Source organism: Ruegeria sp. AB11, assembly GCF_056536325.1.
Map to the genome: position 1 here is coordinate 829,804 of NZ_JBQFJO010000001.1, position 57,671 is coordinate 887,474.

52 protein-coding genes and 2 tRNA genes (2 of these 54 only partly in view) are annotated in these 57,671 nt (G+C 56.2%); 17 read left to right on the forward strand and 37 right to left on the reverse strand.

Annotation, left to right across the window (positions count from 1 at the left end; genetic code table 11):
• Positions 1–444 carry the 5' end (the start) of a winged helix-turn-helix domain-containing protein gene (locus tag ACR3EJ_RS04260; RefSeq protein ID WP_170542410.1) on the reverse strand. Its footprint begins 771 nt before the window's first position, so only the first 444 of its 1,215 coding nucleotides appear in the window; its start codon is at positions 442–444; its stop codon lies beyond the left edge, outside the window.
• 6 nt (positions 445–450) lie between these two features.
• Complete coding sequence (locus ACR3EJ_RS04265; RefSeq protein ID WP_170472081.1) at positions 451–1,476, reverse strand: LacI family DNA-binding transcriptional regulator; 1,026 nt, start codon at positions 1,474–1,476, stop codon at positions 451–453.
• A 115-nt stretch (positions 1,477–1,591) separates the two neighbouring features.
• Here ACR3EJ_RS04265 and ACR3EJ_RS04270 point away from each other — a divergent pair.
• A tRNA-Arg gene (locus tag ACR3EJ_RS04270) sits at positions 1,592–1,668 on the forward strand.
• A 221-nt stretch (positions 1,669–1,889) separates the two neighbouring features.
• On the opposite strand, the gene ACR3EJ_RS04275 is transcribed toward ACR3EJ_RS04270, so the two are convergent.
• The 5 genes from ACR3EJ_RS04275 to ACR3EJ_RS04295 form a co-directional block, all read right to left on the reverse strand.
• Positions 1,890–2,900, reverse strand: coding sequence for a DUF2955 domain-containing protein (locus ACR3EJ_RS04275; RefSeq protein WP_170703433.1), 1,011 nt, complete (start codon positions 2,898–2,900; stop codon positions 1,890–1,892).
• A complete protein-coding gene (locus ACR3EJ_RS04280) occupies positions 2,890–3,954 on the reverse strand; it encodes an HlyD family secretion protein (RefSeq protein ID WP_170542406.1) in 1,065 nt (354 codons plus the stop codon). The genes ACR3EJ_RS04275 and ACR3EJ_RS04280 overlap by 11 nt, the downstream gene beginning before the upstream one ends.
• Complete coding sequence (locus ACR3EJ_RS04285; RefSeq protein WP_170542404.1) at positions 3,951–5,030, reverse strand: AI-2E family transporter; 1,080 nt, start codon at positions 5,028–5,030, stop codon at positions 3,951–3,953. The genes ACR3EJ_RS04280 and ACR3EJ_RS04285 overlap by 4 nt, the downstream gene beginning before the upstream one ends.
• Positions 5,031–5,209: 179 nt before the next feature.
• A complete protein-coding gene (locus tag ACR3EJ_RS04290; RefSeq protein ID WP_170471240.1) occupies positions 5,210–5,536 on the reverse strand; it encodes a potassium channel family protein in 327 nt (108 codons plus the stop codon).
• A gap of 266 nt (positions 5,537–5,802) precedes the next feature.
• A complete protein-coding gene (locus ACR3EJ_RS04295) occupies positions 5,803–7,293 on the reverse strand; it encodes a glycosyltransferase family protein (protein ID WP_170542402.1) in 1,491 nt (496 codons plus the stop codon).
• A 117-nt stretch (positions 7,294–7,410) separates the two neighbouring features.
• On the opposite strand from ACR3EJ_RS04295, the gene ACR3EJ_RS04300 reads away from it, so the two are divergent.
• The 6 genes from ACR3EJ_RS04300 to ACR3EJ_RS04325 all read left to right on the forward strand — a co-directional run bounded on the left by ACR3EJ_RS04300 (position 7,411) and on the right by ACR3EJ_RS04325 (position 11,983).
• Positions 7,411–8,172: a glycosyltransferase family 2 protein gene (locus ACR3EJ_RS04300; RefSeq protein ID WP_170542400.1), complete on the forward strand. Its 762-nt coding sequence runs from the start codon at positions 7,411–7,413 to the stop codon at positions 8,170–8,172.
• Positions 8,169–8,468: a lipid-A-disaccharide synthase N-terminal domain-containing protein gene (locus tag ACR3EJ_RS04305; RefSeq protein ID WP_010443061.1), complete on the forward strand. Its 300-nt coding sequence runs from the start codon at positions 8,169–8,171 to the stop codon at positions 8,466–8,468. Before ACR3EJ_RS04300 ends, ACR3EJ_RS04305 begins: the two co-directional genes overlap by 4 nt.
• A 170-nt stretch (positions 8,469–8,638) precedes the next feature.
• Positions 8,639–9,274 carry a GNAT family N-acetyltransferase gene (locus ACR3EJ_RS04310; protein ID WP_170542398.1) on the forward strand — a complete coding sequence of 212 codons (636 nt, stop codon included), beginning with the start codon at positions 8,639–8,641 and terminating at the stop codon, positions 9,272–9,274.
• A 78-nt stretch (positions 9,275–9,352) separates the two neighbouring features.
• The gene (locus tag ACR3EJ_RS04315) at positions 9,353–11,122 is read left to right on the forward strand and encodes an adenylate/guanylate cyclase domain-containing protein (protein WP_170542396.1); all 1,770 of its coding nucleotides are present in this window, start codon (positions 9,353–9,355) and stop codon (positions 11,120–11,122) included.
• Positions 11,123–11,250: 128 nt separating this feature from the next.
• On the forward strand, positions 11,251–11,478 hold the full coding sequence (locus ACR3EJ_RS04320) for a YjhX family toxin (protein WP_480423317.1): 228 nt from the start codon (positions 11,251–11,253) through the stop codon (positions 11,476–11,478).
• Complete coding sequence (locus ACR3EJ_RS04325) at positions 11,447–11,983, forward strand: GNAT family N-acetyltransferase (RefSeq protein WP_480422711.1); 537 nt, start codon at positions 11,447–11,449, stop codon at positions 11,981–11,983. The genes ACR3EJ_RS04320 and ACR3EJ_RS04325 overlap by 32 nt, the downstream gene beginning before the upstream one ends.
• A gap of 164 nt (positions 11,984–12,147) precedes the next feature.
• Here the strand turns inward: ACR3EJ_RS04325 and ACR3EJ_RS04330 are convergent, their stop codons facing one another.
• The 4 genes from ACR3EJ_RS04330 to ACR3EJ_RS04345 form a co-directional block, all read right to left on the reverse strand.
• On the reverse strand, positions 12,148–13,077 hold the full coding sequence (locus ACR3EJ_RS04330) for a hypothetical protein (RefSeq protein ID WP_170542391.1): 930 nt from the start codon (positions 13,075–13,077) through the stop codon (positions 12,148–12,150).
• A 137-nt stretch (positions 13,078–13,214) separates the two neighbouring features.
• On the reverse strand, positions 13,215–14,525 hold the full coding sequence (locus ACR3EJ_RS04335) for a gluzincin family metallopeptidase (RefSeq protein ID WP_480422713.1): 1,311 nt from the start codon (positions 14,523–14,525) through the stop codon (positions 13,215–13,217).
• Positions 14,526–14,537: 12 nt separating this feature from the next.
• Positions 14,538–15,854: a TfuA-like protein gene (locus ACR3EJ_RS04340; RefSeq protein ID WP_170542387.1), complete on the reverse strand. Its 1,317-nt coding sequence runs from the start codon at positions 15,852–15,854 to the stop codon at positions 14,538–14,540.
• Complete coding sequence (locus ACR3EJ_RS04345; RefSeq protein ID WP_170542385.1) at positions 15,851–17,044, reverse strand: YcaO-like family protein; 1,194 nt, start codon at positions 17,042–17,044, stop codon at positions 15,851–15,853. The genes ACR3EJ_RS04340 and ACR3EJ_RS04345 overlap by 4 nt, the downstream gene beginning before the upstream one ends.
• 294 nt (positions 17,045–17,338) lie before the next feature.
• Between ACR3EJ_RS04345 and ACR3EJ_RS04350 the strand changes: the two genes are divergently transcribed.
• A tRNA-Thr gene (locus tag ACR3EJ_RS04350) sits at positions 17,339–17,414 on the forward strand.
• 338 nt (positions 17,415–17,752) lie between these two features.
• Here ACR3EJ_RS04350 and ACR3EJ_RS04355 read toward each other — a convergent pair.
• Entirely contained in the window at positions 17,753–18,574 is an 822-nt protein-coding gene (locus tag ACR3EJ_RS04355) for a primase-helicase family protein (RefSeq protein ID WP_480423318.1), read from the reverse strand.
• A gap of 360 nt (positions 18,575–18,934) precedes the next feature.
• On the opposite strand from ACR3EJ_RS04355, the gene ACR3EJ_RS04360 reads away from it, so the two are divergent.
• The gene (locus ACR3EJ_RS04360; RefSeq protein WP_170542365.1) at positions 18,935–20,263 is read left to right on the forward strand and encodes a nucleotide sugar dehydrogenase; all 1,329 of its coding nucleotides are present in this window, start codon (positions 18,935–18,937) and stop codon (positions 20,261–20,263) included.
• 37 nt (positions 20,264–20,300) lie between these two features.
• On the forward strand, positions 20,301–21,383 hold the full coding sequence (gene wecB / locus ACR3EJ_RS04365; RefSeq protein ID WP_170542363.1) for a non-hydrolyzing UDP-N-acetylglucosamine 2-epimerase: 1,083 nt from the start codon (positions 20,301–20,303) through the stop codon (positions 21,381–21,383).
• Positions 21,384–21,443: 60 nt separating this feature from the next.
• On the opposite strand, the gene ACR3EJ_RS04370 is transcribed toward wecB, so the two are convergent.
• From ACR3EJ_RS04370 to ACR3EJ_RS04385, 4 genes are read right to left on the reverse strand one after another with little or no spacing between them, the layout of a single operon-like run.
• A complete protein-coding gene (locus tag ACR3EJ_RS04370) occupies positions 21,444–22,985 on the reverse strand; it encodes a glycosyltransferase family 4 protein (protein WP_170542362.1) in 1,542 nt (513 codons plus the stop codon).
• Between the two features lie 39 nt (positions 22,986–23,024).
• Positions 23,025–24,137, reverse strand: coding sequence for a DegT/DnrJ/EryC1/StrS family aminotransferase (locus ACR3EJ_RS04375; protein ID WP_170542360.1), 1,113 nt, complete (start codon positions 24,135–24,137; stop codon positions 23,025–23,027).
• Positions 24,137–25,237, reverse strand: a complete 1,101-nt coding sequence (locus ACR3EJ_RS04380) for a formyltransferase family protein (RefSeq protein ID WP_170542358.1) — start codon at positions 25,235–25,237, stop codon at positions 24,137–24,139. Before ACR3EJ_RS04380 ends, ACR3EJ_RS04375 begins: the two co-directional genes overlap by 1 nt.
• On the reverse strand, positions 25,234–26,184 hold the full coding sequence (locus ACR3EJ_RS04385; RefSeq protein ID WP_170542357.1) for a Gfo/Idh/MocA family oxidoreductase: 951 nt from the start codon (positions 26,182–26,184) through the stop codon (positions 25,234–25,236). The genes ACR3EJ_RS04380 and ACR3EJ_RS04385 overlap by 4 nt, the downstream gene beginning before the upstream one ends.
• 197 nt (positions 26,185–26,381) lie before the next feature.
• Here ACR3EJ_RS04385 and ACR3EJ_RS04390 point away from each other — a divergent pair, with 197 nt between their 5' ends.
• Entirely contained in the window at positions 26,382–26,909 is a 528-nt protein-coding gene (locus tag ACR3EJ_RS04390; RefSeq protein WP_170703426.1) for an acyltransferase family protein, read from the forward strand.
• Between the two features lie 344 nt (positions 26,910–27,253).
• Positions 27,254–29,386: an alginate lyase family protein gene (locus tag ACR3EJ_RS04395; RefSeq protein WP_170542353.1), complete on the forward strand. Its 2,133-nt coding sequence runs from the start codon at positions 27,254–27,256 to the stop codon at positions 29,384–29,386.
• Between the two features lie 1,289 nt (positions 29,387–30,675).
• On the opposite strand, the gene ACR3EJ_RS04400 is transcribed toward ACR3EJ_RS04395, so the two are convergent.
• The 20 genes from ACR3EJ_RS04400 to ACR3EJ_RS04495 form a co-directional block, all read right to left on the reverse strand.
• Positions 30,676–31,572, reverse strand: coding sequence for an FAD:protein FMN transferase (locus ACR3EJ_RS04400; protein WP_170542351.1), 897 nt, complete (start codon positions 31,570–31,572; stop codon positions 30,676–30,678).
• The gene (locus ACR3EJ_RS04405) at positions 31,569–32,084 is read right to left on the reverse strand and encodes a nitrous oxide reductase accessory protein NosL (RefSeq protein WP_170542348.1); all 516 of its coding nucleotides are present in this window, start codon (positions 32,082–32,084) and stop codon (positions 31,569–31,571) included. Before ACR3EJ_RS04405 ends, ACR3EJ_RS04400 begins: the two co-directional genes overlap by 4 nt.
• Entirely contained in the window at positions 32,081–32,902 is an 822-nt protein-coding gene (locus ACR3EJ_RS04410) for an ABC transporter permease (RefSeq protein ID WP_170542347.1), read from the reverse strand. Before ACR3EJ_RS04410 ends, ACR3EJ_RS04405 begins: the two co-directional genes overlap by 4 nt.
• Entirely contained in the window at positions 32,899–33,792 is an 894-nt protein-coding gene (locus ACR3EJ_RS04415) for an ABC transporter ATP-binding protein (protein WP_170542345.1), read from the reverse strand. Before ACR3EJ_RS04415 ends, ACR3EJ_RS04410 begins: the two co-directional genes overlap by 4 nt.
• Positions 33,782–35,038 (reverse strand): nitrous oxide reductase family maturation protein NosD, encoded by a 1,257-nt coding sequence (locus ACR3EJ_RS04420; protein ID WP_170542343.1) that lies wholly within the window; start codon positions 35,036–35,038, stop codon positions 33,782–33,784. Before ACR3EJ_RS04420 ends, ACR3EJ_RS04415 begins: the two co-directional genes overlap by 11 nt.
• Before the next feature lie 3 nt (positions 35,039–35,041).
• Positions 35,042–36,949 (reverse strand): TAT-dependent nitrous-oxide reductase, encoded by a 1,908-nt coding sequence (gene nosZ, locus ACR3EJ_RS04425; RefSeq protein ID WP_170542341.1) that lies wholly within the window; start codon positions 36,947–36,949, stop codon positions 35,042–35,044.
• A 15-nt stretch (positions 36,950–36,964) separates the two neighbouring features.
• Entirely contained in the window at positions 36,965–39,088 is a 2,124-nt protein-coding gene (locus tag ACR3EJ_RS04430; RefSeq protein ID WP_480423320.1) for a 4Fe-4S binding protein, read from the reverse strand.
• A gap of 44 nt (positions 39,089–39,132) precedes the next feature.
• A complete protein-coding gene (locus ACR3EJ_RS04435) occupies positions 39,133–39,597 on the reverse strand; it encodes a DUF2946 family protein (protein WP_170542338.1) in 465 nt (154 codons plus the stop codon).
• A gap of 105 nt (positions 39,598–39,702) precedes the next feature.
• Entirely contained in the window at positions 39,703–39,894 is a 192-nt protein-coding gene (locus ACR3EJ_RS04440) for a hypothetical protein (RefSeq protein ID WP_480422720.1), read from the reverse strand.
• Positions 39,895–39,922: 28 nt separating this feature from the next.
• Positions 39,923–41,476: a nitrite reductase gene (locus ACR3EJ_RS04445; RefSeq protein ID WP_170542334.1), complete on the reverse strand. Its 1,554-nt coding sequence runs from the start codon at positions 41,474–41,476 to the stop codon at positions 39,923–39,925.
• Entirely contained in the window at positions 41,451–42,665 is a 1,215-nt protein-coding gene (gene nirJ, locus ACR3EJ_RS04450; protein ID WP_170542332.1) for a heme d1 biosynthesis radical SAM protein NirJ, read from the reverse strand. The genes ACR3EJ_RS04445 and nirJ overlap by 26 nt, the downstream gene beginning before the upstream one ends.
• Before the next feature lie 3 nt (positions 42,666–42,668).
• Positions 42,669–43,151, reverse strand: coding sequence for a siroheme decarboxylase subunit beta (gene ahbB / locus ACR3EJ_RS04455; RefSeq protein WP_170542330.1), 483 nt, complete (start codon positions 43,149–43,151; stop codon positions 42,669–42,671).
• Positions 43,148–43,597: an Lrp/AsnC family transcriptional regulator gene (locus tag ACR3EJ_RS04460; protein ID WP_170542328.1), complete on the reverse strand. Its 450-nt coding sequence runs from the start codon at positions 43,595–43,597 to the stop codon at positions 43,148–43,150. Before ACR3EJ_RS04460 ends, ahbB (ACR3EJ_RS04455) begins: the two co-directional genes overlap by 4 nt.
• Positions 43,594–44,583 (reverse strand): siroheme decarboxylase subunit beta, encoded by a 990-nt coding sequence (ahbB, locus tag ACR3EJ_RS04465; protein WP_170542326.1) that lies wholly within the window; start codon positions 44,581–44,583, stop codon positions 43,594–43,596. Before ahbB (ACR3EJ_RS04465) ends, ACR3EJ_RS04460 begins: the two co-directional genes overlap by 4 nt.
• Position 44,584: 1 nt before the next feature.
• Complete coding sequence (locus ACR3EJ_RS04470) at positions 44,585–45,730, reverse strand: cytochrome D1 domain-containing protein (RefSeq protein WP_170542324.1); 1,146 nt, start codon at positions 45,728–45,730, stop codon at positions 44,585–44,587.
• A complete protein-coding gene (locus ACR3EJ_RS04475; RefSeq protein ID WP_319545883.1) occupies positions 45,727–46,110 on the reverse strand; it encodes a c-type cytochrome in 384 nt (127 codons plus the stop codon). The genes ACR3EJ_RS04470 and ACR3EJ_RS04475 overlap by 4 nt, the downstream gene beginning before the upstream one ends.
• Positions 46,103–46,864, reverse strand: coding sequence for a uroporphyrinogen-III C-methyltransferase (gene cobA, locus ACR3EJ_RS04480; protein ID WP_170542322.1), 762 nt, complete (start codon positions 46,862–46,864; stop codon positions 46,103–46,105). Before cobA ends, ACR3EJ_RS04475 begins: the two co-directional genes overlap by 8 nt.
• A 190-nt stretch (positions 46,865–47,054) precedes the next feature.
• Entirely contained in the window at positions 47,055–47,456 is a 402-nt protein-coding gene (locus ACR3EJ_RS04485; protein WP_010443104.1) for a cupredoxin domain-containing protein, read from the reverse strand.
• A 54-nt stretch (positions 47,457–47,510) separates the two neighbouring features.
• A complete protein-coding gene (locus ACR3EJ_RS04490) occupies positions 47,511–49,301 on the reverse strand; it encodes a NapC/NirT family cytochrome c (protein ID WP_170542320.1) in 1,791 nt (596 codons plus the stop codon).
• Positions 49,302–49,425: 124 nt separating this feature from the next.
• Positions 49,426–51,102 carry a cytochrome D1 domain-containing protein gene (locus ACR3EJ_RS04495; RefSeq protein WP_010443106.1) on the reverse strand — a complete coding sequence of 559 codons (1,677 nt, stop codon included), beginning with the start codon at positions 51,100–51,102 and terminating at the stop codon, positions 49,426–49,428.
• A 244-nt stretch (positions 51,103–51,346) separates the two neighbouring features.
• Between ACR3EJ_RS04495 and ACR3EJ_RS04500 the strand changes: the two genes are divergently transcribed.
• Complete coding sequence (locus ACR3EJ_RS04500; RefSeq protein ID WP_170542318.1) at positions 51,347–52,537, forward strand: NnrS family protein; 1,191 nt, start codon at positions 51,347–51,349, stop codon at positions 52,535–52,537.
• Positions 52,538–52,562: 25 nt separating this feature from the next.
• Here the strand turns inward: ACR3EJ_RS04500 and ACR3EJ_RS04505 are convergent, their stop codons facing one another.
• On the reverse strand, positions 52,563–53,612 hold the full coding sequence (locus ACR3EJ_RS04505; protein ID WP_480422725.1) for a Hint domain-containing protein: 1,050 nt from the start codon (positions 53,610–53,612) through the stop codon (positions 52,563–52,565).
• A gap of 302 nt (positions 53,613–53,914) precedes the next feature.
• On the opposite strand from ACR3EJ_RS04505, the gene ACR3EJ_RS04510 reads away from it, so the two are divergent.
• The 4 genes in view from ACR3EJ_RS04510 to ACR3EJ_RS04525 are tightly spaced (at most 16 nt apart) and all read left to right on the forward strand, a layout consistent with a single transcriptional unit that may run on beyond the window.
• Positions 53,915–54,364, forward strand: coding sequence for a c-type cytochrome (locus tag ACR3EJ_RS04510; protein ID WP_010443109.1), 450 nt, complete (start codon positions 53,915–53,917; stop codon positions 54,362–54,364).
• Positions 54,365–54,380: 16 nt separating this feature from the next.
• Positions 54,381–55,748, forward strand: a complete 1,368-nt coding sequence (locus ACR3EJ_RS04515) for a cbb3-type cytochrome c oxidase subunit I (RefSeq protein ID WP_170471339.1) — start codon at positions 54,381–54,383, stop codon at positions 55,746–55,748.
• Positions 55,749–55,753: 5 nt separating this feature from the next.
• On the forward strand, positions 55,754–56,563 hold the full coding sequence (locus tag ACR3EJ_RS04520; RefSeq protein WP_170587458.1) for a CbbQ/NirQ/NorQ/GpvN family protein: 810 nt from the start codon (positions 55,754–55,756) through the stop codon (positions 56,561–56,563).
• A gap of 9 nt (positions 56,564–56,572) precedes the next feature.
• On the forward strand, positions 56,573–57,671 hold the 5' portion of the coding sequence (locus ACR3EJ_RS04525) for a VWA domain-containing protein (RefSeq protein WP_170542314.1). It continues 824 nt past the right edge of the window; only the first 1,099 of its 1,923 coding nucleotides appear in the window; its start codon is at positions 56,573–56,575; its stop codon lies beyond the right edge, outside the window.

Genomic DNA, 57,671 nt, shown 5'->3' on the forward strand with positions numbered 1-57,671 from the left:
CTTGCCCACATCGGATGATCCGACGGGACCATGATCGCGAATGTGCTGAAGAACAGTTTCGAATCTCTGTTCAAAGCCATCACGTCGCCAATTCTTCCATCGGGCTTTCAGCATGTCGGCATCGCGAAGGAACCGCAGGTGCCAATGGCGATAGAAATCCATCGGAATAACGGCAGCGTCATGGGTCCAGTGTTCGAACAGCGCCCGATCACGCTCGTAAAGTCGCTTGAGGTTGCGCGGGCGATAGCTTGGTCGCCGCGCATACAGGATCATATCATGGGCGCGTGCGACCGTGTTGATGCTGTCGAGCTGCACAAACCCCAGGCGGTGGATCAATCGCAACAGATCCTCACCTTTAGAACCGCCTGCCGGCTGCTCCAGCAACGCGTGGCGATCCATGAACATTGTCCGCGCTTGGCGGTTGTTCAGGCGTTGCAGGGTCATGGGATCCTAGCGTCGTTTTAGCGTGTCACCAAAGCTGATCTTAGGGGTCAAGGTGACACGGGTATCAACCTCTGACTCTGGATCGGCCAGCTTTGCCGCGATGATTTCTGCAGCGGTACGCCCGATCTCGGTTCGGCAGGCATCCATCGTCGCCAGCTTACGCGGTAATCCTTGTAACAGCTCGACGTTGTTGAACCCGGCGAGGCCAATCTGACCCGGCACTTCTATCCCCTGATCCAGTAGATACAGTAGCCCGCCTGCACCGATCATGTCGTTGGAATAATACAGAAAATCCAACTCAGGCGAACGTTCCAACATGGCTTGCGTCATCTCTCGGCCTTTGGCCAGCGCTGAACCGCCCGAGTAAAACTCGCGATCTTCGATCTCGATCCCGTGCTTGCCGAGCACTTCGGTAAAGCCTTCAAACCGTTTGCGGGCACGGTGATCCAACGGCATCTTGGTACCCATGAAACCGATATGCTCATATCCAGCCTTCAGGATCGCCTGTGCCATCTCGCGCCCAGCGCGGCGGTGTGAGATTCCTACCATGGCATCGACGGGCTTGCCATCAGTATCCATGATCTCGACCACCGGAATGCCTGCCGAATCCAGCATGGCGCGGGCGGCTTCAGTATGTTCCAGTCCGGCAATGATCACGCCCGAAGGCCGCCACGAGAGCATCTCGTACAGCACCTTTTCTTCCTTTTCAGGTAGATAGTCCGTGACACCGACCACCGGCTGAAGTTCAGTATCTTCCAGTACCTGATTGATGCCTGTCAGAACCTCGGGGAAAACCATGTTCGACAGCGATGGAATGATCACTGCCACAAGGTTCACGCGGCTTGATGCCAAGGCACCGGCGATCTTGTTGGGCACATATCCCAATTCCTTCGCAGCTGCCAGAACGCGGGTACGGGTGGCGTCCGATACATCTCCGCGATTGCGTAGCACCCGGCTGACTGTCATCTCCGACACTCCGGACGCTTCCGAAACATCACGAAGGGTAAGCGGGCGTTTTGTTTCTATTGTCACCGGGGATACCTGCATTGTTTGTTTCCGCGATGGTAGCGTGAACAGGGTGATCTGTTCAACTGTTGTGCAAAGCCGATGACAATCCGAATAAACCCGGTTACAGAAAGCGAAACGCGGCCCCGTGGCTCAACTGGATAGAGCAGCCCCCTCCTAAGGGGCAGGTTGCAGGTTCGAATCCTGCCGGGGTCGCCAGACTATTCATACAAATACTGCGCTTTCTATCAGTTAGATGCTTCCTGTACCCCGAATTGTGACACACATCGAAGAACCGGTTTAGCTTCCGCGACGACCTATGAGTACTTAAGTCACCGCAAACCGACCGACCTGAACGGTTTTCAGGCCAAGTGAACAGAGCAGAAGGTTTAAGTTGGCGACGCCACTGGTTTTAGATCAAAGCACTTTTGCAACACACTCTATTGAGCTGCACGGCGCTCTTGTTCTGGCCAAAACTCATCGACCACGACATATGCGATGATCACGAAAATGGCCGCGCTGGCGACCTGCAATACTCTTGTGATGCTCTTGACGTCAGCCTCATCGGAAAACGGAGCGATCGAACCACCGTAAACGATCAGAACCGTTGTTAATGCCGAACCTGCAGCAGCGGCGAGCGGGACCTGCGATTTGCCAAGCGCTCCGAGTGTCAGGCAAATGAAAAAACCCAACAATATTGGGGTAAGAATAACCGGAGCTATTACGTTTATTTCATAGCAGATGATTGAAACCGCCGCCCCGAGGAGATTAGCCGTTAGCATGGCTTTGGCCACCGTTTTGCCCATCGACGGCATGGCTGCAAGTTGTTGGCTAAGAAGCGCGACAAAGAATATGACCAACAGGGCTGAAGCGCCGGACACAAAAAACGCCATCGCGAACGGAACCGTGACAAGCGACATTCTGGCGATCCGGCGATGCGGGTCAAAGTCAGGCGAAGTATTGGTCTTTTTCTGAGCCGCTGTGGGGGGGGCAGCGGGTATCAACACAAACATCAGCGTTGATATGAAACCTGCAAACAGCAGGTTCAACGGTATCCAAAATACAAGCACCAAAGCCAGATCCTGTGACTGCAGAACAAGGTTTGGGATCATCAATGCACCCATGAGGGCTATGACACCAGGCAGGACGCCTGCGCCAGAAACGGACCACATGAATGACAGGATGATACCAATGGCAACTAGAATCAGAAACACCAAGGGATATGGGGCGAAGACTGACGACAGCAGGAATGAAATGAACATTAGCCCGATCGAGAAGACAAAGAGCTTTGCAAATGCTGCTAAGGGCAAAGCAGCGGGTGCCTGAAGAAACAGCGCGGTGAAGACCGCTCCTACCACCGCAAGTGGCCACCCCAGAAATAAGCCCAAGGAGAATACCCCGGTGACGCCGAGTGCCAGGCGTACGACCGAATTTCGATCCTCAGTACGCATAGGACAGGATTGATACCAAACGGATATAGGTCCGACCTACCACGTTCAGCAGAGAGTTTTCGCTCAGATACATGATAACGTCGGCCTGCCCATTAAGCTGGAAGCGCAAGTCGTCTTCGGCATTCGCGGCTTCGTAGCCAGGCAATACGATCCGGACTGGAAAGCGTTCAGGCTCACGAAGAAATCCTTTGGTGCTGGGCGGGCTGGCCAACTGGCCGGGCTCATCCCCACCGCTCAGGGAGACTGCTGCGCTGAAGCTCTCGATCACGCCTGGAACAATCTGGCCGGGATGCATGTCCAGTACCACATCGACAGGTGATCCTACCGAAGCCCGACCAAGGTTGTTTTCGGTAAAATACGCTTCGATCCAAACGTCTGTTGCATCCAGAAACGTCAATAGGTCCTGACCAGATCGCGCATATGTTCCGGGTGCGATCAACAAATTGGATATGACGCCTGTCGCTGGAGCGCGTAGTTCTGTCCACTCGAGATTAAGCTCTGCATCCGCCAAGGCAGCCAATGCGCGCTGGATTTTCGGGTTGTCAATTCCGTCGTCGCCCAATCGCTGTTTGGCTTTTTCCAGATCCGCTTTGGCGTTTTCAAAATTTGCCTCGGATTCTGCCAGTTGCCCACGCGCGTCATCGGCCTTTGAAATCGCAATCAACCCTTTCTTTTCAAGCGCAAAAACACGCTCGGTCTGAATGCGCATCGTGTCGAGGTCGCTTTGTGCCCTTGCCAGCTTGGCTTGTGCAGCGCTCACCTCTGCCGAGGATGCACCCACTTCCTGCGTGGCTGATTCAAGATCAGCCTCGGCCTTGTCGCGATCAATTTCGTAAGGCCTTGGGTCAATTCGAACCAGAACATCACCGGCTGATACGACCTGACCGTTTTCGACAAGAACTTCGGTGACAGTACCGGTGACCTGTGGAACGATCTGTGTCGCAATTGCTTTTACTCGGGCATTCCCGGTAAATGGCGTTTTTCGGTCAGCAACGAGATACCAGACCAGAAAAACAATTATGACAGCCAGAGTTGTCCAAATTGTCTTTCTCATTTTGCGTCTCCGTTTGCCGCGCTTTCGGCGTCGGGGCTGGCATCGATCCAGACTTTGAACAATTCATAGAAAACAGCAAAAAGAACAGGCCCCATGAATATGCCGATCAAGCCATAGGCCATCATGCCACCAAGAACACCGATGAGGATCACCAGCATGGGAGTTTCAAGGCCTTTTGAGATGAACACAGGTCTCAGGAAGCTGTCCATAATGGTTACTGGTATGGCCAAAATGGTAAAGATCAGGGCGGCCCCTCCGGACATGGAACTCCAGGCGTAGATGATCACCGGTAAGAGAACCAAGCCGGGCCCGATTTGGATAATCGAGAGTATCAGGCAAACGAACGCCAAGGTGGCGGCCGAAGATATCCCGAACAGCACCAGCAATATCCAAACGACGACTGCCTGAATGGCCGCGACGCCAATCACGCCTTTGGTTACATTGCGGATCGTTGCACCCGCCAGTGTAATGAATTCGCCGCCGCGCGGCGCAAACACACGATTGGCAAAGCGCTGAAGGCCCTGAACCAGACTTGGTCCTGGGCTGAACAAGGCTCCCATAATCAGTACAGACAGCGCCAGTCCAAGAAGCCCGATCCCGATCCCCAGTACTTTTCCAAATAGAGACTTTGTAATCTCAAGGATTTGCGCACCATATTTGGCGAGCGCTCCATCCAGATTCCGCTCAAACAATCCCCAGACCTCGGCAATTTTGCCTCCGACCAACGGTAGTTCTTTAAGGCCTTCGGGTGCCGGTGGGATCTTTAATTCGCCTTTGTCCGCTTGTTGCGCAAATTCAGACCCAAGTTCTGCAGCGCCAGAAACAGCTGTTGCGACGGGTCCCAAGGTCAAAACCAGGCCCGCCAGAACGAGAATTGTCGCGGCAATCTTCTTCCGCCCGCCCAACTTGGATTGCAGCCAATCAAAAACCGGATAGAGCGCGACGCAGAGTATCGTTGCCCAGATAACCACACTTGCGAGTGGGGCAATCATAACCAAAGCGCTGTAGAGGAATAATCCGAGAAAAAGCAATCGTATTGCCAGATCGACAATTCTGGCGTCTTGGGTCTTTTCCATTCTATCCCTCCACTATTGGTTGTCCCAACATTACACTCAAAAAAGCTGATATGTATATTTATTAACTGCCAAAGATCTCACAGTGGCCTGAAGACACAGATGGATCCGGATTAAGGCTTTAGCTGTTCTGGCAATAAAGCGATTGCGCATGACTTTTTGTGGGTCGAACCTTACGAGGTTTATTTTTCTGATTTCTCATCGTTCTGGGACAAAATGGTATCCGCCACAGTGGTTGCCGTGGTCACAAATATCCCCAGGCCGACGATGATGTAGATCATCGTAAAGATCTTCCCCGCTGCGGTTTCCGGAGAAAAGTCACCAAATCCCACAGTCGAAATCGTCACGACAGAAAAATAGATGGAATCGAGCCAGCTCCAGCCTTCGACATAATGATAAAACACCGATGCCCAAAGGATCATACCGGCCGTAAAGGCCAAAAGTCCCTTTACTCTGCCGTCCTTGAAGGCGACACCGATCCCTCGCGATATTCTGGTTAGTGCATTCATTGCGATCTCACTTTCGAATAATTGCATTTGTATCAGAATTGAGGATTTTCGGAAGAAACAAAGCCGATGAACATGCCGCTAATTTCACGGAATGTTCCATAACTGCCAAAAAACAAACAGGGTTTTAAGGTTGTCACCGCTCTGGCGATGATGCTCGTTTGGAATAAACACCTTACCGATCTTAGGGATGGGAAACACTTCCATTCCGAAGAGCTTTGCCCGCATGCCACTGCACAGAGCTTGTTTGCGAGCGAACGGGCTTGTCATCAATCAAGGTGCAAACCGCGTGCCGTCCAATAGACAAAATCTGTGCCTTCAACAGATTGTCGATCCAATCCGGAAAGCTCATCTGAGAATTGGTTAAGTTCTTGGGCTCGGCAAACCCCTCTCAAAGGACCGGAAGTATAGCCAAATCTTTTGAGGTAGCCCGGTAAATCAGAGTGCCTCATATACACGAACCGTCGGTCGGGTGACGCGTATACTGAGGCGGCACCCAAGGGCAACCGGTGTCTGTTTTTGAAACCGCATACAACAAGTGTTTCATCTGGCTGATGGGTTGACTGCAACGGCGAAAGCAGATCCTGCAGGTCTATTCCGAACTGTTCTGCGGTGTTGGGATGACTATAATCAACCGTACGTTTGATCGGACCCTGCTCGGAAAAACACAACACAGCAAGCAGTAAGGCCCGCACCCAAAGCCGTTTTGAGATCAGCAAGATGCCCCCAGCTGCGCCCACCATCAACATCGGCAATATCAACAAAGTATAGCGATCATAGACCTTTCCCGATGCCATCCACATTGCCAGGAAAAAGAACACTGCGATCCCGGCAGGGGCAAGCAGCCGTGGTCGGCCGAGTGCGAAGGGCAGGGCGCAAAGGCCTAAGAAACCCGCAAACCTTAAGACTGGTGCATTACCCAGGATGATTTCTGACAGCTTCTTTAGACTTCGATCTGACACGGTGGGCGCAAACCGGTGTAGCATTTCATCCCGCACACTGCCCTGAAACTCGGCACCAAAACCAAGGCGCAGGTACTGGAACAACGGCCATAGAAATGCCAGCAGTAAACAGGCCGCCATGGTCCACTGGAAGGTTTTGTTTCTTAGAATCTCGCTTACGGGTTGATCCTGCCAGCGCCGGGTTAGAGCAAGTGTCAGGAGCGCCAGAGCCAAAAATGCGAGTGGGGTCGGACTTTTCTGCAATCCAGCCAGAAACACAGTGACCCCGAACCATGGCCACAACTTTGGACGCTCGAACGCGGCAAGCATCGTGACCACCCCCAAGGTGGAAAAAAGCATTGCCCCGCTATCCAGCATGGCCGATGTCGCATGTCCCCAGAAGTTTTTTGAACTGGACACAAGCAACACCGCAGGCAACATCAGCCAAGGTTGATCGGGAACCATAATTCGGGCGAGCAAAGCCGTTGCGATCAGCGACCCAAGCGCAAACAGCATCGAAGGCAGATGCAGGGCCAGCATGTGCGACATTCCCTGCTCGATCAATGCCGCTGTCATCCAATATTGAAGGGGTGGTTTTTTTAGGCTGGGCTCATTCTGAGAATATACGGTAAGCCAGTCATTGTTGCGGATGAAACCCAGGCTGCGGTCATAAGTAAAAAATTCATCAATCTTTGACAGGCCATCTTGCCCCAACCCGGACATGTACCAGCACCACAACAATGCGATGGTGATGCCTGTTATTGCATAGGGTAGCCATTTGTGGGTCTGCAAATGTTCGATGCCCGAATTTTGGACCACTCTGGTTATCCTCTGACTTGTTGTAATATGATGTGTTTTGGACTAGGCGAGTACTTGAATTTCGGGGCCTGATCAATCACAAACCCCGGTGACTGTATCCAAGAAGCTTTGATTGCGATGTCGACCGAACCTAAGGAAAATGCTGATAATCGACCCACAGTTTCGATTGTGATTCCCATGCATAACGAGCAAGGGGCCGCTGCTGGATTGATTCAGGGGATCTGCGACGCCGCTTCTGATCTTCCTGCGTTCGAGATCATCGCGGTTGATGATGGTTCGACCGATGGTACCTTTGCGGCGCTGCAGGAGATGCAGAAAGAATGCACGCAGTTGCGCATCCTACGGCATAAAACGGCAGGCGGGCAAAGTGCCGCTGTCCATTCTGGCGTCAAGGCCGCGCGCGCCGATATCTGTTGCACTCTGGATGGCGATGGACAGAACCCGCCGGAAGAACTGCCCAAGATCTGGGCGCCGCTGGTTTCTGACGATGATGCGCAGGTCGGTATTGTGGCGGGGCAACGGGTCGGTCGGAAAGATACCGCATCAAAAAAGCTCGCCTCGCGATTTGCGAATGCCTTGAGGGGCTGGATGCTGAAAGACGGTACCCGCGATACGGGTTGCGGATTCAAGGCGTTCAGAACGCAGGCGTTCCTTGATCTACCGTTTTTCAACCATATGCATCGATACCTGCCAGCGCTGTTCAAAGCCTACGGATGGAATGTTGCACTGGTTGATGTGGCGCATCAGCAGCGCATGACCGGTGAGTCAAAATACACCAATTTCGGGCGGGCCATGGTTGGCATTTGGGATTTGTTCGGCGTTGTCTGGCTGACCCGCCGCGCCAAATCTGTTTCAGCAACCGAGGCAAACCGGTCGTGAAAGAAACCATTCTGGAAATCCTGCACGTCGACAGCCCGACCGAGGCCCTTTGGGTATTCATTGGTCTGGCTGGTCAATTGATGTTCAGCGCTCGTTTCATCGTTCAGTGGATTACATCAGAACGCGCGAAGAAATCGGTCATACCGATGGCCTTCTGGTACCTTTCGATTGGCGGCGGGCTGATACTTCTCAGCTATGCGATCTATCGCCGTGATCCAGTGTTTATTCTGGGCCAGTCGATGGGTTTGTCGATCTACCTACGCAACATCTTCCTGATCCGGGCCGAGAAGCGCTGATTAGGTCTTCGCTCGCACTATTCAAACATTCTTCGGACTTGACTGGTTGCCCCGTTCAGCGGGTCGCAGCCGACGTCAGGCTTGTGTGAATAACCCTTTCTTGTTTCTGGGATATTTGTGCTAGTATCGCACGCATAGATTTTTTCATTTTGTTTCAGGAGTCGTTTCCTTTGCCCGATACCTCACACCGGCAGTTCAAGCTGCGCCCTCTGGAAAAGGCTGATCTTGAGATCGTGGCCCGCTGGTTTCAGGATGTTCAAGACCTAGCTCTGTTCGACAGAACCACGCGAATTCCGCAAAATCTGACGCAAACCGAACACTCTTGGGAAGGCGCTGTTGGCATTTCTAGCAGAGAGGAAAAATGTTGGTTTGTGATTGAAAATGATGATCGAGATGCGGTCGGCGTGGTTGGTCTCGAATCGATTTCACCCTTCAATCGGGATGCGGTTGTTCCGGTTTTTGTAGAAAAGTCATTGCGGCGCCGGGGCGTGGCGGTGCGAGCTGTTGCATTGATGTTAGATTTTGCCTTTCAGCAATTAGGACTTAACCGGATAACTTCTTATTATCGGGCCGACAATCACGGCAGCCGCGATCTGATCAGTCGATTGGGTTGCCAGATCGAAGGCACGATGCGGCAGGCTTGGTTCGCGGACGGGCAGTTTCACGACATGGTGGTCGTCGGTATGTTGCAACAGGACTGGGCTGAGCGTCGGAACGTGTTGGCACAGGAACTGGGCCGGGAAACGGTGGTCAGTTTTGGGTCAACAGGCATGTCCTGGCCGCCTGAATGCGGTTCTGTTACTTGAAATGATGCGAATTTTGCTTGGTATATTTTTAAAACGCTCTTGTCGGATTCGACGAGACCACGCAGTTGAGTGCACCCAGTGAATACGACCGGTTCGGACACTTCAATCAGACAAAAGCTCGGGGCGGTGCTGTTTGCCGATGTTGTCGGCTATTCCCGCCTGATGAGTGAGAACGAGATGGATACGTATAACGCGTTGAAATCTCTTTTGTTCCAGCTCGAAGAGACTTGCTCGAAATATCAGGGCAAAATCATTGAAGTGCGCGGCGACGGCATTCTTGCATTGTTTGATACGGCCACCAGCGCGGTTGAATTCAGCATCGAACTGCATCGAATTGCGGCCGAGCATAATCTGACGCGGCCGGACGGCCAGCACATCAAATTCCGTGCGGGCGTTCATTTGGGCGAGGTTTTGATGGATGAACGTGGCATCCACGGCGACAACGTCAACATCGCCGCCCGCCTGCAAGAGATTGCCGAGCCCGAGCGGGTTTATGTTAGTGCGGCCGTTTATGAGCAGATCCGCAACCGGCTGCGTTATGGTTATGAATTCCTTGGCCCCAAACAGCTCAAGAACATCATGTCTCCGGTCGCGACATACTGTGTTCGAACCGAGGTCGAAGGAGCGACAATGGCCGCCACCTTGCGTCCTGAGATGCAGTTGGAAGTGCTCGAACGGCCCGATATCCCCTCGGTTGCGGTATTGCCGTTTGCCAGTCAGGGTGGTGAGGAAGATGATAACTGGGTCGCCGAAGGGCTAACCGATGACATCATCATGAACCTGTCCAAGTTCCGGAACCTGTTCATCATCGCCCGAAACTCGTCCTTCTTCTTCAAAACCCAGTCAATGTCGCCTCAAGAAGCTGCCCGGCGCCTAAACGTGCGCTACATCGCGCGCGGCAGCGTGCGCCGATCATCCAGCAGAATCCGGATCACGGCCGAGCTGATTGACGCCAACACTGAACGCACCATTTGGGGCGAGAGGTTTGACCGCAAGCTCGACGATATATTCGATATTCTGGATGAAGTGACTGAATGCATTGTTGCAGCCACCGCAGTGATGATCGAGTCGCATGAAAAACAGCGCATGGTACAGGCGATCCCGTCAGACTTGCAGGCCTATGGGTCTGTCCTTCAGGGGCAGCATCATATCTTCAAGTACACACGCAACGATAACCGCAAGGCGCAGCATTGCTATGAATCCGCTCTTGAGCGTGACGGCGGCTATGCGCGGGCTGCAGCAGCCCTGTCGCGTACGTTGAACATTGATTGGCGCTATTCGTGGACTGAAGACCCAAACAGCGCACTCGACAAGGCACTATCGTTGGCCCAACGCGCCGTGGAACTCGACCCGACCGATGCACGCGGGTTTGGAGAGCTGGGTTATGTACAGCTTTATCGAAAAGAGTTCGATTCCGCGATCGAATCCTACAAGCGCGCCCTGCAGCTGAACCCCAATGACGCGGATATGCACTCGGACTACGCAGACGCACTGGCCCATTGGGGAGATAACGATACTGCGATCAAGCATCTGCAACAGGCAATGCGTCTGAACCCGTATTTCCCTGATCAATACCTTTGGCATCTGGGCGGAGCCTATTACAATCTCAAGCGCTATGACGACGTGATCTCGTGCGTGAACAAGATGAACAACCCGACCGAAGGGCAGCGGGTGCTGGCCGCCAGCTATGCGCATAAAGGCGAATTGGACATGGCCCGCCAGATCGCTGACAAACATCGCGCGGCGCATCCAAATTTCTCACTCTCGCACTGGGCCAAGGTTCAACCAGACCGCCTGTCCGACGATACGCAGCATTTTGTCGAAGGTTTGAAAAAGGCTGGATTCTGAGAGGCAAGAACGGATGCGTCCTGCGCCGCCGCCTTTCATCCGGCGCGGTGTCCGATGCAACCACGCACAATTAGAAGTTTCCGCAGGTAACCATGAATATATCAATAACTGAACAAAGCGTCCTGCACATGTTGGCTCAAGGCGGAACAATCCGCCACGAACGCAATCCCAATGGAAAAATAGTGCATGTTGTGTGCAATATGCTTGACAGATCCCTGCTCTCCGACTGCACACTCGACATCATTGGTAAACTGCGCCGTAAGCGCTTGACCGTGTCGCGAAACTCCGGCTCTAACAGCATAACGGCTATCGGTCGCCGCTCTGTTGGGCGACAGCCAAACAACAGAACAGCATGATGATGTTATGATAATACGTAACGAAACAGGCGCTGACATTGCGCTCATTCAGGCTGTAACCGAGGCAGCATTTGCTACAGCAGAGCACAGTTCAGGCACGGAAGCTGCTATAGTCGATGGCCTGCGCGAAGCTTCCGCTCTCACCTTGTCATTGGTCGCTGAGGAAGATGGGGAGCTGTTAGGTCACGCTGCATTTTCCCCGGTCCTGATTAATGGCAAAGACATGAATTGGTATGGCCTGGGTCCAGTATCCGTCCATCCTGACCACCAGGGCAAAGGAATTGGTGGCGCTCTTATCCAAGATGGGCTGCGGAAGCTCCGCGCTCTGGATGCAAATGGATGCGTAGTTATGGGGCACCCGGATTATTATCCGCGTTTCGGGTTTGTACGAGATGACAGGCTTCGATTTGAAGGTGTGCCGCCCGAGTATTTCATGCAGCAAGTCTTAAAAGGAAAGCAACCTGACGGCGCGGTAACTTACCATCCCGCGTTTTTCATTGAGTAATAAGTCTCGAAGCTTCGCCCCATGCAGAAATAGGGCGGTGCGACAAAGCCTGGATTGGGTTCAATGCTGACATAAAGTTGCTGCAGCCCACACACCTGCACGTATGTGGCCAGCAACACTTTTCATATCAGGCTTAATCCAACCGCGCTTTGCTTAATCAGGCCCTATTCCCCGCGGGCCTTCGCGCCGCTGACTTTGGCACCTGAAACTTTAGCACCCGACACTTTGGCTCCGCTGACCTTGGCGCCTGAAACCTTGGCCCCGCTCACCTTGGCTCCCGATACCTTGGCTCCGGCCATCATCGGCGCGTCGTATTCGAAATAGACGTCCAGCAGCACTTCTTCGATCTGACCGGCGGCAATATCCATGCGGATGGTGTAATCGGCCTGATCATAGTTCCAGACACGGATGTCATTCGCCATCTGGTAGTCCGCGGCTGCAACACCTGATACCGAGGGGCTCATCGGGGCACGTGCCGCCTGTTGCGTGGTGTCCTGGGCGCCGGCGTCATTGCTGGTTTGCAGCTTGAACCCATAGGGCAGGTTGCCACCCGTGGCGCTGTCGCCTGCGCCATGGACCAGAAAGATCGTCGGTTCCGGCATTTCGTAATAGGTGCCGTCATATGCGAAGCCATAGATTCGGGCCAGCCGGGCATCGCCTCCGAACTGGTCCCCGATGAAGTTGTTTACGCCGCGACCCTTTCTGCGGTCATCTTGTTCAACAAACAACTGCTGGCTGTGGCTGTTCGCTGTCTGCTGCCAGAATGTGTGTTTGAAAACGCGTCCCCGACGAACGTAGACAAATGATTCAAAAGAGACTTTCTTACGTTTGTCCAATTTCAGCTTGTCGCCGTCGTTCTGGTCCTTGATGATCTTGTAAATCCCGGATTTGTTGTTTGCGCTGTCTCCAACCTGCACAAGAATCCGATCATCTTCGCGGACAGCCACACCATCAATCTTGGTGATCTCATCTGAAAAATCAAAATTCGTCGCCACCTCAATTGCCAGCCGGACCGATTTCTGCCGCAGTTTTAGATCACTTAACTCTCGCCCAAACAATAATACCTCGGAAAAACTGAGTAACGACTCAGACATATCACTTTCTCCCTATCGGGGGCTGACGGAGCTTTCTGCCACGTCCGTCCCGGTTTGCGCATTGGTCTGCGCTTCGTTTGTCGAATTATCACCCCGTGCCCGTAACCTGACATAAAACCGAGGTAAAAACAAAGACTTTAAGGTTCTTTCGGCTCGGGCGCTAGTGTTCGAACCGATGCTGCATGGCTCGACCCATCCGGCTTAGTCAGACGCGGGCCAGGGCGTGTCAATCCGATGTCGCGCATGCGGAAATTGCCTTCGATGATCTGGCGGAATGCCCCTCCTGTGATCTCTTGGTCAACAACAACCAACGCGCGCTCAACCCCGAAGTAGCTCAGCATATCAGCATCCAGCATTTCCAAAGCGTCGGCAAGATAGGTGCCCAGCAAATCCCGCGCTTCTATCAGCGCCACGCGGAATCCTTCCGGTTCAGCGGCGTAATGCTCGTCGAATAAATCCTGCATGATCGCGTTGTATTCGTCAGAGCCTTCCAGCTCATCCGAAAGCTCCTCCATCTCGGGGTCGATCACATCATGTGCAACCAGCCGCTCGTGGTAGATATCGACCAGAATGTCGAACATCGCCCCGGTCAGCGGTTCCGACAGCGCGTGTTCACTGGACCAGCCATGTGAGAACTCGGACAAAGTCCGGTCATTAGCGGCGATGCGGATTTGCGAGTTTTGGGACAGCTCTGCAAATCGGCTGAGCCGGTTATAGGTATACAGGTTCCCGCGCGTGTTCTTCAGCAGTTCATCTACGACTGAACCGAAATGCAGTGATGCAAGCAGTGCCACCATATCTGCTGCTGATTCATGGAATCCATAATACTCGCCAGTTGCGTCCTCTTCTGACGGCATGCCGATGACGCTGTAGATGATGGCATGGCCGATCTCATGCGCTACGACGTCAAAATTAAGGCTATAGGGGCGGTATTCCTCGCCATGTTCTCGAGTGCCGCCGGTCTCCAGAAATCCCCAGCCGATATGCGCGTTATCAAGGCTGGGCAGCAGGGAAAGTTCCAACCGTTCAAAATCACGCTCGAAATGCCAGGGGATAGGGCGGCCGAAATAGCCCTCCCACACATCCATCGTAAAATGTGCTGCGCCAAACAGATGAGCAGCTTCAAAGGCCGGATCGTCGGGATCGATATGGATAAAATTTCCGAACTCGTCGGGCTCAGGCGGCGGCAGGATATAGCCATCCCAGGCGGGCAGATACATCTCGGGCCCTTCTTCGCCTTCAATCATCGCGCCATAGGGGGTCGTCTTGTCGACCGGGTACATCGCATACATTCGCGGCCCCGAGGGGCCCGGTCCGATCGTACCCTGCGGGGCAGAGATCTCGACCAGTTCAGGTTTCGAATTCGGCTCTAAGAAGGGCGATTGCGGATAAAGCAAGAACCGTGTGCCCGGAGTTTCGTTGTCCGAGTAGTCGGGCCAGATCGTCATTGTCCCCTCCCGTTATTGTCCCGGTTCGCCTTCGGTGCGACAAAACATGTATTCAGCTTCAATCAGATCAAGAAACGCCTCGCGCCCGTCAAGGCCAAGCGCGATTGCATGGGATTCAAGATCATCTGGCACCGCCTGGTCAAGCCGCGTTTCAAAATACCAGAGCAGCGATTGCATTCTGTTTGCAGAACCATTCACCCGATCCAGCCCCGCCATCCGGCTGGCCTTGCGTCGCGCCCGATCTCGCAGCGCGCCATAGCGACCATCGTGGCGCAGTTGGGCTAGCAGGGCAACGTCGAGCTCATCCGCGCGCGCTGTGATGGCCGTATCTTTGTAGGAACAGTCCGCCAGCAACGCCTCGTATTGAGCAAGCGTCAGATCGTTGTCCTGCAACCATTCCATCAGATCGGAGTGGCGGGGCAGGCGGGCCGCGCGACGGTGTAAAGTCATCTGTCTTCGCAGGGTATCCCGATCAGGTAGGTGATTTATCCGATATGCTTCGTCGCGCGCCAACAGGTGCAACGCGGCGCGGTCGCGTAGTTGGACATAAAGGGCAGGGTCCAGCCGCAGTTCGTCCACCAGTGCCCGCGCATCCGGGTCATGCGGAGCGGTTTCGGAATCCACACGAGTCCGCAGTTCACGCCAGACCAGAGTTCGTTCGACGCGTGTCGATTCCGGCGCGTAGGAACCTGCTTCCAGGTACCGCGCCATCTGCGCCAGCATCTCGCGTGCGTCGTCTCCTTTGGCATCCACCTGCCCGCCGGGCAACCAGTTCAGAAACGTCGCCGAGTCTGTGTCGGTCTTTGCAACCGAAATCACCTTGTCCCAAACCCGGTCGCGATAGTGCAGCGCCTTGGCTGCACCCAGCAATATCTGTGCCTCATCCTCCGACACCACTTTGGCCTTCACCGCTGCGGACAGCGTGGCCCGGATCGAGACCATAGGCTCACTCAACGGTATGAAGCCAAGCTCGGCGGGGCCGTGCAGCACCGCGACCTCATCGTCATCTGCAATGGCGCCGCTCAGGTAATCCTCGAACACCCGTCCGACACCGATCATCCCGAAATCAGCCAGTTCCGCCGCCCGCAAAGCACCCATGCTGGCGCTGCCGAATACCGGAATGCCCTGTTCCAGCGCCCACAGGATTTCCTTGTGCCAGACCGAAGGCACCCCGTCGAAATACCCGTCGATAATGCCAATTGCTTGCGGCCTGTCGCGCACCGCACGATACACATCGCCCTGCTGAACCGGGGGCAGGATGGTGGCATCCAGTTGTTCCTGCACGGCCTCGGGTCGCAGCGTGGGTCCAACAAAAACAACGACGGTCATGCCGACACCGCTCGCGCCCGCGGACCGGCGATGAAGTCAGGATCGTCATGCGGGGCTTCCAGCCCCGGAATGACCGCGCGGACGACCGCGATGTCGATCTCGGGTCGGGACAGATCAACCGTTACCACTTGGCCGATCCCAGCCTCAGACAACCGGGACAAAAGTAGATCGAGGTCTTCTGTGAAAGATCCGGTGACGTGCGAGGGGCAATCCTTAAAACGCTCTGTCGGCTTTGCGCCTTCGATCAGCTCGCGAACATACCGTCCGCGCCACAGGCGCGCCTCGTCGATAAACTCCTCAGGGTCCAGATCGTCCCGCGCGCCTGAGATATAGGTCAGCCGTGTTTGCGCCGCCTCGGTCAGCGCGCGTAGCAGCGCGATGGCGCGGTCGGGGTGACAGCCATCCCCAATCCCGATATGGCCGTTTGCCTCGCTGGTCTCGCAGATAACACAGCGAAAACTGGCGATGCCGATATCCGAGGTCGTGTCCCAGATCCCCAGCTCTAGCCCCGCCTCTGCGATCAGGCCCATGGCCTGACGGCAGCGCGGATCATCGACTGTATCAGAATCGACGCGGGGTGTTGGACCCCGATGATGCCACAGCGTCGTGGCATCGCGCTCGATCAATTCGCAGATCGCGTGGCAGCTAGCCTCAGCGGCATCGTTTCCCGATGCCAGACCATTTGTCGTACGCGGAAACGCGCGCTGTCCTTTGGCCATAGAGGTCGTGTAATCCGTATCCACCATCTCATAGGGCACCCAGCAAGCAGCATCCGCGTTCAGGTCCTGCCCCTGCACCCACAGCATCGCACCGTGAGGGTCAAACTGCCCGCCGGTTACGCGGGGCAGGCGGTCCACATCGACCACGTTTTCCTGCGCCAGATCGGTGTGGCTGCACAGCCGCAGCGGCAGTTCGATCCGTTCTGCATGCCACGACTCGATCGCCTCCATCACCCCCGAGGCCTGCGCCGCACTCAGCGACAATCCCTTGCCCAGCGACACCGCAACCGAGCGCGAATTGGGCCGCGTCACCATCACGGTCGGCAACCCGATCCGATCCAGTCCGGTCAGATTCGCGATCCGTGTGATGCCCATCTCTTTGAGAAACGGTTTGACGATGGCAAGGGTCTCTTCCGGATCGCGCAGCCGGTGGGTATCCAGCACATAGGTCTTCTGCGATTCTCCGAGCATTCAAATGACCTTGGTAAATATTTGATTAACCAACCAAACCCGCCAAGCGGATCAAGTCGGAGTCAGGATGCGGGATGATAGCGAATGGGTCAACACCACTGCCTGAGCGAACCGCCCTTGAATGACCTGTACCCTGCCGCTAAACGGAACCTCTGAATTGCCTCAATAGCTCAGCTGGTAGAGCAGGTCCTTCGTAAGTAGCGGGTCCGCTCGTGATTGACGTTTGATGCCAATGAGTTAGAGAAAGCACATAGTAACTAGTAGGGCCATAGTAGGGCCACGGAAGAGAAGGATGCCGCTGTAGCTCAGCCGGTAGAGCACGTCATTCGTAATGATGGGGTCGTAGGTTCAAGTCCTATCAGCGGCACCATTCTTCTCAACAAAACTACATCCCCGACAGACCTGTGAAAAAGCAAAATAGCAGATGCTTAGCGTGGCCTTACGCGCAGTAAGAACGATCTAACTTCCTCCGTCCTGAAGAGGAGAGAGGACCACAAGTGTATAGGTTGTATGGTGGGTATAGGTATTTGAAAATTAGGACAAAGGCGCGGCTTAACGGGGCGGCTAGCACCACCCCGTTTGCCTATATTGCCCATATTAAAGCGGCTCGTTTCGATCCCGTTTGAAGTCGCCGTAGTCTGGTGCTGGATCAACGTCTCCGAGCCATTCCGTGGTGGTGTCTGACCAGGGTATTTCCTGACCGATGTATCACTCGAAGCTCTCCCGACATGCGGCGAGTGGCGGGAAATGATACCGAGTTGAGCGCTCGAGAACGGGATCGCCTGATCCAAGGTGTCTTTCCACGAACTTTCCGTTTTGTGCTGTCCGAAGGTTTGGAAACATCTTCCGCAACTCCTGACCAAACATGGTCCGCTGCACGTACTGTGCGGGCTGGGTACGGCGCAACTCCGAATACATCGCAGCAATGGTCGTCACGCCAGGTCCGTTCCCCGGAGCATCAGGCTGCGGCAGGTAACCGGCATCCAGGATTTGATAGACGTATTTCTCTATCGGTCCTTGTGCTTGGATGATCTGATCAAACAACTCCGGCGTCTTGATTGTCACCCGAGGGTTGGGACTCAAGGAGGCATCACGTCGGAGCAGGTCGTAGAGCATAGCCTCATACCCGCCTTCTTCCATCTGTCGCATCAGAGCAGAGAAATAGGCTTTGTCGTCCCGCCTCTGCGGCGACACTTGGAACACCTGCCATCGCCTGTCGCCAATGTCCGCAGGCACCACGGAGCGCTCATTTGAAGTTGCCGTAAAGATCATGCGATTGTCGTAGGCAATGGGGTCAACGCCCTTTCGCTCGATCATGATTTTTGGCTCAGTCAACATCGTCTTGATAGCCCCGGCGTTGCGCCGATCACCTCCGAACATAGCTTCGTCCACATAGACGAAACACCTGCCTTCCAAATGCTGATTGAATTTGCCACTGACGTGGTCGTCCTTCGTGATCGAGACAAAGTGTGGTCGCCATAGGCGACCAGCCGCACGCGATGGAGATGAGCTGCTGGAGTAGAGGGCGATTTAGATAATGGCCACTTCACTGGTTTAGAAGTTTCAAGGACTTGCTATATCCAGCAGTAATTGAAGGCATATGCATTCGATCATTTGCAGCGCTAAATTGGGTTGCTAAACAAAGCAACAGTATGATCCAATTACGATCTTTGATTGAGTCGCCGTCCGTCCCAATTTCCCTGACGTCGAAATTACATAATATGCTATTTGGTCTTCCCCAAACCCCTTCGGCTTTGCAGTTGCACTGCACTCCATACTTGTGAGCAACCGACATTAAATGGCAATAAGTTCTGTGTTACGAGTATCCTGTTGTCTTATGTGAAAGCTTCAAGTAACTGGTCTCAAAGATTACCGCCAAGGTCAGGTTGGATGTCCATTCAAGAAATCCTCGCGATAGAAAAAACACTAATAAACCGTATCGAAAGTCGACAAGCCAAAATTGGTATCATCGGGATGGGCTACGTAGGTATCCCGCTGGCCGTCGCGTCCGGGACGGCAGGTTTTTCGGTTCTGGGATTCGACATTCTGGAAGATCGAATCGCGCAATTGAATGCGTGTCAGAGCCCGATTGGGCATATCCCTAGCGGTGCACTTGAAGAAATTCAGAAAAACGGTTTTGAAGCCACAAGTGATTTTTCGCGCATCGGCGATTGTGATGCGATCATCATCTGTGTTCCCACACCACTGGACAAAACCCGTGAGCCGGACCTCAGTTTTGTGACTTCGACCATGGATATGATCAGTAAGTTTCTGCGGGAAGGTCAACTGCTGGCGCTCGAAAGCACGACTTGGCCAGGCACCACCAATGAAGTGCTGAAACCCTATGTGGGGAAAGCCGGCCTGACGGTGGGTAAGGATTTCTTCCTTGTCTACTCGCCTGAACGTGAAGACCCGGGCAATGCACATTTCAATACACAGACCATTCCCAAGGTTCTGGGCGGTGATACGCGAGCCTGTCGCGATGTGGGTGAGGCGCTTTACAGCGCGATTGTTTCCAAAGTCGTGCCCGTTAGTTCGACGGCGGCGGCGGAGATGACCAAGTTGCTGGAAAATATTCAGCGGTCGGTGAATATTGGCCTGATGAACGAAATGAAAATCGTCGCGAACGCCATGGGTCTTGACATATTTGAGATCATTGATGCCGCTGCTACCAAACCCTTCGGATTCACTGCATACTATCCCGGGCCCGGCATCGGCGGGCACTGTATTCCAATCGACCCCTTTTACCTGACCTGGAAAGCGCGCGAGTATGGGCTGCACACCCGCTTCATCGAGCTAGCGGGTGAGATCAATGCGAGCATGCCGTCCTACGTGGTGAACAAGTTGGTCCGCGCCTTGTCGGAGCGCGGCAAGGCGTTGAAAGGGGCCAAGGTCCTTGTGCTGGGCATCGCGTACAAGCGCGACATCGAAGATGTGCGCGAAAGCCCCTCGGTGTTTGTCATGGAACTGCTGCGGGATTGGGGGGTTGATCTGTCCTACTCCGACCCGCATGTGCCTGCGTTTCCTGTGATGCGCGAGCATAAGTTCGATCTTGAATCTATAGAGTTGACGCCTGAGACACTGGCACAACAGGATGCTGTCATTCTGCTGACGGACCATACGGATTTCGATTTCGAAGTGATCGCCAAGCACGCGCCTTTGCTGATTGACACTCGGGGAGTGTACCGTCGCCGTGGCAAAATCGTTCCAACGGCCTAGCCTGCCTTCAACTTCCTTGAAATAGAGTGTTGTCACTATGAAAGTCTGTACGATCATCGGAGCGCGGCCACAGTTTGTTAAAAGCGCCCCTGTCGCGCGTGCATTCCAGAATTGTGCCGGTGTCGAAGAGGTTATCATTCATACTGGTCAGCACTTCGATTCCAACATGTCCGACGTGTTTTTTGACGAACTGGGTATCCCGAAACCGCGCTACAATCTTGGGATTTCCAATGTTGGTCACGGCGCGATGACCGGGCGCATGCTTGAAGGGCTAGAGACAGTCTTTCTGGAGGAAAAGCCAGACTGGGTGTTGGTGTTCGGTGATACCAATTCCACCATTGCCGGAGCGCTCGCCGCTTCCAAATTGCACATCAAGGTAGCGCATGTCGAGGCGGGGTTGCGCTCCTTCAATCGCAAGATGCCGGAAGAAATCAACCGCATCCTGACAGACCATTGTTCCGATCTGCTTTTTACACCAACCGAAACGGCTACAAGAAACCTTGAGAATGAAGGCATCCCTGCCTCGAAAGTGCTGGAAGTAGGCGACGTCATGCAGGATGCAGCCCATTTGTTCGGGGATTTGGCGGATCAAAGCAATACGTTGGCCGGAGATTTATCGATTGACGCTGGCGGCTTTATACTCGCGACGGTGCACCGGCAGGAAAACACCGACGATCCAATGCGGCTGAGGGCCATTGTGGAAGGTTTATCTCTGGTCGCCGAAGAAATACCGATTGTGCTTCCACTACACCCGAGGACGCGTGGCAAGCTAGAGCAGGCAGGTGTAAAACTCGGTTCCGGTATCAGATGCGTCGAGCCGATTGGGTATCTAGATATGCTGGCGCTGGAACGAAGGGCCGCATTGATCGTGACCGATTCCGGAGGCGTTCAGAAAGAGGCCTATTTCCAAGGGGTTCCATGCGTCACACTGCGCGATGAAACAGAATGGACCGAACTGGTTGAGACCGGGTGGAACCGGCTCTGTCCACCAAGCTCTGGTGCAGACATCGTAAAGGCCGTGCGCGCGGCTCTTGGAACAACCGGAGATGACGTAGCCCTCTATGGCACTGGCAACGTGTCACAAGTCATCGCCGAAAAGATAGCTTCTTTCTATGGATAACGCGCGCTGCAAAGGTATTTAGTTCGAACGAGCTGATGCCGGTTTGCGCCTTGCGTCGAGTCACTCCGCTACAGAGGCAGGTGACAAGACCTCGTCGTACAAAGCCAGCAGTTTTTCTGCTTGTCTTTGCCAGCTGTAGTGGTTCACCAGCCTGTTCTCGGCCTCCGGCGTCATAAGGTAGGCATCCCGGTTGTCGAATACCTCTTGAAGTGTGGCGGCGATGGCTTTCGGATCAGTCTGGTCCATCGCTCTCCCGATCCCCAGCGTTTCGACAAACCGCCGCATTTCTGGCAGGTCGGAGACACAGATCGGAATGCGGGCAAAAGCAGCTTCGAAAAGCTTATTTGGCATGGCCAACCGGTGATTCAGTGACACGTCCTGAAAGGGGCAAACCGACACATGGGCCGTACTTATGGCTGCGGGCACATCGCGTGCATCAACCGGTGGCAACAAGGACACCCGGTCGCTTACGCCCAGTTGTTTGGCGACACTTTCAAACCATGCGTCATTGGTGACATGCCGCGGTCCCAGAGAGACCAAATGCGCCTCCGGCAGATGGACCATCGCCTCCAATACCTTGTCGACTCCGCGGTGCGTACGCTGAATTCCGCCGGTAAATACTATCAATGGGACATCGTCACCCACGTTCGCTTGTTCCCGCACCGTGCGAAAACCTTCACGCACCTGTACCGGTTTCGTGAGTGTCGACGCTTCAACCTCCGGCGCATTCATGACGATCGTCGGAGGCGGCCCGGCAAACCGCTTTTCATAGAGCTCCCCGAACCCGTCCGACACGGTGATCATGCGTGTGACATAGGGAAAACAGTCGTCTTCAATCCATTCCGGAAGCTCAGGGGCTTGCTCATCCATTTTTGTCGCGCGCGCGGGTTCGTATTCATGTGCGTCATAAATCAGCGGAACCTTGAGCCGTTGTGACAACATGACGCCGCATGGTAGGCAATAGATGTCATGGGCATGAATTGCGACGATGCCGTCCTTGCTTTCGATTTCCGGAAAGTTCGAGCAATAGTGAATGGATTGTGCCTGATAGAGTTTCTTCCTCCAAACTCGGTAGTTCTTTCGCATATCCGTCACTTTGCGAGATTTCTTACCGGTCTCAGGATTAATCGAGGCAAACGGCAGCGATTTCTCGAACAGTTTGATCCGCATCTTGAGTGAAAGATACTCCACAAATCGCCGCCGACGCTCGGCGCCGTCGGCCGTTTTGAAATAACTGGATTGGGCTTTTTCAATGGCGCCCGCGCCGAACTTCTCTTCGATACTGGGGATCAGTGTTTCAAGAGCTTCTACCGATTTTGCAAAGGGCAAATAGCGTTTGCGTATCTCGTCTTTGGAGCGGTTCAGGAATGTCAATTTGTCAAGAATGTCTGCACGGGCATTTTTAGAGCTATAACATTCAAAGCGCGTGATTTTGACGCCATCGATCTCATCATGCTCCGGCAGGCCTTCGGGCCAGTCGCAATACACATTGACGTCGTATCCGGCATTTCGAAGAACGCGCGCCTGTTTCAGGACACGGGCGTCCTGCGTGATTTCATGGTATGTAAGACTGATGATCTTACCTGACCGGTTCGGTGTCATGGGTTTGCTTCCCTTCGAACTAAGCTGTATTTCCTGCGCTTATGCAAGCAATGCGGCGATTACTTTTTCCTGATCGTCCTGTGTCAGGTACGGACTCATGGGGATGCTGAACACGCATGTGGAGGCGGTTTCGCTGTTTCTCAATCCTTCCGGATCTGCGGGAAAGTCACGGTATGCAGTTTGGTAATGCAAAGGTTTGGGATAATATATAGCTGTCGGAATGCCTTGTTTTTTTAGTGAGGCCATAACCTCGCTGCGCTGTTCAGCGGACTTGGCGCGCAGCGTGTATTGGGCCCAGGTCGATTGAACGTCGTGCGGAATATCAGGCGTGACGAAATGCGTCGACAGTGCGCTGGTATATCGTTGCGCGATGGCTTCACGGGCGGTGATTTCCTCGGCATAGAGGGCTAGTTTTTCGAGCAGAATCGCGGCTTGCAGCGTGTCCAATCGCGAGTTCACACCAATTCTCACATTGTCATATTTCTCGATCCCTTTTCCGTGAACGCGGAAACTGTCTAGCACTGCTGCAAGTTCTGGATCGTCTGTGAAGAGCGCCCCGCCATCGCCATAGCACCCAAGTGGTTTGGCGGGAAAGAACGAGGTTGTGGTGATGCGGCCAATGCTGCCGGTGGTGCGGCCCTTGTAGCATGCACCCCAGCCCTGGGCACTGTCACAGATCAATTGCAGGTCGAAGTTGTCCGCGATCTGTTCCAACGTGACGTATTCGGCAGGTCTGCCAAATAGATCCACGGGCATGACGGCGGCAGGTCGCAGGCCGTTGACACGGGCGTGCTCCACCGCACGAACTAGGCTGTTTGGGGACATATTGTAGCTGTCGAGATCAATATCGACAAAGACTGGCGTGGCGCCAACGAAAGGTACTACCTCCGCAGAGGCAGCAAAGGTGAAGGACGGAATAAAGACTGCGTCACCGGGTCCGATCTCAAGCGCCATGAGCGCAAGTTGAAGCGCATCGGTGCCGTTGGCGCAGGAAATGCAGTGCTTTGCCCCGCAGAAAGCGGCAAGAGCTTCTTCAAGCTCCTTGACCTCGGGACCCATGATATAGGCCCCATGTGACAGCACCGCTGCGATGCGCGCGTCGATCTTGTCCCGGATGCGCTCCTGCTGGGCTGCAAGGTCAATGAACTGCATCAGGCCCCTCCACTTTTTGCGGTGAAATATCTCGTCAGGACCTTAGAATCCTTGACGTAATCCAACACCGCGTGCCCGAACTTGTCGCGTCGGCTGCTGTCTGCACCCTTGGCAATCAATAAATCCAGAAGCGCCAGGTTTTCGGATTCACCCTTCAGTATGGCCGATTTTGCGTACATCAGCACCGTGGTGCCGTTTCTGCCGGTAGCGTTCGGGTCCGCGCCACGGTTAAGTAACTCGGCTACAATATCTTTTTGCTGATTAAATGCAGCGACGATCAAGGGAGTCCAACCTTCGGGTGTTCGATGTTCCAGCAACTGAGGAAACCTGTCCAGATATTTCGAAACCTCTGCAAGCCTTCCCGCTTCACAAGCAAAAACCAGGCGTTTGGCCGCCTGAAGTACAACCTGCTGCGAGCGCCAAGCAGGGAAGTCCAGCAATATCTGCCACTTCTCGTCGGAGGTCATCGGGGTGTTCTTACCCGACCAGTCGACTTCGCGATGGGCAAGCCGCTCGCCGTCTCTGTCAGACAGAAAACGGCGGAGCGCAATCAGCTGCAGCTGATAGATGTTTTCCTGCACGGTTTCTGCGGTGTCTGAGGGGCCAATCTCCACCGTGTCGAAATAAATCTGCTGCCCCGCGTCGACGCGAGCGTCGATAAGATGTGTCGTCACCCCGGCTGAAACACTCTTCTTAACGGTGTAGAAGAATGCATCTAGACCGGAGGTTTCGGGGATCGGGCCTGGGTGGAAGTTGACGATCCCCTCGTCGAAACACTCAATCACGGGGCGTTTCAGGATGCGAGCACCGGCCACGATGCCAAGCTTTAGGCCTTTTTCTGCGACATGGTGTGAGACCGCGTCAATATCACTGTGTTTCATTTCCACATAATCAAAGCCGAGCGATCGAGCGACCTCAGCAGTATCCTGCGGCGGCGCGAATCGCAGTGACTTCACCGAATACCTGGTCCTGTCCACATTGGGAAGCGACTCCATGGGGGCGGCAATTACACAGACTTTTTTTTTGCCTGCCAGAGCCAATTCTACAAGAATATCGCGGCTTTTCCTATGTGGAAAAGCATAGGCAAAGACAGCAATCATGTATTGATAACCTTCGCCAGATCCGGGTGTTGCTCCCCCTTTCTGGGTTCAATCGCGGCCGAACGGATGCTGCTTACGAGTTCGATGGAAGGGCGCACCGCATCGAGGCCAAAGCCGTTTCCACCGAGTATCCCATGATAACTAGCGGTGTGTAGATCGGTGAACCCGCCAGAAAATTCGACCTCCTCACCATCAACGGTGATCGAGCGATAGGTGGTCTGACCCTCTGGTGTTTGGGCGGGCAAGTGTGCGCGGTTGATCGACAACACCCATCTGACTCGCGCCTGCTGGAACTCAAGGTAACCGGCCGAAGCGTCTGCTGCTCGATAATGCACCACTGAGGATTTCAATGGTCCAAAAATAAAAGAAAGCATGTCGTAAAAATGAACGCCGATGTTGGTGGCGATACCGCCCGACTTATGCTCATAACCTTTCCAGGAAGCGTAATACCAGCTGCCACGCGATGTGAAATATCCTAGATCGACATCATGGATACGATCCGGTCCGCTCTGAGCGATCTTGTCCTTGAGAGCAAGGATGGCGGGATGCAGCCGCAATTGCAGGATGGAGTTGATTCGATGACCGGTTTCCTTTTCCAACGCTGCAAGCTCATCAATCTCGGACGGGTTTAGAACCAGAGGCTTTTCACAGATCGCATCCGCCCCGGCGCGTAACGCAAACCCCATGTGCGCCTTGTGCAGGTAATTCGGTGAGCAGATTCCGATATAGTCGACCCGCTCTCCGTCAGTTCGGCGCGAAAAGACATCTGCCTCGAACTGCTCGAACTCCGTAAAGAAGCGGGCATCGGGGAAGAAACTGTCCATAATTCCGATGCTATCGTTCAGGTCATAAGCGGTTTTTAGGATTCCGCTGGTTTCTCGGATGGCCTTCATGTGCCGAGGTGCTATGTAACCGGCTGCTCCGATCAGTCCATAGTTTTTCGTCATAGGTGTCTTTCGCGCTTTAGCTCTTATGCTCTCAGGCGGTGGCTGAGGGGATCGCATTGTCTATGAGGGTATTTCACCAGCGTTTCAAGCTCTGAACTGCCTGACTACGGATTGCCTTGCAGAGATTTTCTGAGTATCCGCACTCTGGAGGTTGGCTCTTCGCCAAAATCATACTGCAAGGTATCAAAAGCACGATAATGCCCCGCGACCCGCATCTGAACAGTGTGTCACCGGTGCCTAAAACGCTACGGGACGACATTCAAGGCCTGCGCGCGCTGGCTGTCCTGGCGGTTGTCGCGTTTCACGCCAATTGTGCATGGCTTGCCGGTGGATTTGTTGGCGTGGACGTGTTCTTTGTGATTTCGGGATACCTCATCACGTCGATCATCCTACGCCAGCGTGAGCGTGCAAATTTCTCTTTCGTTGCATTCTATCTCGCGCGGTTGCGTAGTATCGTTCCGGCATACATAGTGATGATCAACCTGACGTCGATCGTCATGGCGGCCATTCTCGTGCCTAGAGATTTTGAAGCTTTCAACGAAAGCGCGATCTCTGCCCTCTATTTCGGCAGCAATGTGTTTTTCGCTAGGTGTTTGATCCCAAGGTTTGATGGTGTGTTCTACACGCTCGTATATTTGAAACAATGCGGTCCAGAAATCTGCTCAGTGCCACAGTGTAATCCTCCCAAGCCGTGGGCCATAAGTTATATTTTTGATCCTCTCTGATCGAGCGTAAAAACACTCTGTTCGCGATACGTTCACAAATAACGGTGGTCCAAATCAAATGGGGCACTGCAGTGAACAAAGGCTCAGAAGAGCCGAGCCGATCATGAGCGAATTATCGCTTTTATATTGGTTGTTGAGATCAAACAAAGCCAATATGCGTACCAAGGCGATCTTACAGGAGACAAGCTTTGCTTGAACAACTTATACATGACTTCAAGCGAAGCTCCCCGCTAATTCGAATATCGATCATAGCTTTGTTCCCTCTCTACCTGCTGTACAGGTTGCACCGATATCGGCGAGACATTAGGCGCAACCGCATCAACACTTCTTTCAGCGTGCAGCGGATGGGTGACATCAGCGGTACTCTGCGTGATGTGAAACAAGAGCCCATTGATCCAAAACTGGAATATGAGATCAACGATTTGGCGGATACATTCGCGCTCTGTCGGATTGTCGGCAACGATCTCGAGCCAAGGCACAAGGTTGGCCAAAGCCTCTCAAATGTGCGCTTTATTTTAGATAATGAACCAGAATTCGATGGCGTAAGAAAGTTATGGTTGATCAATAGGATATTTAACGCTGAGACTGAAGCAAAGATTATCGGCTTACTTGAGGAACGAGGGCAGACCTATCGACGTATCGCCTTCGATCCAGAAGAATATCAGTCTATCGGTTACAGCTTCGATACGTTCAAACAGCCTGATATGTTCTACGACGGACATCTTGAAATAGATTCAACCAGTACGCGCACGACGCAGGCGGTTATGCAGGCTTACCGCGCCCGCAATAACTATGTGATGCACAACAACGGTGCACGAAATGCAGCTCTCGAGTTTTGTCTGGAATACGGCAAGTGGGCGCTGCCTTTTGATGGGAATTGCTTCCTTACGTCCTCAGGATGGGCGCGGCTGCATTCGAACATCTTAGAGGCCCGGGACAAGCGATATTTTGTTGTTCCAATGGCAAGGATCACCAACAATCAAGATTTGCTGGAACCTAACAATACCTTTTCTGCGGAAGAAGAGCCCCAATTGGTTTTTCGATGCGATGCACCATTGAGGTTCAACGAGGACCTTCCATATGGTCGTCGTCCAAAGGTTGAGCTTTTCATGCATCTTGGTATCGAGGGTCCGTGGACGCGATGGCCTGTGGAAGATTTCGACATTCCGCCACGCCGAGTTCACCCTGATGGTCATCGGGTTGGGCAAGCCGGTTGGGTCGCGCGGCTGGCGTCAGGAAAAGCCCACCTTGAACAGGCTGATCGGAAGGCATTTGTTAACCGTGGTCTCGCACGCGCTTCTGCGATCCGTTCGACTTTGGACATGTTGTCGGCGCGCCCAGTCCGTGCGACGTTCGCGCAACACCAAGCCCTATCATATGACTTGACCACGGCTGGTCCGGCACAGTCAGAAGATTGGGCAGCTGTTCGGGAAGCTGCACAGCAAGCTTTAGACCGAGGGCCCTTTTCGGTTACGCAAAAACCCGAGCCCGGCCCCTCTGGCGATCTTCGCGACTATTTTCATCCAGCGCCATATTGGTGGCCGAACCCAAATTCGAAAGATGGTTTGCCCTATGTCAGGCGCGACGGTGAACGACTGCCGGGCACGGAACTTTATGAACCAGAGAGTGACCGCTTCGACCGAACACGTCTGCAACGCGTCTTCGACGACACCACAGCCCTTGCATTAGCGAGTACATTACAAGGCGCCGATCCGAGTTTCCACGCACACGCCTGCTCAATTCTGAGGACGTGGTTCCTGGACGCTGAAACTGGCATGAAGCCCAACCTTTCTTATGCGCAGGTTCGGCTGGGTCACCAGGGTAACATGGGGGCTGCCCATGGGGTTATCGAAACCAAAGATTTTTATTTTCTTCTTGATGCGGTTCGGATTCTTAGAGATTCGCACATAACCGACCACATGAAAGAGTGGAGCGCGGAGTTCTTTGATTGGTTCACTGATAGTGTGCAAGGTCGCCAAGAATGCAGAGCAGCCAACAACCACGGGACATGCTATGACTTGCAGGCCGCCAGTCTTGCCGCCTTTCTGGAAAAAGAAGATTATCTGCAAGCCATCGACTTACGAGCGCAAGCTCGAGCCATTTCTACGATCACCCCTGATGGAGATCAACCGCACGAACTGCAGCGCACACTGACGCAGCACTATTGGGCTTTCAATTTACAGAGTTGGGTTAACCTGTTCGACCTTCTTTCAGCTGCAGGGCTGCGCCCTTGGCAGAGTGAAGCTGGCGAGAGGGTGCGGGTTGGACTACGCCGCATGTTGATGCTGTCAAAGCAAAACTGGGAGCACCCCCAGATCAAGCCATTCGACGGCAATAGATTGCTACCTTTGAATGAGACACTGAAGAACCAAACAGGTGAGGATATCCTCGGGCGCGCGGAAAGTGATGGGCCTGTCAGTTTTTTTCCTCATGATGGGGTTGCCCCGTTCTGGCGTTTGACAAGGCTAGGGCGCTGAGAAAAAAGTAACTAGCGTATCCTCAAATGCTGCGTCAGGAAAGGAGCTTGCAGTATTGCCGACAGTTGCAATCTCGCCAAAGCGCGAAAGATCATCAAAAACTGCAGGACCGACCATAACGCAAAGCGAGCGCGCTCATTTGTTGGCGGGCTAGTTTCAGATTATTAGGCGAATCTCAGTGTAACTCATGCTTGCTTCGTTTGAGTTATTCAGTGGTACCGATTAGCAGACATGGACCACAATTCAATCAATACGAAGAGGCAGAAACGGCTTTTACATCCAAACAATCGGGATCCAGGAGCAGGGTCACAGCTTAGCCTCAGATATTTAGCTTTGAGGCGGAATTCTTATCCATTAAGGTCGTTGCCTTTTAATCGCTGGGCTGTCCACTTTATGACTGCTCTGACTGACTTCTTTTTGATCCGTCTAATTTCGCTCTGCTCGCCCAGAGACATGCATATTCTCGCAACACGGCTGGCTCGTCTTTGTGCAGCGCCATTAAAGCGCAAGCTGCCCACATCGCTACGTCATATTCCGAATTGGAACGTTTCAGCCGGTATGCATTTACGGCTGCACTGTTTGGGGTTGAGGGTTCGAACATCAGTTCCTGAGCCGATCACAAAAAAGCATATATTGTTAGAAAGCCAGAAAAAATCCCAATTGAGGCAACCGTGAAGTTTAGAGAGAAGTTTAACATCGGGTCTTCCAATCTAGAAAGTTTGGCAGGTGCCGTATAATCGTCGGCGACATAACATACTGTTAGTATGCCGGAATGTCTTTGAATGGATCGAAAACGCATCGTTAACATTGCGTTAACAATTCGCGCGATTTCGGAGCTTTGTAGGTTGTAATCGTGCAGATCTACTGATCTTCGTCCGCCTCAAGCGCACAGCGCCTTCGTTCGGATCGATGCAAATATTTGAGGAAATGCGCCAACAATCTGCTACTCGACGCATTTCAATGAGTAAAAAGTGTATGAAAAAACTTAACCCTATTAGACGCTTAAGGACGGTTAGAGGAACTCTCCATCAGTCACTGTGCTTGCAATATTCACTCGATGAAATCATAGCTCGATGTTGGCGTGCCTCCTCGGGGAACTTGGCTAAAGCATCAATACAATGCGGTTCGTTGATGGGCGCAAACCCCTCCATCTCACTGGCCAGCCGTCAAAATCAATTCACATTGGCGAACATAATTCTCCAACAAAACCATTCACTGAGTATCCCGACCGTAACGGGGACCCCAAAGCGAGCGCTAGATATTTTTGAGGTGCCCGCCGCTCTTGTGGCTCAGAGTAGCATCTCGATTTTCGCCCCTGGAAACCGCGACGCCAGCGCGTTTGCTCCGCTATCCGGAGTCAGGCAAAGGGCGGTTGATAGCCCATCGGCAACAGCGGCCCGCGCCGCGGATACTGATACTGCGTGTTGCGTAACTTTGTGCCCTTTCGGGTTCAGGATATGGCCATGTTTGCCCTGTAACATCGTACCTCCGGGCGCTGAGGTTGCGACAGCTCGATCCTGAAGCCTGATTCGTTTGGCCACCTTGCCATCGGGGGCGGCCAGCCCCACGCGCCATGGTTCGCTAGTGTATCGCTGGCCAAGAGCGGCGACCTCACCCATATCCACCAATACATTGCACAGATCGAAGGACCGCAGCAAAGCAGCAATCCGGTCGGTGATCGCACCTTGCGCAATCCCGTTCAACGTGATCGCCGAATGTCTGGGATATGGCAGGCGGATTTCATCCGTACCGACATGCACGTTGTTCCATCCGATCGTTGCATGCGCGCGTTCCACTATTGGCTGCTCCGCTCCGCTGGCCAGCGCCAGCCACAGCGGCTGGATCGTCGGATCAAACGACCCGCCCGAGGCTTCGTGAAGCGCGGAACACAGGCTCAGCACCTCCAGCAGCTCAGGCGCAGGTGCATTCAAGTGACCGGTGCGGTTCAACTGGCTGATCTGCGAATGTGGTCGGTAGAGGCTGAAGAGATCCTCAAGCCGGTTCAATTCGGCTTCGACCGCGGCAAAGATCGGCGCGGCCTGTACATCCGTCAGGCCTTCAAGCCGCAGGCTGGCAGGTGCGCCCAGCGCGATGCCGTGCCATTGGGCCGAACCGCTGGCGGCTGCGGGCATGGCGGCGCAGGCGGCTGAGATGGTCAGGAAGCGACGGCGGGTCAAAACGGTCATGCGGGGGTCTCCAGAATCAAGTCCAGATCGACGGGTCCAAGGACTTCGGCATCGGGGATCTCGGGCAGGGGCAAAGCGGACCCGCCATAGCGCAGGATAAACGCTTCGGCCTCGTCGAGTTCCGCAAATGGGACGACCTCGCGCGCGCCCATGCCTCCGGCGACATCTGCGCCAACGACAAAGGTCGCGCCATCGGCTGCGATCCAGTTGGAGATGCCCGGCTGCCCCCAGCTGGGGGCGACCCCCATGTCGCTGACGTAAACAGCGGTGATCTTGGCATCGCGTTCGGGGCTTTTTAGATAGGCCAGCATGTCGCGCACCTGCGCAAAGAACAAAGGCGCAGGATAGCCTTCCAGATGAATCTGACCTTTCGGCCCGCCGTGTTCGGCGATGTTCATCTGGCAGAAATAGCTTAGCGCATCGGGGGTCAGATCAACCGGGTCGGGGGCCTCGGCCACCTCTTCCTTGCAGGCCGCCAGCGCGACCAATGCAATCAGGGCGAGGCGTTTCATGGCTCGACCCTCCGGAATGCGATCCGGGCGAGTGCAAAGCCTATCACCGGCCAGATCAACAGTGAGACGGGTGCAGCCCAGACTGGCAGCGCCTGCGCCGCCCCGGTCATACCGGAAGCCATCGCGACGCCTTCGGTCGCGGCGATGTTCCATAGTCGGAAAGCGTCGGCCGGGTTGGCCACCATCACCCATGGAAAGACGGATTGGGTGAAAGTGCCGCCCTTGTCCATGACCACGGCCCCCAACAGGCCCAGATCATAGAGGACGACAAAAACCAGCCAGAGCCCAGCCGACAGACCCGCTGCCGCCGTGGCCCCCTTTGCCAGGGCGGACAACAGGTATCCAAGCGCCAGAAAGACAGCGCCCAGCAGGATGGATGTGAGGATGAGGCGGACCAGCGCCATCAGGCTCTCTGGCCCCGCGCCGCCAAAGAAGGCGGCCACTGCGCCTGCGGTGCCGAAACCGATGGTCATGGCAAAGGCCAGCGCGGCGAGGTGGGCGGTGAACTTGCCCAACAGGATTTCTCCGCGCCCGGCCGGGTAAGACAGCAGCAGCGAAAGGCTGCCGCGATCCACGTCGCCGGCGATGGCGTCAAAGGCAATCATCAGCGCCAGCAGCGGCGCAAGATAAACCGACAGCGTGGTCATCGACGCGACCGAGACGGTCAGCATGTCGACGCCCAAAGTGCCAGTAGGCGCGCTGCCCGCAAAGGTCAGCGCCAAAGCGAACAAAACCATGATCAGAGTTGCGACCAGCAGCCAGCGGTTGCGGCGCAGGATCAGCATCTCAGTCCGAGTGATGGCGAGGAAGCGAATCATTGCAAATCCTCCTGTGCGTAGTGGCGATAGAGATCTTCCAGCTTGGGCGGGGTCATTTCCACATCCGCGACCGCATCGCCCAGTCCAGCGATCCGGCGCAGGGCCTCCATCTTGTCTTCGGGTGTGCAGAGCAATTCAACAGATGCCCCATTGATCCGGCTGCCGCCCAGTTCAGCGGCCAGCACATCCGGATTGGCGCTTGCGCGTACCTTCAAGCGGATCGGTAGACCCGCCAGAGCCGACAGATTGTTCAGGGTGTCGTCGGCGACCATCTGACCCTTGCGCATGATGGCGATCCGGTCGGTGCGCGCCTCGACCTCGGTCAGCGCGTGTGAGGCAATCAGAACGGCGGTGCCTTGGGCAGCCAGTTCGTCGATTATGGCGTACAGGTCCTGCCGAGAAATCGGGTCCAGCCCGCTTGTCGGTTCATCCAGCAAGGCCACTTTCGGTTGGCCCAACAGCACCTGCGCCAGGCCCAAACGTTGCCGCATGCCTTTGGAATAGGTGCCGATCCGACGGTCCAGAGCGTCGCTCAGGCCGACACGATCCAGCAAACCGGACACATCGGCTTTTGCGCCTGAAAGCTGCGCAAACAGGGTCAACTGCTCACGCCCGGTTAGCGCGGGATGAAATGACACCGCCTCGGGCAGATAGGCCGTCTCGCGCCGTGCCTGAGCACTACCGGGGGTGGCGTCTCCGATCCGAATGGCTCCGCCATGGATCGGCGTCAGGCCGAGGATAGATTTGATCAGGGTCGACTTGCCCGCGCCGTTATGGCCCAGCAGCGCAACGCGCTGGCCGGGGGCAAGGGACAGGGTGATATCGTCAAGAACGCGGGTTTTTCCACGGTCCTTGAGAACATGGTCGATTGACAGGGCCTTATCCGTCATGAGGCACCTTTTTCATAGCTGGGGGTTCAGGGGCTTGCATCAATGGATTGCTGTCCATCACACCCCCCGGCAACAGCGCCGGGAAGGCCGATTGAGACCAGCGCACCAGTTGCACGGCTGGGGAGCCGAGCAACAATTTGGCTGAGGGTTGGGTCCACAGCACATGGTCCATACTGTCATTGGGGCGATAGGGTGCATCGGCAATGCCGTTGCCATCCACATCATAAGCGGCGAAATCGGACCAGTAATTTCCGCGCCCGTCTTCGGACCACTCGACCCATTTGGTCGAGACATATTTCACCTGCGTCCGGTTTCCGATGAATGAGTTGCCAACGATACGGTTGCGCTCGGATCCGGCAGTAAAGTGGATGCCGATGCCGCATCCCTGGAACCAGTTGTCGGTGAATTCGTTCTTGTTGGAGTTATAGAGGAAGGTGCATTTTTCCTTGGCACCTTTCACCACGTTTCCGGTGATGGTGCTCTTGTTGGCGTAGTTCAGCATCACTCCGTGTTCGCGGTCGCCGATCGAGACGTTATTGGCCACGGTCACATTGGTGGTGAACATCACCGCATAGCCCAGATCATTGCCGATCGAGACGTTGTCGCTGACCACCGAATTGTCGGCATACATGTAGTGCACGGCAAAGCGCAGATCGCGGAACAGGTTGTTGGTGAAGGTGTTCTTCTTGGACGAGTTCACAAAGATCCCGTCACGCCCATACCGGATGTCATTGCCATCAACCACTGCGCCGGGGGCATTCCAGACATAGACGCCATTGCCGCGGTCGTTCATCCGTTGGTCCAAACGTCCTTCGATCCGGTTGCCACGCACGATGCTGTCTTTGGCCCCGTGAATGTCGACGCCGTAGAGGTTGCCTAGCAGCACGTTATCCTCGACCACGGGCGCCTTAGCCGTTTTGGTCAGCTGGATACCACTGTCGATACCCTCATGGCTTGAACCGGAACCGATAACTGTCAGACCACGCACAGTCACGCCCGGCCCAGTTACGGTGATGACGCTGCCGTTTCCTTGCCCGTCTATTGTGGCCCGTCCCAGCCCGTCGAGGGTTACGGGCCGGTCCAGAACCAGTGTTTCGGTGTAGACACCGGGGCTCAGGCGGAGGGTGTCTCCATCCGCCGCCTGCGCCAGTGTTTCATTGATGGCCCCCGCCCGGTTGGGCACATCCCAGTCCGCCGCCCAGAGGGGCGAGCCGAGCAGGAGCGGTATGAGCAGAGGCCAACGCATGGGCTACGCTCCCTGCGGCTCGACCAGCATCCGACCGCGCATTTCCATGTGCAGCGCGTGGCAGAACCACTGGCAATAGAACCAGTGCACGCCCGGACGGTCGGCAGTGAAGGTGATCGACGCGGTTGCCATCGGTCCGATCTCGAAGGCGATGCCGTAGTTGCCCAGGCAGAAGCCGTGGGTCACGTCGTCCACGTCATCCAGGTTGGTGACGAAGATTGTTACCTCGTCGCCCTGTTTGACGGTGAACTTCTCAAGGCTGAATGTCGGTGCCTGCGAGGTCATGTAGACCCGCACCTTGTTGCCATCCCGGATCGGTTCCTCGGCACCTTCTTCCAGATCGATGCCATCGGCTTCGGCCTGTTTGCGGGCGTCTTCCCAAGTGACGTCGTTGCGGTCCCATACGTTGACCGGGTTGACGATGTCGCTGCGAACGATGATCGAGTCATGCGGTTCGGCAAAGGTCGGCCCGTCGTGAACCACTTTCATCTCGTCGGAAGAGATGTCGATCAGCTGTTCGTTTTCAGGCTTCAGCGGACCCACATTCAGGAAGCGGTCTTTTGAGAACTTGTTCATCGAAATCAGCCACTTGCCGTCGGCATCCTTGGTTTCACCCATGGAAGTCGAGTTGTGGCCCGGCTGATAATGCACATCGACCTTCGAGATGATCGGATCGACATCCTCACCCGCATAGGCGCGGATCGCCTTATCCATGTTCCACTTCACGATCTGACTGTCGAGGAACAGCGTGGTGAACGCGTTGCCCTGACCGTCATACGCGGTGTGAAGCGGGCCAAGACCCAGCTGCGGCTCACCCACGATGCAGGATCGCGGATCGGCATCGCTTTCGAACAGGGCGTCCAGCTTGGTCACGTCCATGATCGACACGGTGGGCGACAGCTTACCGTTGATGCAGACGTGCTTGCCGTCGGGCGCGGTGTTGATGCCGTGCGGCGAGTTCGGGATCGGAATGTAGCGGGTGTATTTCTTGTTCTGACCCTTACGTCCGTCCAGAACCTTGACGCCTTTCAGTTCCTGATAGTCGCCGGCTTCGATGCCTTTTTCGATTTCCGCGAGGTTGAAAACAACAACGTGATCCAGCTCGTTCTCGGTCATCTCGGCCAGGTTCATACCCATTTCCGAGTTGTACGAGGTCGAATAGGCGTATTTGCCCTGATAGTCGCAGTCGGTGTTGTCGAGGTTCCCCGAAACGATCACCTGCCATGCCACTTCCATGGTATCGCCGTCCAGCGCGGTGAAGATGTTCACGTATTGCGACGGATCGTCCAGCACGGTGCCATCGTTGACCAGCGGAGTTTCATCTTCACCATTGGCAAAGACATAACCGGTGCGCGGGAATTTCTGCGGACGCAGACCGTGGATCGCCTTGGCATTCGGGATCTCGGTGATCTTGTCGCATTTCATCACATCGCAACGCACACGGGCGACACGGGTGTTGGCCTTGTCGTTCATGAACAGGTAACGGCCGTCATAGGTCCCGTCGGTGAACGACATGTGCGGGTGGTGCAGGTCGCCGTTGTCATAGGTTTTCATGCCGCGCTTGGCGAGGAATTCCTTGGTTTCCGGCAGCAGGCCATCGGTCATGATCTTCAGCGACTCGTTGGTCTGGCCCCAGCCGGTGGCCGAGCAGCGGTTGAAAACCGGTACCCGCATCAGCTCGCGCATGGACGGGAAGCCCAGGATGCGCAATTCACCGGTCTGACCCGAGGACCAGAAGCCGTAATATTCGTCCAGCTCTCCGGGCTCCAGGTTGGCATTGGCCGCAGCGCTGGCCTGTTTCGCGGTCATCAGGGTCGAACCCAGACCGGTCCCGGCCAGTACGGCACCGGTGGCGGTTGCCCCCAGCATGCCGCGGCGGGTGATATTCAGTTTGTTGTCTTGTTCCGACATGATCGTTCCTCCTTTTTAGGAAACGGATTGCGGTTTGGCGTTCGGATGGTTCGCCGGTGGTTGCCCGAGGGGGGTCTTGAGGTTGACCGACCCTGTCTTGGCCCGCCGTTTAAGCTGGCGGATAACGACGGGACATTTGTCCTCGGACTGGTAGAGCACCTGACAATGCAGGCAGGTGACGCACTCGTTCGGGTTGATCTCACCAGTTGGGTGGATGGCCTGAACGGGGCATTCGTTGGCGCAGGTCTGGCAAGGGCTGCCGCATTCCTTGTAGCGGCGCAGCCAGTCGAACATGCGAATACGGGCGGGGATCGCCAACGCTCCACCCAGCGGGCAGAGGTAGCGGCAATAGAACCGTTCGATGAACAGCCCGATCCCCAGCAGGGTCAGCGCAAAGACCACAAAGGGCCAGTCGCGCATGAACTTCAGAATGATGGCGGTCTTGAACGGCTCGATCTCGGCATAGGTCTCAGCCAGCGGGATCGAGACAAAGCTGAGCCCGAAGAGTCCGAGGAAGACCATGTATTTCGCCGGCCACAGGCGTTCGTTCAGTCCCCATGGCAGCGTCCATTGTGGCACTTTCAGCGCGCGCGCGATCTTGTTGGTCAGTTCCTGGAGCGCACCAAACGGGCACAGCCAGCCGCAATAGGCCCCGCGTCCCCAGAACAGCAGGGCAGCGGCCACGGCGAACCACTGGATGAAGACCAGCGGATCCAGCAGGAAGGCATCCCAGCTGAAACCGGTGCGCAGGCTGCCCGCCAGAGCCATCAGGTTCACCACGCTCAGCTGTGCGTTGGCGTACCAGCCGATGAAGAACAGGGTCAGGGCCAGGTATCCGATGCGGAACCAGTAAAAGACCCGGGCGTTCATCGTGGCGTGGAACTGGAAGAAAAAGGTTGCAGTCAGCACCAGCAACATGACGCCCAGACCGGCAATCTCGACCGTGCGATCCTTCCAGATGCGTTTCCACAAGGCGGCTTTTGCTGCGGCTTCGCCAGTGGCGTCATCCACAACAGTGGGGGCTGCGACCGGCAACAGATATTGCTCGGGCAGCTTGTAGCCCAGATCGAAGGTCAGGAAGGTTTTTTCGACCGCACCCACGGCCCGTTGCACCAGCAATTGCAGGCGGAACGGCTCGGCGGGGTTGAACTCGGCTTCGGCGGGGATCTTGAAGATATCCAGCTCGGTGAAACTGGGCGCATCCGGGGCGGCAACCCGGCCAAGGCGCTCTTGCTGCTTGTCGAAGAACCGCACCGAATTGTCGCCCTGAATAAGCTGAATCCGGTCGAAGATTCCGCCGCGTACGTAGCCTGAACCCTTGAAGCTGTAGGACCCGCGCCCCAGCACCAGAATGGCCTGTTCGCCCTCGTCCAGCCATTCGACAAGGTTCTGATATTCGGCCTCGCCCAACAGTGATTTGCCGATCGACGGGACCGAGACCAGAGCTACGTGCATGTCGATGAATGTGTCATCCGGCTCGCCCGGTTCAGGGCGTTTGATGGCGCGCTGATCGCCAGTGGCTTCAAAAGCTGCGTTGACCTGACCGACATCCAGTGTCAGCCGCCGTATCGAGCCGTCGCCCGAAAGCGTTGCCCAGTCGTAAACGGCATCCTGTGCCATATCGACTTCGCGTTTCGGCCCGTCTGCCTGTAGCGGAGACAATCCGCCCAGCCCCAGCGCACGCGCCACCTTGATCCCACCACGCACGAGGCTGTCATCGATCACCATGATCGTCACTGTCGCGCCCGAGATAATGTCGAGGTCATGCCCCTCGCCTCCGGTTTCGGCCTCAACCTTCATGTCCAGACCGGCATAGCCTTCGGTCAGCTCAACCATCCTCGAGTTCGGGATGCCGATCAGAACGATGGGTTCCGAGTGTTTGACCAGCTGCACACCGGTCAGCACCGCGTCGTCATCGATGGCGGCAACCACATGGATCGGTTTACCGGAATATCCGGTGGTGCCCACGAAGTCAGAAGTCAGGAAGGCCCAGGCAACGGTCTCGCCGCCCTTCAGGACAGGGGCAACCGGAACGTCATCACGTACCGGCCCGAAGGCATCAGCACCGGGGGCCAGATCGGCGGGTTCAATCTCGGGCAGGAAGCTGGCAAGGCTGTCGGCATGGGCACTGATCGCCATTAGGCAGGACAGGGCAAGGGCCAGCAGGAAATGGATTGCGCGACTTACGACCACGGCGCACCTCCGATACTTAGGGTGGACGCCATGGACGTGCGCGGGGCACGTTCAGTTGTTTCTCGGGTCGTGCATGGGGGCCCTCGGGTCTCAGGCCACAGCCGACCCGAGTTGTACAACACGGAAGATTTGCTGTTCTGAACCTGTACAACACGGAAGATTCCGATTTGCGGCACCTGCGCCAGCTCGGGCACGGGTGCCGCGCTGGTGACCGCGCACAGCGCGCAATCGGCGCATTTGGGGCAGTACGCGGTCGGGTCTTCGGTGTCCTCCTCAAGGTCAACCTCAACCCAGACCGCGCCGCCTTCCGAGCAGATCTCCACCCAGACACTTTCACCGGGACTCGCCAGCGCCGGTCCAAAGGTCTGCAACAAAAGAAGGAGCATGCCCGCCAACCCAGCTGCCGCGCGAACCGCACGGGCAGGGAGATTGTGCAAAGGGACGAGGGCAGGCATGGAGACTCCGACTCGGGAAGCTATGCTGCGTGTTCTAGGGGATTCTCTCGGCGCGATACTTGACTTAGGTCAGGTTCTGGAAACTTTCGATTTTAACATTTGAAATCAACCATCTGCCTCATCCATCAACCCTCGCACCCAACGCCCCGCCAACCACGCGGCAGGTATGCCCAATGGGATCGACCACAGGATCGCGGGCACCGGCCCGATGGCACCAAATCCAGCGCTGTGCAGGATCAGCCCGGCCAGAAACAGGTTGATGGCCACGGTCAGAGCCGTGGCCGGGTAAAGCAGCATGGCTAGCTTCCAGACCGGCCATTTATCCTCAGTGGCTGGTGCCTTCCGAGAAGGTGATTTTGTTCCAGACATTGTACTTCCCAGACGGTTTGCGCATCGGCAGGCGGCGGACCTCTTCCAGCGTCTGCGCGTCATAGACGATCACCGCGCCGTCATCTTCCCAGATTGAAACCAGCGCGTGGCTACCATCCTTGGTGAACTCAACATGCGCCACGGTCTTGCCTGGCGCAGGGCGTAAAGTTTTTACGATTTCAAGGCTTTGCTTATCGATCACATGCATGGCGTCCTTGTTCGGCCCAAAAAACACATCGGCCCAGACGTAAGGTGAATTCTCATGGCTGCGCATGAAAAAGCCGGGCCCTTCGGTCTTGATCCGCTTGACGGTTTCCCATGTCTCCATGTCGATCACCGAGACCGTGCCATCGGTCAGATGCGGCGTCGCCATCACGGTGGAGTCGCCATGTTTCCAGGTAATCCCCGAACCTAGGTGAGGCATCCCGGGCAGGTCCAGATCAGCCACTTTGTGGCCAATCACCAGATCGATCACCTGCCCGCCCTTGCCATCGCGCGAGGCGCCCATGACGTATTCATAGCTCTGATCAAAGAAGAAATCGTCCAGATAATCGGGCGTGGTAATCTTGCGCACCGGGAAGGGATCGGGGTTCTTGAACTGACCCTCAATGCGGAAATCATGCCCCAAACCGGATTGCGGTGGGTTCGCCCCGTAGAATACTTCCCAAATCTCGGGCACGTCTTTCAGCGCGAGAACGAAGCTTTCGCGCGGCGGTGCCTGATAGACCGCCGAGACGCGGCTGGGTTTTCCTTTTTTGCTTTTTACATCAATGACTTTCGCTACAGACAGGTCTTCGGTGGATAGCAGTGTCAGAGAGTTCGGCAAATAGTTCGCCACGGCCACCCACTTGCCGTCTCCTGACATGGCGATGTTGCGGCTGTTCAAGCCCGCACGCACGCGGCCCACCTGTTTCAGCGCCCAGATGTCATATTTCTGCACCCAGCCATCGCGGGACATGATGAAGACATAGCGCCCGTCCGGGCTGAACTTCGGCCCGCCATGCACGGCAAAAGGTGTCTCGAACCGGTCCAGAACCTCGAAAGTATCCCCATCCAGAACGCTGACATGGTGATCGCCGGTCTCAACGGCCAGAGTGATGTTCATAGGATCGCTGCCCCAGACCGGGGCATCGACTGAGATATAATCCTCATCCAGAGTTCGGCTGGCCATGATATCGGCCTCGCCCCATTCGGGATCGGTCTCCAGCGGTGATTTCAGCCACCCTGCCAGCTCCTCGATCTGCAGCGCGTCCAGTTCATACGAAAACGCCGGCATCTGTGTCGCGATACGCCCCTCGGCGATCACAGCGGCCACACGCGGCCCTCGCATCCGTTTCAGCGTTTCGGGAATAAGCGCCGGACCGACCCCACCCAGACGGTTCTCGCCATGGCATGAGGCGCAATGCTCAGCGTAATCAGATGGAGCATCGGCCCATGCGATGCCCGCTAGCAGTAGCGAGCAGAAAGCGCCGATTTTCAGAGTGTCAAAAGAACTGATGCGCCGGATCATGGCTTTTCCCCCGGAACGGCGTGACCTGCAGGCGCTCGCTCGCGCCATCCACGCCGATTTCTTCGTTCGACAGATAGCAGGCCGGATCTTCGGCCCACGGATCACCAGTAAGTTGCAGCGCCCGGATGCGGGTGTTTCCGCCGCAGACGTCCTTTAACTGGCAGGCCCCGCAACGCCCTTTCAAAGGACGCGGACGGGTGCGCAGCATGGCCAGCATCGGGTCGTCACCGGTCCAAAGTTCTGAGAACGATTTGGTCTTCACATTGCCGACTGTGTAATCGGACCAATAAGTGTCGGGATGCACGCGGCCCAGATTGTCGATATTGGCCACGCCCAGCCCGCTGGAGTTCCCGCCCCACGCGGCCAGATGCTCGCGCACATGGGCGGCTTTGTCATCGTCGAAATGCGCCCGGACCCAGTTCAGGAAATACCCCGCATCGGCGTCGTTATTGCCGGTGACGATATCCAGCAGACGACCGCCAGACGCAGCCTCCCACGCACGTTCCAGCAGCAGGTCCAGACCCTTACGGGTGCGCAGGTGCTCGGCATCTTCGCCTCGGTTTTTGTCGCCGCGCCCGGCGTAGACGAGGTGAGACAGATAGAACTTATCGACTCCCTCATCATCGCACAGCTGCAGCAGGTCAGGCAGGTGATGTTGCGTGCCTTCGGTCAGGCAGAACCGCAGGCCCACCTTGATGCCGCGTTTCTTGCATTCGCGCACACCGCGCAGGGCGTCGGCAAAGGCGCCCTCGACACCTCGGAACCAGTCATTCGTGGCCCCGATTCCGTCCAGCGAGATGCCAACATAGTTGAAGCCCACGTCGGCAATCATGTCGGCGGTTTCATCGTAAATCCGCGTGCCGTTGGTCGACAGTGCCAGCATCGGCACCAGATCACGCGCGCGATTGGCGATGTCGAAAAAATCGAACCGGTCTAGCGGTTCCCCACCCGAGAGGATCAGGGCCGGGACGCGAAACTGGCCCAGATCCTCAAGGGTTACCATGGCTTGCTCGTGGCTGAGCTCACCCGGGAACGCGACATCCGCCGAGACGGTATAGCAATGGCGGCATTTCAGATTGCAGCGCCGTGTCAGGTTCCAGATCACAACCGGTTTCACTGGTCCGGGGCGGCGTTTGCGCACCGGGGTCGGTTTCACGAGCTGGTGCATGTATTCGGTCAGGCGGAACATGTCTCAGCCTTTCTTTTTCAGGCGCAGCCCGGTCTTTTTCAGGATGCGCGTGGAATAGAGGATATCTTTGGCCCGGCAGGCATCGCCAAGGATTGCCGTGATCTGGGAGCGCTTGTCCTCGACCTCTTGCGCGTCCGATCCGTGAACCATGGCAAACAGATTGTAGGGCCAGTCGGGCAGGGCGCGCGGGCGTTCATAGCAATGGGTGACGAAGGGTAGCGCACCAATCTGAGCGCCCAATTCAGCGACGCCGTCATCGTCGACATCCCACACAGTCATGCCGTTCGAGGTCATCCCCAGTTTATAGTGGTTGGGGGCGGCCGCGATGCGGCGGATGACACCGCGCGATTTCATATCGGCCAGACGGGACATCAGAGTCTTTTCATCCAGGCCCAAGCCGTCGGCCACCTGGGCGAAGGGGGCGGGCACAAGGGGCAGGCCGCCTTGCAGTGCCTCAATAATCTCTCTGTCTTTTGCGTCGATCATGCTGCCACCCGGAAGCCGATGAAGAATTCCTGAAGTTTGGGGAATTGCAGGACCGCGATCCCGGTTTCCCGTTCGATAGCCTCGGCTGTGGCTGCGATCCCTTCGGGTGTTTCGGTCGCCAGAACGAACCACATGTTCAGCCGATGCGTGCGTTCATAATTATGCGCGACCTCGGGATGCGCATTGACTTTGGTCAGGACGTTTTCGAAATCCTGTGAGGGCACGGCCATGGCGCACAGACAGAAGGCTCCACCCATCGCAGCAGCGTCAAAGAAGGGACCAAAGCGGGTGATTACGCGCGCGTCCTTCATCCGTGCGAGACGGGTCAATAGGTCGGACTCTGCAATCCCCAATTCCTCGGCAATTGCGGCGTAAGGGTGCGAGGTCAGCGGCAGGTCATCCTGCATCCGGTTGAGGATCGCGCGGTCTGTGTCGTCGAGCCTCATGCGGCGGCCTCCTTCGGTTGGATCAATGCACCGGTCTGTTTGAAACAGCGGGTCGAGAACAGTACTTTGCGCTGCGCGCCAAATAGTTCAGGCAGGGCGGCGGCCCCGGCCAAAACCTCCATTGCCTCAGGGCGCGAACGCGCGTGGATCATGGAATAGAGGCGATAGGGCCAGATATCCTCGACCGGGTTGCGCTCATAGCACAGTGTCACACCGGGATGCGCTGCCAGTGCCGGGCCAGCGCTGCTGACCTGCTCGGCCGGCATGTCCCAGACCACCATTGCATTGGCGGACCAGCCTAAAGCGCGGTGGCGTACGATGACGCCCAGGCGAGAGACGATCCCGGCCCGGTGCAAGGCGGCTACGCGATCCATTACGTCTTCTGTGTCGCGGTTCAGGGTCCGAGCCAGCGCAGCATAAGGATCAGAGACCAGCGACAGGCCAGAACTGAGGGCCTGCAACAGGGGTCGGTCGCCCTCTCGCATGGCTGAACGATCCACTTTCCGCGGGCCAGGAGCATTGCGGGTCTCGCCCGACATACGAAAGCCCAGATCAATGTTGAACGGCCGCACCAGCCGCAAATCCAGAACCCGCAGCCCCGAGCGCTGCGAGATCCGGGCGAGCGTGTCGTTCACATGTGCCCGGTCCGGGCCGGTGGCCACGAACCAAAGGTTCCAGTCATCCTCGCGCTGGTAATTGTGGTTCACACCAGGTTCCGCATCAATCAGCGCCGCGACCTCTTCCAGTCGTTCTTCCGGGGCCGCCACAGCCGCCAGCGTACTGGCCGACACCGCCCCGGGTGCAATCGTCGCGCCAACCCGCGTTATGCGTCCGGTTTTGCGCATCCGCGCAAGACGGTCGAGCACTTCTGCCTCTTCCAGCCCAAGCGCGTTGGCCAGAACCAGAAACGGGCGCTCTACGATGGGAAAATCACGCTGGAAATCGTCCAGAAGTCGGCGGTCGATCGGGTCGGTGATATGCTGCATGTCAAAGCCCCGTTTTGTGAGCACGCGCGGTGAAGAAAATGCCCGAGGGGCTGTCGGCTTCAATCTCGCGCAGCTTTTCAAAGGTCTGGGTGTCGTAAACCATGACTTTGTTGGCATCGCGGACGCTGATCCAGACCTCGTGACCGCGTGGGGTGAATTCCATATGCAGCACGGCGGGCCCCGGTTTGAACTCGTGAATGATCTCTTTGCTCACTGAATCAATGACCTGAATTGTATCGTTCAGCGGGTGCGCAAAGTTCACCCAAACCTGTCTTCCGTCGGGGCGGGCCATGGCAAAGACCGGCTGGCCGTGGGTCTGCGTGCGCCCGGTCTCGGTCAGGGTGTCGGAATCGATCCAAAGAACCTCATGATGGCCGACAGCCGGCAGCACGAATTCGCGCCCGGTCAGCGCCCAGCCTTCGAGATGGGGCATCTTGTAGACCGGCATTTCTTCTTGTCCGCGACCATAGTCAGGCAGCACGCGGATGGGTTCGGGATTGTCGGACCACAGGTCCAGCGCGGTCAGGCCGTCCTCGCCGAACAGACCCGTGATATAGGTGCGGCCATTGGCAGTGATCAGCGCGTCATAGGGGTTTTTGCCCATATCGGTGATCTTGGTGATTGCGGGGTCACCCTTGGCGAAATCGGCAATCCAGGTCTCGCCCGTGTCCCACATGGTAAAGACAAACCGACGACCCGGTACATCGACCAGACCGATGGTTTTGCTGTCGGTGGGAATGTCGGCGACCATCTCAAGCGTGTCCGCATCAAAGACCCGTACCCCACCGGGCTCATAGTTCGACACCGCGACCAGTTTGCCGTCATCCGAGATTGCGCCGCCGATGGCGTTGCCCGCCTGGACCACGCGGTTCACGATCTGGCGGGTGACGATATCGACCTTAGTCAACCCTCCATCGCGTCCGAAGACATAGGCAAAGCGTTCATCGGGGGAATAGACCAATGAGGCATGGGAGAGATCGCCAAGCCCTTCGATCCGGGCCAGCGCGGCGCGGTCGGATTGATCCACCAGCAGGACCGAGCCTTTTGCCCGTTCGATCACAAGGCCGAGGTCTCCGGTCGCGATGGGCTCAGCCTGCGCTGTTGTCATCAGCAGGGTGGCGGCAAGGGTGAGGATGAGCTGTTTCATTGTGCCTCCTGTGCCAGCAGATAACGCGCGATCCATTCAGCCTCTTCTTCGCTGATCAAGGGCCGCCATGGGGGCATCGCGGTGTCGGGGATGCCATCGAGAATCACGCCGGTCAGAACATCCGCGTCGTAGTGCTCCAGTGTCTCGGATCTCAGATCAGGGCCGAGACCGCCTTTCAACGACAGCCCATGGCACGAGCCGCAGTCCTGATGGACAAGACGTTTTAGCGCGTTGGGGTCAAGAGTGTCGGCGGCGAAGGCGGATGTGGCCACAAGCACAGCCGTTGTCAGTACAGCGCGCGCGGTCCAACCTGGACCCTTGGCAGCACCATCGGGCAGCGACCGACTGCCCCCTGATCGCCTGGAACCAAACTTAGCCATGTGCCTGCTCCAGAAATTCAGCCACGGGCCGTTCTGCGTATAGCGATACGACCTTGCCGATGATGAACAGCGTCGGTGCTTTCAGATCAGTGTCGCGCACATCCGCTGCCAATCGATCCAGCCGGGATACCATGCGGTGTTCATCCGGTGTGGTGGCTTTGCCAACTGCCAGCACCGGGGTCGAACCGGGCAGGTTCTCGGTCATCAGCCCCATGGCGATCTGGCCGATATTGGCGACGCCCATATAGACGACCAGCGTCGAGTCCGGGTCGGCCAGACGTTTCCAGTCGAGATCCAGCACCTTGTCGGCCTGCCGATGCCCAGTGACATATTGCACCGAGGTCGCCAGACCGCGATGGGTCAGCGGTACGCCGGTGGAACAGGAGGCCCCCTGAGCGGCGGTAATGCCCGGCGCGTATTCGACCGGGATGCCGCTTGCCATCAGATGAGCTGCCTCTTCCGATCCACGCCCAAAGATCATCGGGTCGCCGCCTTTGAGGCGCGCAACGGTGTGACCGGCGCTGGCTTCTTCGACGAGGATTTCGTTGATGCGATCTTGCGGCACCGTATGGCATTTGGGGGCCTTGCCAACCGGGATCAGCCGTGCGCCCTCGGCATGCAAGTTGAGGATATCGGACGAGACCAGACGGTCATAAACAACCACATCCGCCTCTTGCAGCATCCGCAGTGCGCGCAGGGTCATCAGTTCAGGGTCACCAGGGCCTGCGCCAATCAGAAAAACCTTACCGCTCATGTGCAAACTCGCTTGGTCTGAATGTCTTCGGAGCCCGGAATTCCTGCGCGATCAGGGGACGTTGCTGGGTGAGCCGGGCGTGTCATGCGGCCAGACTGGCGCAATCGAAAAGGAACCTCCTTGACTAAAGTTAAGGAGCGCAGGAATTGGTCCCGCGCTCCTCTCTCTCATGCCTGTATGGTGCCTCGGCTCAGGGTTCGACGGTGATCATGCCGATCATGTTCTGCGTTTCCCAATGGGGTCCGCACAAATACTCCTGCGGGCCGGGGGTGAGGAAGGTCAGTTCAACCGTTTCCTCAGGAAACAGCCTGTCGCTTTCGGGTTCGCTGCCGTCTTTCAGCAGGACCGAGTGGCTCGTGCGTTTGTCCACGTTGACCCAGCGCACTGTGGTGCCTGCTTTCACGGTCAGCTCGACCGGGCAGAAGGTGTATTTGTACATCAGCACCACTTCCGCATCCTCAACGGAGGATGAGGGCTGACCAAACAGCTCGGCATAACGCTCTTCGGCTTCAGCACACAGCTCGGCGGTCTCATCCGCCCAGGCAGGTGCGGCCAGAAACAGCAAAGCGGGAAGAAGGTGTTGGGGTTTCATCGTCCAAGTCTCCTCTTCTAAGCGGAAGGGGCCGGTTTGCCCGGCCCCTGTTCCTTATTGTTTGACCACGTTGATGAAGGCGCTGTCGTCATCCAGTGCCAGGTTGGTATCCAGCGTTACGTGGTGGAACCGTGCGGCGGCAAAGTCATCGTGGATAGCAAAGCCGACTGTGTAGGTCTGACCGACCTCCAGCGGCACGTCACCAGGCGCGCCCGAGTTCAGTGGGCGGGTGAAGACCACGGTCCACATGCCCGCGTCGAGGCTGGCCGAGGCGGCGATTTCGCCGTCATTAACCACGCGCTGTTCCAGCAGATAACCGTTGGTGGCGCTGCCGTCTGCATAGACGCGCATCAGGTCCAGATAGGTGCCGTCGGCCAGATACTGCTCGATCTGCTCAGCGGCTTGCAGTTTGTCCCAGCCACCCAGCGCCTTGCCACGACGGCCCTTGATCTCGACCTCGGTCCGGCTTTCGCTGATGTACTTCGTCACCGTGTCCTGCGTGTTCAACCGACCCGAGACATCGCCATTTGCGGCAATCGCCTCGGCACCCGGATCAAAGGGCATATAGCTGTTGTCGGCGTGGCACGAGGCCCAACACCCCACCTGTTCGCCCAGTTCGATCCCAGTGCCGGTGATCATCATGGCAACCTTGATCTGGTTGTCAGGGTCCATTTTGCCACCATCAACGAAAGGTGCGGGATTGTGCCCGGCATCTGGCCACTGCAGTCGGACATAGAGGTTCTGATCATCATGCGCGGCCTGTACGGTCGCATCGATCACGCCCCGTTTGCCGGGGATCGGCGTCGGCTCAAGCTCACCACCTGCGACGATTTTGTTGCCGATGGTATCCAGCTCTTTGGCGTGACAGGTCGTGCACTGGTCACCACCTTTTGTCAGCGGACGAGCGCCTCCGTGGAATTTGCCATTCTGTACCCATTCAAACGAAGCCTGACCGGGGTAGAACAGCTTGAGATCTGTAGCAGCTACCGCGTTCCAATCTATGTCCGAGCCGACATCGCTGCCACCTTCACCACCTGAAGGCGCTGCGGCCTCTTCGCCGCCGGCTTTGGCGCGCTCCTCGGCCACCGCCGCATCCACAGCCGCGGCAATCTGAGCCTGCATGGCTTCATGCTGTGCCTGTTTGGCAGCTTTTTCGGCCTCAGCTTCGGCAGCTTCTTTGGCTTCGATCCGTTCCAGGCTGGCCAGGTATTCCGGCGGTATCTCGCGGATAAAGGACGGGTTCGGGGCCTCTAGCTTTTCCAGATACTCCTCGTCAGCCCGATCCCGGGCGTCCGAGTGTGCAATCCCTTTGTGACAGTCGATACAGGTTTGCCCGACGGTCATCGCATTCAGGTGCTGCTGACGCGCACGGGGTTTTTGGAACTCGGGCATCATCGACTCGAAGTCATGGCAGTTGCGACACTCACGCGAGTCGCTGGACTTCATCCGCTCCCATTCGTTCATCGCCAGGTGCACGCGTTTGGCTTCGAATTTTTCGCGTGTGTTGATGGTGCCGACCATCTTGCCGTACAGCTCTTTCGACGCCTTGATCTTGCGGATGATCTTATGCGTCCAGTCCTTGGGCACGTGGCAGTCGGAACAGACAGCACCTACGCCTGAACGGTTCACGTCGTGGATCGTGCCCGTGTATTCCTCATAGACGAAATCGCGCATCTCGTGGCACGAGATACAGAAATCCTTGGTGTTGGTGGCTTCCATGGCGGTGTTGAACCCGCCCCAGAAGATGATGCCGCCGACAAAAGCTGCGGCAATACCGGCCACGGGCATTCCCCACAGGAAATACCGGCGCCAGATCGGTTTTTTCTTATCCGGTTCGGAGGTCATATCCGGGCTCCGTTTTGGCTTTCTTGTCTGGCCTTTGATGGCAGGCCGGTGAGTTTGGCTGATGGGTCAAACGAGGAAAGGGCGGGCGAGGGGCCCGCCCTTTCCGGTGTTGGTTCTCAAACCGTCAGGTGACGTGGTTCGAACGGTTGTAGACGTTGAACTTACCGGTCGGAGCATAAAGCCCTTCGATGCGGCCGATTTCTTCCAGTGTCTTGGCGTCGAAGATCACGATCTGGCCATTGGGTTCTTTCGAATCCGACAGGTTCCATTTGGAAACCCAGACCTCAGTCCCATCCGCGTTGAATTCGAAGTGAACAGCAGCGCTGCCTTCGTCTTCGGTGATCTGGATGGTTTTCACGATCTCACCGGTCTCTTTCGAGATGACCTGAACAGACTGCTGAATTTCCGGCTCGGGGTGTTTAGTCTGGTCGGCCCAGATGTAGTCCGAGTTCGGGTGGGTACGGACAAACAGGCCGGGGCCGTCTGTTTCCACTTCGTAGCAGGTTTTCCAGGCCTGATCCGGATGACCTTCAGGGTCATTACCCCAGACCGTTACGGTACCAACACCAAGGTGGGTTGTACCAGCCACTGGACCACAGTTCGGGTCGACCCAGTTGGCGCCCGGTCCCGGGTGCGGCAGGGCTGCAGTGTCGATCATCGCTTCCAGCTTGTGGGTCTCGGTGTCGACGACGACCATCTTGTTCGACGCGTTCGCGGCGATCTGGAAGTACCGGCCTGTCGGGTCGAAGAACCCGTCATGCAGGAACTTGGCCGAGTTGATCTTGTCGATCCGCAGGTTGTCCAGGTCGGTATAATCGACCTGCCACAGCTGGCCGAGCTCTTTCACGGCAACGATCCAGGTGGGTTCGTTCGGTGTGGTGTAGATCGCGGCTACGCGGGCTTCTTCCACATACTCGCCGTCTACGTTGGTACCGCGTGTAGAAACGACCTTGACCGGTTCCATGGTCTGCGCGTCAACGATCGCGAAATGCGGCGGCCAGTAGCCGCCACCGATGACGTATTTACCGTCGCCGGAAACGGCAACGTCGCGTGCGTCATAGGCGATTTTGACTTCGGAAACCAACATGTTCTCTGGCTTCTGCCAGAGGTCGATCTTGGTCATCTTGCCGTCGCGGCCCATCGTGTACCAGAAGCGGCCGGGATGCTCAGGCTCAGTGATCGAGTGGTGCTCAGACGCTTTCAGAACGTGTACGGCATAACCGGTCGGGATGTGAGTCAGCACTTCTTTGGTGTCGCCGTCGATAACAGCCACTTTGCCCACGTCACGTTCGATGACGACGAAGAAGTTTTCCCAGTTGCGGCCATGCAGCGGCTCGGTTGGATAGTCGGCCTCTTCCACATAGACCTTGCGGGTCTCTTTCATCTGCTCCAGCGACATTTCCGGCGGCTTGGGGGCCTCCATCATGATGTATGTCGCCATATCCTTGATTTCCTGCTCGGTCATAATGTCCGAGAAGTTGTTCATCCCGCCTTCGGTTCCCCAGGCGATGATCTTTTCAAGGCGCTCCTGACCCAGCTGAAGCGTACCGCCTTCTGTGACGGTGCCGTCTGCTGCAGTTTTTTTCCAGTGTGGTTCCAGGTTCTTACCGGTCGCACCTTTGCGCAGAACGCCGTGACAACCTGCGCATTGTTCAAAATAGAGCTGCTTGGACGACTCAAATGCTTCGTCGCTCAACGTTGGCTCTTCGGCAAATGCTGGCGCGGCGACAGAGCCCAGCAGCATTGCCAAACCGACCCCAAAGGCGCGGCCGGTCTTATCGTAGCTGATTCCAAGTGACATGATCACTCTCCATTTGCGTGGTGAGGCAGGTTGCAGCCTGAAACATTGGCGCCGATCACTCCTTGACGAAAGTCAACGGAAGGGTCGCAAACTGGAAAATGAAGGTCCTGATTAGCCTTTAAATTATGAGAAAAACCTATGTTTTAGGGTCATGTTTCTCCGGGTGCTTGATTTCGGTTAAGTCCGGCGCGAGCCGGTTTTGCTAGACCAAATCCAATAGCCACTAAGGCCGAGGAGAGCAGGCATGCCGGCAATGATCGCGCGGGTACTGGGTGAAGGATTTCGCGTCTTTTTTCTGTCAGCGGGGCTATTCGGTCTATTCGCGGGTGGTGCTTGGGGTGTGTGGCTCACGACTCAGACCGGGTTGGTCGATTACGAAAATCCGACCTATGCCATGAGCCCACCCATGTGGCATGCGCATGAGATGATATTTGGATATGCCACGGCTGCCCTTGGAGGATTTTTACTGACAGCGGTGCCAAACTGGACGGGTACGCCGGAAGCAAGGGTACAGTTTATTGTTATTGCCGCGGGTATCTGGTTGGCCGGACGGATCGCGATGTGGTTCTCCGGGGCTCTGCCGCCGGGTCTGGTCGCTGTCTTCGATCTGGCCTTTGTACCGATTCTGGCGGCAAAGATCGCAAGCCAACTGATCCGACGCCCCAAGCCGCAGAACATGATCTTTCTGTTGTTGCTCAGCTATTTCTGGATTGCCAATCTGCTGACCCATCTTGATTGGATGGGCATTACCGGCGGTACACTGGACATAGGATTGCGTGTAGGATTGCTGACGCTGTGCAGCATGATCGCGATACTTGGTGGACGTATAACGCCAGCTTTCACCCGGAATGCGATGAAGCGCGCAGGCGAGCCGGAAGCCGCGTGGCCGGTATCGGTAGCTGCATTAGACAAAGCCAGCATGGGATTGGCGCTGCTACTACCGCTCAGCGTTTTTCTCTTCGGATTGGGTAAGATAGCGGGTGGCATGGCCGTAGCGCTTGGCATAACCCAAATCCTGCGCATGTCACGGTGGCGCGCGCGCTGGGCCATACGTCAACCGATCTTGGTTGCCCTGCATCTGGGTCTGGGAATGCTGGCACTGGGGCTGGTTTTGTGGGGGGTGGCGGTTCTGGGTATCGGCAGCGAAATCGGCGCGTTGCACGTTCTGGGAATCGGTTGTGTCGGAGGCATGACCCTAGCCGTGATGAGTCGGGCTGCTTTGGGCCATAGCGGCCGCGCACTTGTTGCCCCGCCACCTATGGCAGTCGCCTACGGTCTTATGGCTTCGTCCGCTATTTTGCGCTGGGTTGGTTCAGTGACCGACCAGGGGTATCTGGTCATGATGTTGGTTTCTGACGGTCTGTGGATCAGCGCTATCGTTCTTTACCTGATCACGATGTGGCCTGCTTTGACGGGGCCACGTATTGCTTCCTGACTGTAGGCGCGCCGATGAATCCGTATCAAGACGGTCGGATCAAGGCTCTGTCGTTTTTTTTGTGACGTCGCAGCAATGAGTGGATTTTTCTTCCCTGGCTGGGAATCTGGCGCGCAGCCACAGGTTGATGATCCTGCGAGGCCAGTTCAGGGAAAAGCGCAACAATTTCAGCCAGTGCTTCCGGATGTATAGCCTTTAGCGCCTGTTGCCCGGTGAATAGGCTTTCAGATGGCGCACCTTCGGCCAACACGATCTCATGCCGGTCGAAGAGCATGTGATGGTAGACGAGATTCTGAGCGTCCTCCTCGACAGTAATTCCCGGGATGCCAACAAGCTTGTGGGCTGGAACCAGGACTTCCTCGCTGTCGAACATGCGAATCGCGATGTTCGAACGGATCAGCATGCGGTGCTGGGGTGAGACCAAAAGATCACGACGTGGCAGGCCGCTGCCCAGACTACCGGCAGCGATCCGGATAGGGCGTAATCTGGGTTTGCGAGCCAGTTCAGACGCATCAAGCGTTCGCGATCCAATCCAACGAATAACTTGGGGACCGTGATCCAAGGTGACGACTTTGTCACCAGTGGATAGTGTTTCGATCGCGCGAGGTCCGGTCGGAGTATCTATCAGCGTGCCAGCGCAGAAGCAGGAAACAACGGTATCTACGTCAATATTCGCGCCGTTGTCGACAACCGAGCCAACAGTCAGGGTGGTGTTGAGCGGGGGAATATCACCGATAAAGCCAATGAAATAACCTTGTTCAGCCGTTGGAAAATCGAACTCCCCATCACCGTTTTCATCCCAGTCCATAACACCGATCTGATAGGTGTTGACGCCATCATTTACTTCGATCGTGTAGTCCCAGATAAACACCTCTCCCAAATAGGTCTGGGTCGGGTCGTTCGGGGATTCATTGACGATATTGTCGCCTTCAATAACCGACCCATCCGCACCATCGTCAATCGTGATCTGGCTATATTGGGATATCTGAAACGTGGCCCCAAGCGTCGCAAAGGTCGCTGTGTTGTCTGTCATCGTCGTGTCAGTACGAAAGGCACCGTAGATATTAATTGGCATTGATATTATCCGCCTGGCTTGAGTGGACCGCAGGCCGAAGGGAAAACCCCGACCGACAAAGAATTCTGCAAGAGACTGACCACCCTAAATGCAGTTTTCAAGGTTATTATTCGATTAAAAATATCGGTTTAATGAGGGGATTCTGCCGTTGTTTGGTCAAGATAGATCGTTGTTGGCCTCTGATGACCAAAGATTTGGAATGGGGAACGCTCATCCTCTGCAGTCTTGACTTTCGTTAAGGCAGCTCCACTACCCACGCGGCATTGTCTCCATACTAGCTAATCTGCGCAAAGGAGAGCGCAATGCGAGAAGTCATGACAAAGAGCATGGCTCGCAACATATTCTATGGCGGGTCACTGTTCTTCATCCTCATCTTTCTGGCCCTGTCGGCCCATTCGCACTTGTATATCGTCAACTCCGAGAATTCGGCAAAGCTTGATGAAAGTGTGGTCCGGGGCAAGCATGTCTGGGAAAAACACGCCTGCATCAACTGTCATACTATCATGGGTGAAGGTGCCTACTATGCGCCGGAAGTCGCGAATGTGATGACCCGTTGGGGCGTGCTGGACGACCCGGAATCAGCCTTTGAAGCACTTAAGGGCTGGATGGAAGCACAACCGACCGGCATTCCCGGTCGTCGACAGATGCCCAATTTCAACCTCAGCGACGAAGAGATCCGTGATCTGGCGAACTTCCTGATCTGGACCGACAATATCGACGCTCAGGGCTGGCCGCCCAACGAGGCAGGCTGAGAAAGGGAACGGAGCAATGAAATACGAATCCCAAAAAATAGCCTATGCCTACTTTGCTGTAGCTATGGCCTTGTTCGCGATACAGGTGATCGGCGGCCTTCTGGCCGGTTTCATCTATGTATTCCCGAACTTCCTGAGTGAGCTTCTGCCGTTCAACATCGTGCGGATGCTTCACACCAACTCTTTGATCGTCTGGCTGATCCTTGGCTTCTTTGGAGCGGCCTACTTCCTGATCCCAGAAGAGGCGGAACGTGAAATCCATTCACCCAAGCTGGCTTATCTGCAGCTGATCATTCTTGTGGTCGGCACGCTGGGCGTGGTTGTGACCTATGTCTTCAACCTGTTCGAAGGCAACTGGCTACTGGGCAAAGAGGGGCGCGAGTTCCTTGAGCAACCCAAATGGGTCAAGATGGGTATTGTCGTGGCCGCGTTGATCTTCCTCTACAATGTGTCGATGACCGTTCTGAAGGGCAAGAAGACTGCCATCACCAACATCCTGTTGTTGGGCCTGTGGGGTCTGGCGCTGCTGTTCCTGTTTGCCTTCTACAACCCGGGCAACCTGTCGCTCGACAAACAGTACTGGTGGTATGTCGTCCACCTGTGGGTTGAAGGTGTGTGGGAGCTGATCATGGCCTCGATCCTGGCCTACCTGATGCTCAAGCTGACCGGCGTTGACCGTGAGATCGTCGAGAAATGGCTATATGTCATCGTTGCCGCTGCCCTGTTCTCGGGCATCCTCGGTACAGGTCACCACTATTACTGGATCGGTACCCCCGGGTATTGGCAGTGGATCGGGTCGATCTTCTCAAGCCTCGAGGTGATCCCGTTCTTCGCAATGATGGCCTTTGCGTTCGTCATGGTCTGGAAGGGCCGCCGTGACCACCCCAACAAGGCCGCGCTGTTGTGGTCGCTGGGTTGTGCCACATTGGCCTTCTTCGGCGCCGGTGTCTGGGGCTTCCTGCACACACTGCATGGGGTGAACTACTACACCCACGGCACGCAGATCACCGCAGCGCACGGTCACCTGGCCTTCTATGGTGCCTATGTCTGCCTCAACCTGGCGATCTTCAGCTATGCGATGCCGATCCTCAAGAACCGTGATCCCTATAATCAGGTTCTGAACATGGGCTCGTTCTGGCTGATGACCAGCGGCATGGTCTTCATGACATTCGTCCTGACTTTCGGTGGTACCGTGCAGACTCACATGCAACGTGTGGTCGGTGACTACTTCATGGACGTACAGGACCAGATTGCGATCTTCTACTGGATGCGTCTCGGCTCAGGTGTGGTCGTGGTCCTTGGCGCGCTGCTGTTCATCTACTCGATCTGGGTTCCCCGGAAAGAGGTCATTGAACCTGGCGCAGCTGAAACCCCTGCGGAGTAATGGATATGGACGGCTCCATGAAACTGAATGAGGGGGCGGCAAACGCCCCCTTCTACCTCGCCCAAGGTGATGAATGTGATGTGTTCACCGCCGCTTACAACAACGACCTGCCGGTTCTGCTGAAAGGCCCGACAGGCTGCGGCAAGACCCGCTTTGTGGCCCACATGGCAGCAAAACTTGGCCGCCCGCTTTACACCGTGGCCTGCCACGATGACCTTGCCGCTGCCGACCTGATTGGCCGCTACCTTTTGAAAGGTGGAGAAACCGTCTGGGTCGATGGCCCCCTGACCCGTGCGGTGCGCGAAGGCGCAATCTGCTATCTGGATGAGGTGGTCGAGGCCCGCAAGGACGTGACCGTCGTGCTGCACCCGCTGACTGACGACCGGCGCATCCTGCCGATCGACCGCACCGGCGAAGAACTTGAGGCCGCGCCCGGCTTTATGTTGGTGGCCTCATATAACCCCGGATACCAGAATATCCTGAAAACCCTGAAACCCTCGACCCGGCAGCGGTTTATTTCGCTGGAATTCGACTTCCCATCTCCTGAGATGGAAGCCGAAGTCGTCGCGCAGGAAAGCGGGCTGGCGCTGGAACGCTGCAAGCCCCTGATCCGGTTGGCGAACAAGCTGCGCGGGCTCAAGGGGCAGGACCTTGAGGAAGGCGTTTCCACCCGTCTGGTTGTCTATGCCGCGACGTTGATCGCACAAGGCATGTCAACCGACCGCGCCATCCTCGCCGCTATGATCGAACCTCTGACTGATGACGAGGATATCAAACGCGGGCTCCTCGATCTTGTCACGGCTGTCTTTGGGTGAGGCCGGCCGATGGTCAGGATCGATTTTGAGCCATGGGAACCCGAAGAAACGATCGGGAAACTGTGGCACACCCTTGCCAGCCGCCTTGATGCACCTGAGGTGCATGATGGAGCCGCGGTCGACCTTTCTGAGGTCGCAGGGCGGCTGGCTGTCCTCTTCCGAGGGCTTGGGGGTAGTCCGGGCGTTGAATTGCGCCCGGTCTCACCCGAGGTTTCACGTCACCGTCTAAGCTGGCGTCGCAAGCTGGCAACCGAGGTCGAGCTGATGCCGCGCGCCTCCTTCGATGGCGAAGTTCTGCGCCTACCGGACCGGCTGGCCGTTTTCCCCGCGCGCGAAGCCAATGGCGCGCTTTTTGTCTGGCTGGCCGCTGCTGCCGCCCATGCCGGAACCCGGATTGATGAAGATGACCCTCTGCGCGCTGACCTGCGCGCGTTGATCGCCGCGCAGAGCATGGTCGAGGCTACTTTGGACGACGCCCCCGGCCTGCGCCCACTTTATTACGAGCTTTGCAAGGGTGTGTTGCATCACCGCGACATCCCTGGCCTGCCTCCCGAGGAGGCAGCGGTCGAGGAACTGATTCGTTACATGTTGGGCGATCCCGCACCCCTGTCAGCGCGGGCCGAGCAGCTTCTGACCTTGGATGATGATCTGACCGCCCCACGTGGATATCAGCATCTCCGCCCTGTTCCCCTGTGGCCCGAACTGCGCGCCGTCGGATTTTCCGAACATAACGAGGTCGAAAACCCCGATACTGAAGGTCCACCTGAGGAATCAGGGGAGAAAACCCACCGCGCCCGCCGCCGTAAATCGGATCAGGCCAACCGCAGTGACAGTTTCATCCTGCACAAGTTTGAGGCGATCCTCAGCTGGGCCGAGTTTCTGAACATCAATCGGCGCATCGATGATGACGATCCCGATAACGCCAAGAAAGCCGCCGACGATCAGGAAGAAATCGGTTTGGGGCAGATCTCCAAAGCCCCGCCAACCAAGCTGAAACTGCATCTGGACCTGGCGCCCGAGGACGTGAATCGCGAGCGTCTTTCAGGCCGCATCCTCTATCCTGAATGGGACGTGCGCACGGGGCATTACCTGCCGGATCACGTCAACG

Excerpts from the sequence above, each read along its gene's own strand:
- ACR3EJ_RS04375 (WP_170542360.1), bottom strand. The coding sequence starts at position 24,137 with ATGCAGTTCATTGACCTTGCAGCCCAGCAGGAGCGCATCCGGGACAAG.
- ACR3EJ_RS04410 (WP_170542347.1), bottom strand. The coding sequence starts at position 32,902 with ATGATTCGCTTCCTCGCCATCACTCGGACTGAGATGCTGATCCTGCGC.
- ACR3EJ_RS04390 (WP_170703426.1), top strand. The coding sequence starts at position 26,382 with ATGCCCCGCGACCCGCATCTGAACAGTGTGTCACCGGTGCCTAAAACG.
- ACR3EJ_RS04515 (WP_170471339.1), top strand. The coding sequence starts at position 54,381 with ATGAAATACGAATCCCAAAAAATAGCCTATGCCTACTTTGCTGTAGCT.
- ACR3EJ_RS04495 (WP_010443106.1), bottom strand. The coding sequence starts at position 51,102 with ATGTCACTTGGAATCAGCTACGATAAGACCGGCCGCGCCTTTGGGGTC.
- ACR3EJ_RS04280 (WP_170542406.1), bottom strand. The coding sequence starts at position 3,954 with ATGAGAAAGACAATTTGGACAACTCTGGCTGTCATAATTGTTTTTCTG.
- ACR3EJ_RS04345 (WP_170542385.1), bottom strand. The coding sequence starts at position 17,044 with ATGCTCGGAGAATCGCAGAAGACCTATGTGCTGGATACCCACCGGCTG.
- ACR3EJ_RS04510 (WP_010443109.1), top strand. The coding sequence starts at position 53,915 with ATGCGAGAAGTCATGACAAAGAGCATGGCTCGCAACATATTCTATGGC.
- cobA (WP_170542322.1), bottom strand. The coding sequence starts at position 46,864 with ATGAGCGGTAAGGTTTTTCTGATTGGCGCAGGCCCTGGTGACCCTGAA.
- ACR3EJ_RS04490 (WP_170542320.1), bottom strand. The coding sequence starts at position 49,301 with ATGACCTCCGAACCGGATAAGAAAAAACCGATCTGGCGCCGGTATTTC.
- ACR3EJ_RS04335 (WP_480422713.1), bottom strand. The coding sequence starts at position 14,525 with ATGACGATCTGGCCCGACTACTCGGACAACGAAACTCCGGGCACACGG.
- ACR3EJ_RS04430 (WP_480423320.1), bottom strand. The coding sequence starts at position 39,088 with ATGGCGATCAGTGCCCATGCCGACAGCCTTGCCAGCTTCCTGCCCGAG.
- ACR3EJ_RS04500 (WP_170542318.1), top strand. The coding sequence starts at position 51,347 with ATGCCGGCAATGATCGCGCGGGTACTGGGTGAAGGATTTCGCGTCTTT.
- ACR3EJ_RS04400 (WP_170542351.1), bottom strand. The coding sequence starts at position 31,572 with ATGACCGTTTTGACCCGCCGTCGCTTCCTGACCATCTCAGCCGCCTGC.
- ACR3EJ_RS04420 (WP_170542343.1), bottom strand. The coding sequence starts at position 35,038 with ATGCGTTGGCCTCTGCTCATACCGCTCCTGCTCGGCTCGCCCCTCTGG.
- ACR3EJ_RS04520 (WP_170587458.1), top strand. The coding sequence starts at position 55,754 with ATGGACGGCTCCATGAAACTGAATGAGGGGGCGGCAAACGCCCCCTTC.
- nirJ (WP_170542332.1), bottom strand. The coding sequence starts at position 42,665 with ATGTTCCGCCTGACCGAATACATGCACCAGCTCGTGAAACCGACCCCG.
- ACR3EJ_RS04440 (WP_480422720.1), bottom strand. The coding sequence starts at position 39,894 with ATGCTGCTTTACCCGGCCACGGCTCTGACCGTGGCCATCAACCTGTTT.
- nosZ (WP_170542341.1), bottom strand. The coding sequence starts at position 36,949 with ATGTCGGAACAAGACAACAAACTGAATATCACCCGCCGCGGCATGCTG.
- ACR3EJ_RS04395 (WP_170542353.1), top strand. The coding sequence starts at position 27,254 with ATGGGTGACATCAGCGGTACTCTGCGTGATGTGAAACAAGAGCCCATT.
- wecB (WP_170542363.1), top strand. The coding sequence starts at position 20,301 with ATGAAAGTCTGTACGATCATCGGAGCGCGGCCACAGTTTGTTAAAAGC.
- ahbB (WP_170542330.1), bottom strand. The coding sequence starts at position 43,151 with ATGATCGACGCAAAAGACAGAGAGATTATTGAGGCACTGCAAGGCGGC.
- ACR3EJ_RS04330 (WP_170542391.1), bottom strand. The coding sequence starts at position 13,077 with ATGTCTGAGTCGTTACTCAGTTTTTCCGAGGTATTATTGTTTGGGCGA.
- ACR3EJ_RS04435 (WP_170542338.1), bottom strand. The coding sequence starts at position 39,597 with ATGCCTGCCCTCGTCCCTTTGCACAATCTCCCTGCCCGTGCGGTTCGC.
- ACR3EJ_RS04320 (WP_480423317.1), top strand. The coding sequence starts at position 11,251 with ATGTTGGCTCAAGGCGGAACAATCCGCCACGAACGCAATCCCAATGGA.
- ACR3EJ_RS04445 (WP_170542334.1), bottom strand. The coding sequence starts at position 41,476 with ATGATCCGGCGCATCAGTTCTTTTGACACTCTGAAAATCGGCGCTTTC.
- ACR3EJ_RS04385 (WP_170542357.1), bottom strand. The coding sequence starts at position 26,184 with ATGACGAAAAACTATGGACTGATCGGAGCAGCCGGTTACATAGCACCT.
- ACR3EJ_RS04360 (WP_170542365.1), top strand. The coding sequence starts at position 18,935 with ATGTCCATTCAAGAAATCCTCGCGATAGAAAAAACACTAATAAACCGT.
- ACR3EJ_RS04380 (WP_170542358.1), bottom strand. The coding sequence starts at position 25,237 with ATGATTGCTGTCTTTGCCTATGCTTTTCCACATAGGAAAAGCCGCGAT.
- ACR3EJ_RS04275 (WP_170703433.1), bottom strand. The coding sequence starts at position 2,900 with ATGCGTACTGAGGATCGAAATTCGGTCGTACGCCTGGCACTCGGCGTC.
- ACR3EJ_RS04415 (WP_170542345.1), bottom strand. The coding sequence starts at position 33,792 with ATGACGGATAAGGCCCTGTCAATCGACCATGTTCTCAAGGACCGTGGA.
- ACR3EJ_RS04475 (WP_319545883.1), bottom strand. The coding sequence starts at position 46,110 with ATGGCTAAGTTTGGTTCCAGGCGATCAGGGGGCAGTCGGTCGCTGCCC.
- ACR3EJ_RS04285 (WP_170542404.1), bottom strand. The coding sequence starts at position 5,030 with ATGGAAAAGACCCAAGACGCCAGAATTGTCGATCTGGCAATACGATTG.
- ACR3EJ_RS04340 (WP_170542387.1), bottom strand. The coding sequence starts at position 15,854 with ATGACCGTCGTTGTTTTTGTTGGACCCACGCTGCGACCCGAGGCCGTG.
- ACR3EJ_RS04460 (WP_170542328.1), bottom strand. The coding sequence starts at position 43,597 with ATGAGGCTCGACGACACAGACCGCGCGATCCTCAACCGGATGCAGGAT.
- ahbB (WP_170542326.1), bottom strand. The coding sequence starts at position 44,583 with ATGCAGCATATCACCGACCCGATCGACCGCCGACTTCTGGACGATTTC.
- ACR3EJ_RS04505 (WP_480422725.1), bottom strand. The coding sequence starts at position 53,612 with ATGCCAATTAATATCTACGGTGCCTTTCGTACTGACACGACGATGACA.
- ACR3EJ_RS04405 (WP_170542348.1), bottom strand. The coding sequence starts at position 32,084 with ATGAAACGCCTCGCCCTGATTGCATTGGTCGCGCTGGCGGCCTGCAAG.
- ACR3EJ_RS04485 (WP_010443104.1), bottom strand. The coding sequence starts at position 47,456 with ATGAAACCCCAACACCTTCTTCCCGCTTTGCTGTTTCTGGCCGCACCT.
- ACR3EJ_RS04300 (WP_170542400.1), top strand. The coding sequence starts at position 7,411 with ATGTCGACCGAACCTAAGGAAAATGCTGATAATCGACCCACAGTTTCG.
- ACR3EJ_RS04470 (WP_170542324.1), bottom strand. The coding sequence starts at position 45,730 with ATGAAACAGCTCATCCTCACCCTTGCCGCCACCCTGCTGATGACAACA.
- ACR3EJ_RS04290 (WP_170471240.1), bottom strand. The coding sequence starts at position 5,536 with ATGAATGCACTAACCAGAATATCGCGAGGGATCGGTGTCGCCTTCAAG.
- ACR3EJ_RS04370 (WP_170542362.1), bottom strand. The coding sequence starts at position 22,985 with ATGACACCGAACCGGTCAGGTAAGATCATCAGTCTTACATACCATGAA.